General features: G+C 62.1%; 52 protein-coding genes and 1 pseudogene (2 of these 53 running past the window's edge). 23 read left to right on the top strand and 30 right to left on the bottom strand.

Features of this window, described 5'->3' with window-relative positions:
- Positions 1-861, bottom strand: partial view of an ATP-binding protein gene (locus tag REH34_RS29610; protein ID WP_311970225.1) — the 5' portion only. The gene continues 537 nt to the left of window position 1, outside the view; only the first 861 of its 1,398 coding nucleotides appear in the window; it begins with the start codon at positions 859-861; its stop codon lies off the left edge, out of view.
- A gap of 187 nt (positions 862-1,048) precedes the next feature.
- Here REH34_RS29610 and REH34_RS29605 point away from each other — a divergent pair, with 187 nt between their 5' ends.
- Positions 1,049-2,110: an NAD(P)-dependent alcohol dehydrogenase gene (locus REH34_RS29605; protein ID WP_311970224.1), complete on the top strand. Its 1,062-nt coding sequence runs from the start codon at positions 1,049-1,051 to the stop codon at positions 2,108-2,110.
- Between the two features lie 130 nt (positions 2,111-2,240).
- Positions 2,241-3,692: a sugar porter family MFS transporter gene (locus REH34_RS29600; protein WP_311970223.1), complete on the top strand. Its 1,452-nt coding sequence runs from the start codon at positions 2,241-2,243 to the stop codon at positions 3,690-3,692.
- 46 nt (positions 3,693-3,738) lie between these two features.
- Here the strand turns inward: REH34_RS29600 and mapR are convergent, their stop codons facing one another.
- Entirely contained in the window at positions 3,739-5,148 is a 1,410-nt protein-coding gene (gene mapR, locus REH34_RS29595; RefSeq protein ID WP_311970222.1) for a GntR family transcriptional regulator MpaR, read from the bottom strand.
- A 241-nt stretch (positions 5,149-5,389) separates the two neighbouring features.
- Between mapR and REH34_RS29590 the strand changes: the two genes are divergently transcribed.
- From REH34_RS29590 to REH34_RS29565, 6 genes are all read left to right on the top strand, one after another.
- Entirely contained in the window at positions 5,390-6,850 is a 1,461-nt protein-coding gene (locus REH34_RS29590; protein ID WP_226502620.1) for a SulP family inorganic anion transporter, read from the top strand.
- Between the two features lie 95 nt (positions 6,851-6,945).
- Positions 6,946-7,764 carry an HDOD domain-containing protein gene (locus tag REH34_RS29585; RefSeq protein WP_226502619.1) on the top strand — a complete coding sequence of 273 codons (819 nt, stop codon included), beginning with the start codon at positions 6,946-6,948 and terminating at the stop codon, positions 7,762-7,764.
- 189 nt (positions 7,765-7,953) lie between these two features.
- Entirely contained in the window at positions 7,954-8,232 is a 279-nt protein-coding gene (locus tag REH34_RS29580; RefSeq protein ID WP_311970221.1) for a DUF2790 domain-containing protein, read from the top strand.
- A gap of 403 nt (positions 8,233-8,635) precedes the next feature.
- On the top strand, positions 8,636-8,914 hold the full coding sequence (locus tag REH34_RS29575; protein ID WP_311970220.1) for a DUF2790 domain-containing protein: 279 nt from the start codon (positions 8,636-8,638) through the stop codon (positions 8,912-8,914).
- A gap of 254 nt (positions 8,915-9,168) precedes the next feature.
- Positions 9,169-11,250: a transketolase gene (gene tkt, locus REH34_RS29570; RefSeq protein ID WP_311970219.1), complete on the top strand. Its 2,082-nt coding sequence runs from the start codon at positions 9,169-9,171 to the stop codon at positions 11,248-11,250.
- Positions 11,251-11,344: 94 nt separating this feature from the next.
- Positions 11,345-12,529, top strand: a complete 1,185-nt coding sequence (locus REH34_RS29565) for an MFS transporter (RefSeq protein ID WP_409373206.1) — start codon at positions 11,345-11,347, stop codon at positions 12,527-12,529.
- A gap of 13 nt (positions 12,530-12,542) precedes the next feature.
- On the opposite strand, the gene REH34_RS29560 is transcribed toward REH34_RS29565, so the two are convergent.
- The 6 genes from REH34_RS29560 to REH34_RS29535 all read right to left on the bottom strand — a co-directional run bounded on the left by REH34_RS29560 (position 12,543) and on the right by REH34_RS29535 (position 19,184).
- Positions 12,543-13,385 (bottom strand): NAD-dependent protein deacetylase, encoded by an 843-nt coding sequence (locus REH34_RS29560; protein WP_311970218.1) that lies wholly within the window; start codon positions 13,383-13,385, stop codon positions 12,543-12,545.
- A gap of 91 nt (positions 13,386-13,476) precedes the next feature.
- On the bottom strand, positions 13,477-14,307 hold the full coding sequence (locus tag REH34_RS29555; protein WP_311970217.1) for a CoA ester lyase: 831 nt from the start codon (positions 14,305-14,307) through the stop codon (positions 13,477-13,479).
- Positions 14,308-14,368: 61 nt separating this feature from the next.
- Positions 14,369-15,571, bottom strand: a complete 1,203-nt coding sequence (locus tag REH34_RS29550) for a CaiB/BaiF CoA-transferase family protein (RefSeq protein WP_311970216.1) — start codon at positions 15,569-15,571, stop codon at positions 14,369-14,371.
- A 174-nt stretch (positions 15,572-15,745) separates the two neighbouring features.
- Positions 15,746-17,095 carry an MmgE/PrpD family protein gene (locus REH34_RS29545; protein ID WP_311970215.1) on the bottom strand — a complete coding sequence of 450 codons (1,350 nt, stop codon included), beginning with the start codon at positions 17,093-17,095 and terminating at the stop codon, positions 15,746-15,748.
- Between the two features lie 9 nt (positions 17,096-17,104).
- Positions 17,105-18,292, bottom strand: coding sequence for an acyl-CoA dehydrogenase family protein (locus REH34_RS29540; protein WP_311970214.1), 1,188 nt, complete (start codon positions 18,290-18,292; stop codon positions 17,105-17,107).
- 55 nt (positions 18,293-18,347) lie between these two features.
- Positions 18,348-19,184: a MaoC family dehydratase N-terminal domain-containing protein gene (locus REH34_RS29535; protein ID WP_311970213.1), complete on the bottom strand. Its 837-nt coding sequence runs from the start codon at positions 19,182-19,184 to the stop codon at positions 18,348-18,350.
- A 150-nt stretch (positions 19,185-19,334) separates the two neighbouring features.
- Here REH34_RS29535 and REH34_RS29530 point away from each other — a divergent pair, with 150 nt between their 5' ends.
- The 3 genes and pseudogenes from REH34_RS29530 to REH34_RS29520 all read left to right on the top strand — a co-directional run.
- Positions 19,335-20,234 (top strand): LysR family transcriptional regulator, encoded by a 900-nt coding sequence (locus tag REH34_RS29530; protein ID WP_226502609.1) that lies wholly within the window; start codon positions 19,335-19,337, stop codon positions 20,232-20,234.
- A 97-nt stretch (positions 20,235-20,331) separates the two neighbouring features.
- The gene (locus REH34_RS29525; protein ID WP_226502608.1) at positions 20,332-21,435 is read left to right on the top strand and encodes a tetratricopeptide repeat protein; all 1,104 of its coding nucleotides are present in this window, start codon (positions 20,332-20,334) and stop codon (positions 21,433-21,435) included.
- A 64-nt stretch (positions 21,436-21,499) separates the two neighbouring features.
- Positions 21,500-22,816 (top strand): annotated as a pseudogene (locus REH34_RS29520) (ATP-binding protein); the annotation flags it as partial.
- Between the two features lie 117 nt (positions 22,817-22,933).
- Here the strand turns inward: REH34_RS29520 and REH34_RS29515 are convergent.
- The 5 genes from REH34_RS29515 to REH34_RS29495 are packed head-to-tail and all read right to left on the bottom strand — an operon-like array spanning position 22,934 to position 29,458.
- The gene (locus tag REH34_RS29515; RefSeq protein ID WP_226502607.1) at positions 22,934-23,311 is read right to left on the bottom strand and encodes a response regulator; all 378 of its coding nucleotides are present in this window, start codon (positions 23,309-23,311) and stop codon (positions 22,934-22,936) included.
- A gap of 21 nt (positions 23,312-23,332) precedes the next feature.
- A complete protein-coding gene (locus REH34_RS29510; protein ID WP_226502606.1) occupies positions 23,333-24,571 on the bottom strand; it encodes a hybrid sensor histidine kinase/response regulator in 1,239 nt (412 codons plus the stop codon).
- The gene (locus REH34_RS29505; protein ID WP_226502605.1) at positions 24,565-25,140 is read right to left on the bottom strand and encodes a chemotaxis protein CheB; all 576 of its coding nucleotides are present in this window, start codon (positions 25,138-25,140) and stop codon (positions 24,565-24,567) included. The genes REH34_RS29510 and REH34_RS29505 overlap by 7 nt, the downstream gene beginning before the upstream one ends.
- Positions 25,137-25,952, bottom strand: a complete 816-nt coding sequence (locus REH34_RS29500; RefSeq protein ID WP_409373205.1) for a CheR family methyltransferase — start codon at positions 25,950-25,952, stop codon at positions 25,137-25,139. Before REH34_RS29500 ends, REH34_RS29505 begins: the two co-directional genes overlap by 4 nt.
- A 2-nt stretch (positions 25,953-25,954) precedes the next feature.
- Positions 25,955-29,458, bottom strand: coding sequence for a response regulator (locus REH34_RS29495; protein WP_311970212.1), 3,504 nt, complete (start codon positions 29,456-29,458; stop codon positions 25,955-25,957).
- A 292-nt stretch (positions 29,459-29,750) separates the two neighbouring features.
- Between REH34_RS29495 and REH34_RS29490 the strand changes: the two genes are divergently transcribed.
- The gene (locus REH34_RS29490) at positions 29,751-30,125 is read left to right on the top strand and encodes a response regulator (protein WP_226502602.1); all 375 of its coding nucleotides are present in this window, start codon (positions 29,751-29,753) and stop codon (positions 30,123-30,125) included.
- Positions 30,126-30,136: 11 nt separating this feature from the next.
- Here the strand turns inward: REH34_RS29490 and REH34_RS29485 are convergent, their stop codons facing one another.
- From REH34_RS29485 to REH34_RS29475, 3 genes are all read right to left on the bottom strand, one after another.
- On the bottom strand, positions 30,137-30,490 hold the full coding sequence (locus REH34_RS29485; protein ID WP_311970211.1) for an Hpt domain-containing protein: 354 nt from the start codon (positions 30,488-30,490) through the stop codon (positions 30,137-30,139).
- Positions 30,487-31,182, bottom strand: a complete 696-nt coding sequence (locus tag REH34_RS29480) for a response regulator transcription factor (protein WP_226502600.1) — start codon at positions 31,180-31,182, stop codon at positions 30,487-30,489. The genes REH34_RS29485 and REH34_RS29480 overlap by 4 nt, the downstream gene beginning before the upstream one ends.
- 324 nt (positions 31,183-31,506) lie before the next feature.
- Complete coding sequence (locus tag REH34_RS29475) at positions 31,507-32,556, bottom strand: DNA-binding protein (protein WP_311970210.1); 1,050 nt, start codon at positions 32,554-32,556, stop codon at positions 31,507-31,509.
- Positions 32,557-32,823: 267 nt separating this feature from the next.
- Between REH34_RS29475 and REH34_RS29470 the strand changes: the two genes are divergently transcribed.
- A complete protein-coding gene (locus REH34_RS29470) occupies positions 32,824-33,198 on the top strand; it encodes a GtrA family protein (RefSeq protein ID WP_311970209.1) in 375 nt (124 codons plus the stop codon).
- Between the two features lie 50 nt (positions 33,199-33,248).
- Here the strand turns inward: REH34_RS29470 and REH34_RS29465 are convergent, their stop codons facing one another.
- Positions 33,249-34,154 (bottom strand): LysR family transcriptional regulator ArgP, encoded by a 906-nt coding sequence (locus REH34_RS29465; RefSeq protein WP_311970208.1) that lies wholly within the window; start codon positions 34,152-34,154, stop codon positions 33,249-33,251.
- Between the two features lie 61 nt (positions 34,155-34,215).
- On the opposite strand from REH34_RS29465, the gene REH34_RS29460 reads away from it, so the two are divergent.
- From REH34_RS29460 to REH34_RS29445, 4 genes are all read left to right on the top strand, one after another.
- Positions 34,216-35,142: a site-specific integrase gene (locus tag REH34_RS29460; RefSeq protein WP_311970207.1), complete on the top strand. Its 927-nt coding sequence runs from the start codon at positions 34,216-34,218 to the stop codon at positions 35,140-35,142.
- A 111-nt stretch (positions 35,143-35,253) separates the two neighbouring features.
- Positions 35,254-35,706, top strand: coding sequence for a MaoC family dehydratase (locus tag REH34_RS29455; protein ID WP_311970206.1), 453 nt, complete (start codon positions 35,254-35,256; stop codon positions 35,704-35,706).
- 147 nt (positions 35,707-35,853) lie between these two features.
- Entirely contained in the window at positions 35,854-37,479 is a 1,626-nt protein-coding gene (locus tag REH34_RS29450; RefSeq protein WP_311970205.1) for a methyl-accepting chemotaxis protein, read from the top strand.
- Positions 37,480-37,551: 72 nt separating this feature from the next.
- Positions 37,552-38,589 (top strand): GlxA family transcriptional regulator, encoded by a 1,038-nt coding sequence (locus tag REH34_RS29445; RefSeq protein ID WP_311970204.1) that lies wholly within the window; start codon positions 37,552-37,554, stop codon positions 38,587-38,589.
- Between the two features lie 6 nt (positions 38,590-38,595).
- On the opposite strand, the gene REH34_RS29440 is transcribed toward REH34_RS29445, so the two are convergent.
- Positions 38,596-40,542: an EAL domain-containing protein gene (locus REH34_RS29440; protein ID WP_311970203.1), complete on the bottom strand. Its 1,947-nt coding sequence runs from the start codon at positions 40,540-40,542 to the stop codon at positions 38,596-38,598.
- A 248-nt stretch (positions 40,543-40,790) separates the two neighbouring features.
- On the opposite strand from REH34_RS29440, the gene REH34_RS29435 reads away from it, so the two are divergent.
- Complete coding sequence (locus tag REH34_RS29435; protein ID WP_226502591.1) at positions 40,791-41,867, top strand: alkene reductase; 1,077 nt, start codon at positions 40,791-40,793, stop codon at positions 41,865-41,867.
- 41 nt (positions 41,868-41,908) lie between these two features.
- Here REH34_RS29435 and REH34_RS29430 read toward each other — a convergent pair whose 3' ends face one another.
- The 3 genes from REH34_RS29430 to REH34_RS29420 all read right to left on the bottom strand — a co-directional run bounded on the left by REH34_RS29430 (position 41,909) and on the right by REH34_RS29420 (position 44,090).
- Positions 41,909-42,553: a TIGR04211 family SH3 domain-containing protein gene (locus REH34_RS29430; protein ID WP_226502590.1), complete on the bottom strand. Its 645-nt coding sequence runs from the start codon at positions 42,551-42,553 to the stop codon at positions 41,909-41,911.
- 279 nt (positions 42,554-42,832) lie between these two features.
- Positions 42,833-43,618 carry a sulfite exporter TauE/SafE family protein gene (locus REH34_RS29425; RefSeq protein ID WP_226502589.1) on the bottom strand — a complete coding sequence of 262 codons (786 nt, stop codon included), beginning with the start codon at positions 43,616-43,618 and terminating at the stop codon, positions 42,833-42,835.
- A 118-nt stretch (positions 43,619-43,736) separates the two neighbouring features.
- Positions 43,737-44,090, bottom strand: a complete 354-nt coding sequence (locus tag REH34_RS29420; protein ID WP_311970202.1) for a c-type cytochrome — start codon at positions 44,088-44,090, stop codon at positions 43,737-43,739.
- 157 nt (positions 44,091-44,247) lie between these two features.
- Here REH34_RS29420 and REH34_RS30445 point away from each other — a divergent pair, with 157 nt between their 5' ends.
- The gene (locus tag REH34_RS30445; protein WP_409373204.1) at positions 44,248-44,373 is read left to right on the top strand and encodes a ribbon-helix-helix domain-containing protein; all 126 of its coding nucleotides are present in this window, start codon (positions 44,248-44,250) and stop codon (positions 44,371-44,373) included.
- 84 nt (positions 44,374-44,457) lie between these two features.
- On the opposite strand, the gene araD1 is transcribed toward REH34_RS30445, so the two are convergent.
- The 6 genes from araD1 to REH34_RS29385 all read right to left on the bottom strand — a co-directional run bounded on the left by araD1 (position 44,458) and on the right by REH34_RS29385 (position 51,033).
- The gene (gene araD1, locus REH34_RS29410; protein ID WP_311970201.1) at positions 44,458-45,456 is read right to left on the bottom strand and encodes an AraD1 family protein; all 999 of its coding nucleotides are present in this window, start codon (positions 45,454-45,456) and stop codon (positions 44,458-44,460) included.
- A 170-nt stretch (positions 45,457-45,626) separates the two neighbouring features.
- Entirely contained in the window at positions 45,627-46,538 is a 912-nt protein-coding gene (locus REH34_RS29405) for an SMP-30/gluconolactonase/LRE family protein (RefSeq protein WP_226502586.1), read from the bottom strand.
- A 28-nt stretch (positions 46,539-46,566) separates the two neighbouring features.
- Entirely contained in the window at positions 46,567-47,526 is a 960-nt protein-coding gene (locus REH34_RS29400; RefSeq protein WP_226502585.1) for an ABC transporter permease, read from the bottom strand.
- On the bottom strand, positions 47,523-48,548 hold the full coding sequence (locus tag REH34_RS29395) for an ABC transporter permease (RefSeq protein WP_226502584.1): 1,026 nt from the start codon (positions 48,546-48,548) through the stop codon (positions 47,523-47,525). The genes REH34_RS29400 and REH34_RS29395 overlap by 4 nt, the downstream gene beginning before the upstream one ends.
- On the bottom strand, positions 48,545-49,996 hold the full coding sequence (locus REH34_RS29390; RefSeq protein ID WP_226502583.1) for an ATP-binding cassette domain-containing protein: 1,452 nt from the start codon (positions 49,994-49,996) through the stop codon (positions 48,545-48,547). The genes REH34_RS29395 and REH34_RS29390 overlap by 4 nt, the downstream gene beginning before the upstream one ends.
- 14 nt (positions 49,997-50,010) lie before the next feature.
- The gene (locus REH34_RS29385) at positions 50,011-51,033 is read right to left on the bottom strand and encodes a substrate-binding domain-containing protein (protein WP_226502582.1); all 1,023 of its coding nucleotides are present in this window, start codon (positions 51,031-51,033) and stop codon (positions 50,011-50,013) included.
- Between the two features lie 39 nt (positions 51,034-51,072).
- Between REH34_RS29385 and REH34_RS29380 the strand changes: the two genes are divergently transcribed.
- From REH34_RS29380 to REH34_RS29370, 3 genes are all read left to right on the top strand, one after another.
- Positions 51,073-51,222, top strand: a complete 150-nt coding sequence (locus tag REH34_RS29380; RefSeq protein ID WP_311970200.1) for a hypothetical protein — start codon at positions 51,073-51,075, stop codon at positions 51,220-51,222.
- A gap of 99 nt (positions 51,223-51,321) precedes the next feature.
- Positions 51,322-52,569: a GAF domain-containing sensor histidine kinase gene (locus REH34_RS29375; protein WP_311970199.1), complete on the top strand. Its 1,248-nt coding sequence runs from the start codon at positions 51,322-51,324 to the stop codon at positions 52,567-52,569.
- Positions 52,569-53,300: a response regulator transcription factor gene (locus tag REH34_RS29370; protein ID WP_226502579.1), complete on the top strand. Its 732-nt coding sequence runs from the start codon at positions 52,569-52,571 to the stop codon at positions 53,298-53,300. Before REH34_RS29375 ends, REH34_RS29370 begins: the two co-directional genes overlap by 1 nt.
- Positions 53,301-53,321: 21 nt before the next feature.
- Here REH34_RS29370 and pcsA read toward each other — a convergent pair whose 3' ends face one another.
- From pcsA to REH34_RS29355, 3 genes are all read right to left on the bottom strand, one after another.
- Positions 53,322-54,041 (bottom strand): phosphatidylcholine synthase, encoded by a 720-nt coding sequence (gene pcsA / locus REH34_RS29365; protein ID WP_226502578.1) that lies wholly within the window; start codon positions 54,039-54,041, stop codon positions 53,322-53,324.
- 182 nt (positions 54,042-54,223) lie between these two features.
- On the bottom strand, positions 54,224-54,703 hold the full coding sequence (locus REH34_RS29360) for a WbuC family cupin fold metalloprotein (protein WP_226502577.1): 480 nt from the start codon (positions 54,701-54,703) through the stop codon (positions 54,224-54,226).
- Between the two features lie 169 nt (positions 54,704-54,872).
- Positions 54,873-56,087: an MFS transporter gene (locus REH34_RS29355; protein WP_311970198.1), complete on the bottom strand. Its 1,215-nt coding sequence runs from the start codon at positions 56,085-56,087 to the stop codon at positions 54,873-54,875.
- A 270-nt stretch (positions 56,088-56,357) separates the two neighbouring features.
- Between REH34_RS29355 and REH34_RS29350 the strand changes: the two genes are divergently transcribed.
- Positions 56,358-56,946, top strand: partial view of a murein transglycosylase A gene (locus REH34_RS29350; RefSeq protein ID WP_409373203.1) — the 5' portion only. 566 nt of this gene lie beyond the right edge of the window; only the first 589 of its 1,155 coding nucleotides appear in the window; it begins with the start codon at positions 56,358-56,360; the stop codon falls past the right edge of the window.

Here is a 56,946-nt window from a genome sequence, read left to right as displayed (position 1 = left end):
CACTTCCCCTTGCAGCGATTGCAGCGCTGCGCGATCGGGCTTGCGCACGCCATCTTCAAGGGCTTCAAGCTCGCCGCGCAACACCGACAACGGCGTGCGCAACTCGTGGGACACGTCGGCCATAAAGTCGCGCCGTAGACGCTCGTTGCGTTCCAGCGTGTGCGCCAGCAGGTTGAAATCCCGCGCCAGTTGCCCGGCCTCGTCATCGGTGATGACGTGCACGCGCTCGGCGTAGTCGCCGGCTGCAAGACGATGGGTGGCGGCGGCCACCTGGCGCACCGGGGCCAGCAGGCGGCGTGCCACCCACCAGGCGATCAGCCCGGCCAGCAGCACACAGAGGCTGCCGATCGCCAGGCTCCAGACCATCTGATTGTGGAAGAACCGCTGGCCGCCTGCTTCCGTTACGCTCTGGAACGGTGTCATCGCCAGCCAGCCGACGGTGCGCCCATCGACATCGATCGGCAGGCGAATGGCATCCTGGCTGATCTGGTAGTAGCCCATGACCCGCTCGCCAGCGGCGTCCAGCAGGGTGATGCGAAACACCGCGCCGGTCAGGTCGGAGACCGGCGTCTGACGGCCAAAACGGGCACCGTCGGGTTCATTGATTGGCCGATCGGGGCGGATCAGCTCGAACCAGGCCGGTGGCTTGTCGTGCACGAAGTTCCAATCCTGATGCAGGCGCCAGGCGGCGACGAAGCGGGGCTGCACCGACTCCATGCGCTGCACGCTGAGCTCGTTGAGGTAGCCGAGGAAGCCGCGCGAGAAGCTCACGCCGTTGGCCACCGCCATGGCCAGCACCACGGAAATCATGGTGGCCAGTACGGCGATAAAGAGCTTGGTCGAGAGACTGGTTCTGATCATCAAAGCGGCCGGCGGGGTACACAATCGAGCCATTAAGGCCGCCAGGGCCCGGTTTTACAAGGGCTGTAAGCAAACTTCAAATTTTCTGCACATTTGCACCGCGGTGTTTTCATACACAGTAACCATTGTTGGCGTAGGCTTGTCCTGTGCCGTTTCCCCATGAGACTTCCTTTCAAGGAGCCATTAGATGACCCAGGCCTTAACCTACGCAGCGCAAAACGCCAGTGATCGCCTCAAGCCGTTCAAGATCGAACGGCGTGCACCGGGCGCTGACGATGTGCAGATCGACATCCTGTTTTGCGGCGTTTGCCACTCTGACCTGCATACCGCGCGCAACGAATGGCAGAACACCCTGTATCCATCGGTCCCCGGGCATGAAATCGTCGGCAAGGTGACCGCCGTCGGTGCGGCCGTGACGCGCTTCAAGGTCGGTGATCTGGCCGGCGTTGGCTGCATGGTCGACAGCTGCCAGCACTGTGCTTCCTGCGCCGAAGGCGAAGAGCAATACTGCGAAAACGGCTTCACCGGCACCTACAACGGGCCAGTGTTCGGCGGTGAAAACACCTTCGGTGGCTATAGCGACAGTGTGGTGGTGAAGGAAAAATTCGTCCTGCACATCGCCCCTACCGACAACCTGGCGGCCGTGGCGCCGCTGCTGTGCGCGGGCATCACCACCTTTTCGCCGCTTAACCACTGGAAAGTCGGCCCCGGCAAGAAGGTCGGCGTCGTCGGCCTCGGCGGGCTGGGTCACATGGCGGTGAAAATCGCCCATGCCATGGGTGCCCATGTGGTGCTGTTCACCACCTCCGAAAGCAAGCGCGAGGACGGTCTGCGCTTGGGCGCCGATGAGGTCGTGGTCTCGCGCAACCCGGACGAGATGGCCACCCAGGCCAACCGCCTGGACTTCATCCTCAACACCGTGGCCGCGCCCCACGACCTGGATGCCTTCCTCAGTCTGCTCAAGCGTGACGGCACCATGACCCTGGTCGGTGCTCCGGACCACCCGCATCCATCGCCTACCGTGTTCAATCTGATCTTCAAGCGCCGCAGCCTGGCCGGGTCGTTGATCGGCGGGATTCGTGAAACCCAGGAAATGCTGGATTTCTGCGCCAAGCACGGCATCGTTTCGGATATCGAGATCATTGCCATGAAGGACATCAACGAGGCCTACGAGCGCATGATCAAGGGTGACGTCAAGTACCGTTTCGTGATCGATATGGCGACGCTCAAGGCTGAAGCCGCCGCCTGATACACTTTCGCTCCGTGCCAATAACTGGCGCAATGCCATTTAGTGTTGAACGTCTGCGTCGCGGCGCGATCCATTGACTACAGGGGCACCCCTACTGCCCCTGTCTTCTGAATAAAGGATCGTGTCAGCCATGCTTGCCTCCACCCCTGCCCCGCTCGCTGCGGGCGCCGAAACCGATGACGCTGCCGCCAAGCGCGCCAATCGACTGATCATCCGCGTCGCCGTGATCGCCACCATGGGCGCCCTCGCCTTTGGCTATGACACCGGGGTCATTTCCGGTGCGCTGCCGTTCATGACCCTGCCTGCCGATCAAGGCGGCCTGGGCCTGACACCCATGACCGAGGGGCTGGTAGCCTCGTCGCTGATCCTTGGCGCGGCCCTGGGCTCGCTGTTCGCCGGCCACCTGGCGGATCGCTTCGGTCGCCTGACGGCGCTCAAGGGCCTGGCGATTCTGTTCATGATCGGCGCCCTGGGCAGCACGCTCGCGCCAGACGTAACCGTAATGGTCATCACCCGCTTCATCCTCGGCATGGCCGTGGGCGGTGCCTCCGCAACGGTGCCGATGTTTCTGGCGGAGATGGCCGGGCCTAAACGGCGCGGGCGGCTGGTCAGCCAGAACGAGTTGATGATCGTGCTGGGGCAGTTCCTGGCCTATTCATCCAATGCCCTGCTCGCCTACTTCGCCCATACCCCCCACGTCTGGCGTTACATGTTGGCAATTGCCATGCTGCCGGCGGCGTTGCTGTATGTGGGCATGCATTTCGTGCCGAAATCGCCACGTTGGTTGGCGTCCAAGGACCGCTACGACGAAGCGCGGGAGGTGCTGCTGGAGATCCGCGCCGACCCCGAGCAGGCCGAACGCGAGATGAAAGAAATCATTCGTCAGAACGAGATCGATCACGAGCAATCGGGCTGGTTTGCCGCGTTTGGCGAGGCCTGGACGCGCAAACTGCTGTACATCGGCATGGCCCTGGGCTTCGTCGCCCAGTTCACCGGTGTCAATGCGTTCATGTATTTCACCCCGATCATTCTCAAGTCGACGGGCCTGGGCACCAATGCTGCGCTGACCGCAACCATCGGCAATGGCGTCGTGTCCGTGCTGGCTACGGTGCTGGGTATCTGGCTGGTAGGGCGCATCGGGCGACGACCAATGCTGATCAGCGGCCTGAGTTTCGTGGTGCTCGCGCAAGTGGCGCTGGGGCTGGTGCTGAGCCTGATCCCGAGCGGGCCGATGCAAAGCTATCTGGCACTGGGCTGCATTTTGATGTTTCTGCTGTTCATGCAGACCTTCATCGCTCCGGTCTACTGGTTGCTGATGTCGGAGCTGTTCCCCTCCCATCTGCGCGGCTCGATGACGGGGATGGCAGTGTGCTTTCAGTGGATCTGCAACGCCACGGTGGCGTTCCTCTTTCCGCTGTCGTTGAGTCTGTTCGGCAGCGCTACCTTTTTGGTCTTCGCGGGCATCAACGTCGTCTCGCTGATCTTCGTGATGATCTGGGTACCGGAAACCAAGGGCAAGTCGCTGGAGCAGATCGAACGGCATCTGGAAAAGCACTTGGGCGAGGATGAAGTGCCTGCCTGATCATGACCGTAGCGAGGGGGCAAGCCCCTCGCTAGCGCTTGAAACGTCAAAATCGCTGCAACAACTCCCCCAACGTCTGCATCGCCGCCTCGCTGTGCTCATCCCATGGATAACCGTGATTGAGCCGTGCGCAGTGGCCGAAGCGCCCGGTCGCGGAAAAGATCGGCCCGGGCGCCAGGCTGATATTGCGCTCCAACGCTTGGTGAAACAGCTGCAGCGAATCCACTTGGCGAGGGAACTCGAACCACAGGAAATAGCCACCCGCAGGGCGCGTCACCCGCGTTGGCGCCGGGAAATGCCGCGCCGCCGATGCCAGCATCGCGCTTTGCTGCATTTCCAGGTTGTCGCGCAACTTGCGCAAGTGCCGGTCATAACCACCGTGCTGCAAGTAGTCGGCGATGGCCGCCTGGGCGGGCACTGACGGCGAAATCGTGGTCATCAACTGTTGCCGCCTGATTCGCTCGGCAAAGCGCCCACCCGCTACCCAGCCCACTCGATAGCCCGGCGCCAGACACTTGGAGAACGAGCCGCAGTGCATCACCAGGCCTTCACGGTCAAAGCCCTTGACCGGCTTGCGCGGCTGCACGCCGTAGTACAACTCGGCATAAACGTCATCCTCCACCAGTGGCACCTGGTGCTTGCACAGCAGGTCATAAAGCCCCTGCTTGGTCTCGTCACTCATGCTCGCCCCGAGGGGGTTCTGCAGACTGCTCATGAACCAGCAAGCCTTGATCGGCCACTGTTGCAGGCTCTGCGCGAGTATCTGCAGATCGATGCCCTCGCGCGGATGCACGGGGATTTCCACGGCCTTGAGCTTGAGGCGCTCCAGCACCTGCAGCGTGGCGTAGAACGCCGGCGCCTCGATCGCCACCAGATCACCAGGTTGGGTGACCGCCTGCAGACACAGGTTCAAGGCCTCCATGGCGCCATTGGTGATGACCAGCTCGTCGACCGGCGAATGCACGCCGCTGACCCCATAGCGCAAGGCGATCTGGCGACGCAGGTCGGCGTTGCCGGCAGTCATGTCGGCAACGATCGCGTGGGGCGACAGCGCCTTCAGGCTCTGGGCCATGGAGCGTGCCAGCCGTGCCAGGGGGAAGAGTTCCGGGCTGGGGAAGGCCGAGCCGAAGGGCACGGTCGCGGGGTTCTTCAACGAACTCAACACCGAAAACACCAGCTCGCTGACATCGACTTCGGTGGTGTGCGCCTGGCCATCGCCGGCGTCGGCTTCAGGCAGCGGCTGCATGGCGTGTTCACGCACAAAATAGCCGGAACGTGCCCGCGCCTGAATCAACCCGCGATCCTCCAGCAGATAGTAGGCCTGGAATACCGTCGACGGGCTGACCCCGTAGGTGCGGCTGGCATGGCGTACCGATGGGACCTTGGTATTGGCGGCCAGCACCCCGGAGCGGATCATTTCGGCGATTTGATCAGCGAATTTCTCGTAGCGTTTCATGGTCGATCCGCAGCAGGCAAACAGCCGCAATCATGGCGGGCCGGGGATAAAAAGAACAGATGCAAAGTCGGGAGATATTTGCGGATCAGATGTACACCCTCTCTAACGGCCAGATCCTGCTCCGATCCCGGCCCGGCAGACACATCCGCTTGCAATTCTGTTAGGATGACGCCTCCCTTTTATGACAACTGCCTTGCGCGCCCCGGTGTCGGTGAGGTCTGTGTGCTGATCCAGGTTGCCCATGTCCCTGACCGCTTTGCGCAGTAACGTTCTCGCTGGCCTGACCTCATCCTTTGCCCTGGTGCCTGAATGCATCGCCTTTGCCCTGGTGGCACAGGTGAACCCGCTGATGGGCCTGTATGGGGCGTTCATCATCTGCACCCTGACGGCTCTGTTCGGCGGCCGTCCGGCGATGATCTCCGGGGCCGCCGGCTCGATGGCTGTGGTCATCGTCGCGCTGGTGGTGCAGCACGGGGTCGAGTATCTGCTGGCGACGGTGGTGCTCGGCGGTCTGATCATGACGCTGTTCGGCCTGCTCAGGCTCGGCAAGCTGGTCCGCATGGTGCCGCATCCGGTGATGCTGGGCTTCGTCAACGGCCTGGCGATCATCATTGCCATGGCCCAGCTGGATCACTTCAAGCTGCCCGACGGCCACTGGCTGAGCGGTCAGCCGCTAGGGGTGATGCTGGCGCTGGTGGCGCTGACCATGGCGGTCGTCTACCTGTTGCCGCGCTTCACCAAGGCCGTACCAGGGGCATTGGTGGCCATCGTCGGTGTCAGCCTGCTGGTCGCCCTCACGGGTTTGCCGACTCGCACCCTGGCAGACATGGCCACCATCGCTGGCGGCCTGCCTGCGTTTCACTGGCCCAGCGTGCCGCTGAACCTCGCGACCCTGAAGATCATCGCCCCGTATGCAGCGCTGATGGCGATGGTCGGGTTGCTCGAAACCCTGTTGACCTTCAACCTCACCGACGAACTGACCGAGACCCGCGGCCAACCCAATCGCGAGTGCGTTGCCCTGGGCGCGGCCAACGTAGTGTCCGGCCTGTTCGGCGGGATGGGTGGCTGCGCGATGATCGGCCAGACGGTCATAAACCTCAGCTCCGGCGGGCGTGGGCGGCTGTCTGGCGTCGTCAGCGGGATCATGATTCTGTTGTTCATCCTGTTTCTGTCGCCGTGGATCGAGCGTATTCCCCTCGCCGCCCTGGCCGGCGTGATGTTCGTGGTCGCCCAGCAGACATTTGCCTGGGGTTCGTTGCGGGTGTTGGGCAAGGTGCCGCTGAACGACGCCGTGGTAGTAGTCGCCGTGACGGTGATCACCGTGCTCACCGATCTGGCCACCGCCGTGCTCTGCGGCATTCTCATCGCTGCCTTGGCATTCGCCTGGCAGCACGCGCGCGACATGCGCAGCGATGCTGATGACAGCGTCCCGGGGCGCAAGGTCTACACGCCGCACGGCACTTTGTTTTTCGCGTCGACCACGCACTTCCAGGCGCTGTTCGATCCCCAGCACGACCCTGATTCGGTGGTGGTCGATTGTCGGTATCTCCACGTCGTCGATCACTCGGCCATTGCCGCGCTGGAAGGGCTGGCGGCACGCTACGAGAAATTCGGCAAGGGCTTTGTGCTCAGTCACCTGTCGCCACGCTGCGAGCGATTGCTGACCCGCGCCGGGCTCGCTGCGAAAATCGCAGTCAATTAATCTCTCTGGGGGCAGATACACTCACAAGGACGGCTTTTTTGCCTTCCGCTGGAAATTGCCTATCGTTGGTTAATCTGTCGCAGAAGGTAGCCCCCATGGAACTCGAAAACCTCTTCAAGTCGCTGCATGCCCTTCCCAGCATTCCGAAGGTCGCCCAGGATCTGCTCCAGCAATTCGACAGCCCTAAAACCAGCCTCGACAGCGTGGCCAAGAACATCGAGAAAGACCCTGTCATCGCCGCCAAGATTCTGCGCCTGGCCAACTCGGCGCGGTTTCGGGGGTCGCGCGAGTCCTCGAGCATCGAAGACGCTGCCATGCGCCTGGGCTTCGAAACCTTGCGCACCCTGGTGCTGTCCTCGGCCGTCACCGGGGCGTTCCAGGCCGGGCCCAACTTCGATCTCAAGGGGTTCTGGCACAAAAGCTTTCAGGTGGCAGGCATCTGCAAGCTGCTGGCCAAGCAGTCAGGGGCCGATGCAGAGATCGCCTTTACCTGTGGGGTCATGCATAACATCGGTGAATTGTTGATCCAGACCGGCGCGCCAGAGATTGCGGCACGTATCAACAGCGGGCGCGGTGGTGCCGGTCGGGTTGCCAACGAAACCCTGCAATTGGGTTTTGGCTATCCGGAAGTCGGTGCCGAGCTGGCCAGACGCTGGCAACTGCCCAAGGTGATTCAGGACGCCATTGCCTATCAGGCGCAGCCGCTGAAAGCGCCGGCCAATACGCCACAGCCAAGAATCGTCGCCCAGGCCATCCTCATCGCTGACGCCCTGGAAGAGCACGGCGGCGTGACCCCTGAGGCGCTGGAGGCCGTCAACGGGCCGTTGTTCGAGGGTGTCAAGCTCGAGGCATTGTTCGCGGCGCTCCCGGCGGTGCTGGAGGCCGACAAAGCGTTCTCCGAGCTGTTGACCTGATCACTTTCAGCGAGGGGATGCACCCCTCGCGGCCTTGACGTTAAGCCATCGTTACCTAGCGCGATCATTTTCGATGATGTGTTGTATCGATCTCTGGTATTTCTGCAATTCGACGCGCACGCCTAAACTTCAGTTACCGGAGCGAAACATGTGATTCGCTCCAGACCTAAACTAACTGGAGTCACCCTCATGAAAGTTGCCCTCTTTGCCGCCCTGTCGATGTTCAGCGTATTGGCCGCAGCCGCCGAGCCCGCCACATTGGCGCCCGTGACTGTAAATGCCGCGAAAGTCCCCACGGTTCAATATAACTACGCGCAACACCTGGACATCGCCAAAGTCGTCAGTACCAAAGCTGACAACCCTGATGCTTGCGGCCTGACCAACGCCAATATGGTGTATGTCGACAGTAAAGGTGTGACCCACAGCCTGGAATATACGCGTCTGGGTAACGGATGCCAGAATGGGTAATCGTTGGATATAGGGGATAGGGATCTGCGCCGATATGCAAAGCGGGTGCTCAGACTGAATCCTCATCAAAACGTTCCCGTCAGAAACCGCGGGTAATTACTACCTTGTATTTTGCAGCGGCTTCTATCGCTCCTATATTCCTTTCGGCACTAGCACATGACGCTGGCTCGCGTGCCCTCGGTGGGTGTGCAAGCCCTATGGCGCGGAGCCTGTGAAGGTGTCTGGCGCCGCATCTGGCCTGTTGCGGCATACCGCTCAAGCAGCGTCGACGGCAACAATCATTTTTGATGATGTATTGTATTGACAAGCAATATTTCTGGGTTTTCATGATCACGCCTAGAATTCAATCACCGGAGCGAAATACATGCTTCGCTCCCGACTTAAATCAAATGGAGTTCACCCTATGAAATATCCACTGTTTGCCGCTTTGTCTCTGTTCAGCGTATTTGCCGCCGCTGCCGAACCGGCTTCGCTGGACCGGGTCACTGTCAACCCCGCACAGCCGGCCACCGTTGAATATAACTATTCGCAGCACCTGGATATCGCCAAAGTGGTCAGCATTAAAGCGGATGACCCCGACACTTGCGGCACCACCAATGCCAACATGGTATATGTCGACAGCAAAGGTGTTACCCATAGCCTCGAATACACCCGCATGGGTAATGGTTGCCAGAATGGTTGAGTCCTCGGCGTGGCCAAACCATGACCGAAACCGATTCTCGATACCGAAAATAGCAAGCACGACATTATCAACACGCTTCAAATAAAAGCCGCTGGCAATTACGCTTCCGTAATTAACAGCGGTTTTTTATTGCCTTTATATTGCGTATTTACCCAAGCTTTCATGATTCCAAGGCAACTCAGGGCGGTGGCAGTGGTCAGCTTTACGAGCTGAATCATTTTTTCTACCCGTTCCAAGGCTAAAGGATCATTGTCATGCCCTCTTCTGCCCCATCGAACATCGAGCACAACAGCGCTCAAGAACTCCTCGCCATCAATACCATCCGCACCCTGTCCATGGACGCCGTGCAGAAGGCCAATTCCGGCCACCCTGGCACGCCGATGGCGCTGGCGCCAGTGGGCTACACGCTGTGGAGCCGCTTCCTGCGCTACCACCCGCAGCATCCCGACTGGCCCAACCGTGACCGTTTCGTGCTTTCGGTCGGCCATGCTTCGATGCTGTTGTACTCGCTGCTGCACCTGGCGGGTGTCGATGAGATCGACGCCGACGGCAAACTCACCGGCAAGCCCGCCGTGAGCCTCGACGACATCAAGCAATTCCGCCAGCTCGATTCCAAGACCCCCGGGCACCCCGAATACCGCATCACCACGGGCGTGGAGACCACCACCGGCCCCCTGGGCCAGGGCTGCGCCAACAGCGTCGGCATGGCCATGGCTGAACGCTGGTTAGGCGAACGCTTCAACCGCCCCGATGCCACGCTGTTCGACTACAAGGTCTACACCCTGTGCGGTGACGGCGACATGATGGAAGGCATCAGCTCCGAAGCCGCCTCGGTGGCCGGGCACCTCAAGCTGGCCAACCTGTGCTGGATCTACGACAACAACACCATCAGCATCGAAGGCCACACCGAGCTGGCCTTCAGCGACGACGTGGCGGCGCGCTTTCGTGCTTACGGCTGGCACACCTTGCACGTGAAGGATGCCAACGATACCGAGGCACTTGCCAAGGCCCTGGAGACCTTCCGCAACACCACGGATGCGCCGACCCTGATTGTGGTCGACAGCCTCATTGGCTACGGCGCGCCGCACAAGCAGAACACCGCCGCCGCCCACGGTGAACCGTTGGGCGAGGACGAGATCCGCCTGGCCAAAGCCGCCTACGGGGTCAACCCGGATGTCAGCTTCGATGTTCCGGAGCAGATCCGCACCGTGCTGCACGATACGCTGGTGCAACGTGCCGACAGCCAGTTCAGCACCTGGAACCAGGCGCTGCAAAGCCTGACCCAGGCTGAACCGGCCCTCGCCGAGGAACTCAAGCGCATGCGTGCCGGTGAAATGCCGGATGGCTGGGTGGCGAAACTGCCGGTGTTCGAGGCCGACGCCAAAGGCATCGCTACTCGCGCTTCGGGCGGCAAGGTGCTGAACGCCTTCGCTGAACAGATCCCGTGGGTGATCGGCGGTTCTGCCGACCTGTCTCCTTCGACCAAGACCAATCTGACGTTCGAGGGTGCGGGCAGCTTCAGCGCCGCCAATTACAGCGGTCGGAACCTGCATTTTGGCGTTCGCGAGCATGCCATGGGGGCCATCGCCAACGGCTTGGCGCTGTCCTATCTGCGTTCTTATACCTCGACTTTCCTGGTGTTCAGCGACTACATGAAGCCGCCCATCCGCCTCGCGGCGATCATGGAGATTCCGGTCGTGTTCGTGTTCACCCACGACTCCATCGGGGTCGGCGAAGACGGCCCTACCCACCAGCCGATCGAGCACCTGACCCAACTGCGCGCCACCCCTGGCTTGCTGACCCTGCGCCCGGGCGACGCCAATGAGGCCGCCGAGGCCTGGAAGGTTGCCCTGAGCCAGACCCACAAGCCGTCGTGCCTGATCCTGTCCCGGCAAAACCTGCCGACCCTGGACCGCAGTCGCTATGCCCCTGCGTCCGGGGTGGCCAAGGGTGGCTATGTGCTGGCCGATGCCGAGAATGGCCAGCCGCAGGTCATTCTGCTGGCTACAGGCAGCGAGTTGAGTCTGGCGGTAGACGCCTATGAACAGTTGCAAAGCCAAGGCATCGCCGCGCGGGTAGTGTCGCTGCCGAGCTGGGAGCTGTTCGAAGAACAGGACGCCGCCTACCGCGAGCAGGTGTTGCCCGAGGCCATCAAGGCGCGGGTCGCGATCGAGCAGGCCGGCCCGCTGGGTTGGGATCGCTATGTCGGGCAAAGCGGCGCCAAGGTGGTGATGAACAGCTTTGGCGGTTCGGCGCCACTGGCCAAGCTGCAGGCCAAGTTCGGCTTCAATGTCGATAACGTCGTGAAGCTGGCCAAGCAGCAGCTGGGTCAGTAATCCCCCCGTGTAGCAAGGCGCCCCAAGCGCCTTGCTACAGCCCAGCGACATGGCACAATAGCGCTCTCCCAGCACTACCCACGTCGAGACCCCAGTGACCGTTTTGCCTGCTCGCCCTTCGATCATCCACTCCAGTTTGCTCGGCATCGCCCAGATCATCGCCTGGGGCGGGTCCTTCTATCTCACGGCCGTACTGGCTGCCGCTGTCGTCCACGATACTGGCTGGGCGCAATCCTGGGTCTATGGTTCGTTATCGGTCGGTATCCTCATATCGGGCCTGCTGGCACCCGCAGTGGGCAAGCTGATCACCCGCTTTGGTGGCCGGCCGATGCTGCTGGCCAGTAGCCCGATTCTGGCGATCGGCCTGTTGCTGTTGGCGATCGCGCCCAACCTGCCCTGTTTCGTCGGTGCGTGGTTGATCATCGGTACGGGGATGGCCGCCGGCCTCTACGACCCGCTATTCGCCACCTTGGGCCAGCGTTACGGCAAGAACGCCCGCGGCGCGATCACTCAAGTCACCTTGGTATCAGGTTTTTGCACCAGCATTACCTGGCCACTGGTGGCGCTGTTGGTCGAGCATCTGGGCTGGCGTGGTGCCTGCCTGGCCTATAGCGCGATGCTGATGCTGCTGGTGCTGCCGATCTACCTGTTTACCCTGCCGCCTCAGGCCATCAAGGCGCCCACCACCGAGGCCGCTGGCGTGCCGACCGAGGAGCAGCACCTGCCAGCACCGCAGGGTCGAGTCTACTGGCTGATGACGGCCAGTTTCATTCTCGCCGCAGTGATCATGACAGCCATCTCCGTGCAACTGATCAGCCTGTTGCAGGCACGCGGTGCGACCCTGGTAACGGCCTTGGCCATCGCCGCACTGATCGGCCCCAGTCAGGTTGGCGCGCGAGTAGTCGAAGTACTGTTCGCGCGCAAGGCGCACCCGATCTGGAGCATGCTCGGTTCCACCGCCATGGTCGCCATCGGCTTGATCATGATCATGGCCGAGCCTGGCCTGGCGGTGCTGGGCATGATCCTGTACGGCACAGGCAGTGGGATTCGCTCGATCGTGCGCGGGACATTGCCGCTGGCGCTGTTCGGCGCCAAGGTCTATCCGCTGGTGCTTGGGCGAGTAGCGCGCCCGACATTAATTGGCCAGGCGCTCACGCCTATTGTCGGCGGGCTGATTCAGCAGCATTTTGGCGCGACAGTTACCTTCGCGGTTTTGGTCGCGCTGGCCCTGTCGAACATTGTGCTGGTCGCACTGCTGAGACGTGAAGTCGCGCGTTAGCCACAGCGCTCGGTCAACCCGCCAATAGCTCGGTCAACAACGGCAGCACCTGCTCGCACGGTGCCTGCACCTTCACCGTCAACAGCGCATCGGCGCGGGTCCTGCCCAGATTGATCGCCATCAGCGGCTTGCCCTGGCGCGACAGCTCCTGGCACAGCCGATAACTGGAATAGGCCATCAGCGAACTGCCAACCACCAGCATCGCGTCGGCCGCCTCGACCGCTTGCAGCGCCGCCTCGGCGGTGGCCGGCGCAACGCCGTCGCCGAAAAACACCACGTCTGGCTTGAGCCGATCGCTGCCACAGCTCGGGCAGATAGGCATCACGAATTGATCGAGAAAGTGCGCGGCCAGTTGCGCGTCGCCATCAGGGGCCAGTACGGCGTGCACATTGAGCAGGCTGGGGTTCTGTTCTTCAAGTAGCGCCTGCACGTCCGGGCGCGCCAGGCTGCGGCCGCAATCCAGGCACACCACGCGGTGCAGGTTGCCGTGCAGCTCGATAACGCCACGGCTGCCGGCCAGGTCATGCAGGGCGTCAACGTTCTGGGTGACGATGGCACTGACCCGCCCACGCTGCTGCAAGGTGGCCAACGCCTGGTGCGCGGGGTTGGGCCGCGCCAGACCGACGCCGTGCCAACCGAACATGGCCCGCGCCCAGTAGCGTTTACGGGCGCTGGCCGAGCCGATGAATTCCTGGTGCATCATCGGCGCGTTGCCACGACGCACGCCTTCGGTATCGCGGTAGTCGGGGATGCCGGACGCGGTGCTGATACCCGCGCCGGTCAGCACCAGCACCGAGCGGTCGGCCATGCGTTCGCACAACCCGCTCAACGCTGCCTGGACATCATTATCGAGCATGAGGAGTCTCCGTCGCTGCGTCGGATACTGCGTGATACACGTGACAGAGAGGTTAAACCATCCAGGCCGATGCTGCCGCGTCTGTCGACCATTACCCCGCCGTGAGGTCGGCGCTCGGCTGCGCGAGCAGGCGCCGGGCGCGGGCCAGCACGGGTGCGTCGATCATCTGGCCGTCGAGCTGAAAGGCCCCGGCGTTTTGCGCCGCCTGGGCCACCACTCGCTCGGCCCAGGCCACCTGAGCGGCGTCGATGCTCAACACCGCATGAATCGGCGCTACCTGCCGTGGGTGGATGCACAGGGTCCCGGCAAAGCCCATGTCTCGAGCATGGCCGATGGCTGCGCGTAGCCCTGCCTCGTCGGCGATGGCCGGGAACACGCCATCCAACGGCGCGGCCAGCCCCGCCGATCGGGCATGCAGGACCACTGCCAACCGCGCCTGGTCAAGGGCAAAAGTAGCCCCAGGGGTGCCGTCGTTGAGGTTCAGGTCAAGCGCGTAATCGATGCCGCCAAAGGCCAGGGTGGCGACCCCCGGGCTGCGGGCGATCTCGCCCAGCTGCAACACCCCAGTGGCGCTCTCGATGATCGGCACCACCGGCTTGCCAGTTGCCGCCGCGCGGATGATCTGCCCATGGCTTTCGGCTTTGGGCAGGACGACATGGGACACCTGTGGGCGATCGCTGCAAAAAGCCAGGTCGGCGGTGTGCTCGGCATGCGTGGCGGCGTTCACCCGCACCCACACCTGTACGGAGGGATGCAGATCAAAAAAAATGCCCAGCTGGGCGCGGGCCTGGGCCTTGAGCCCCTCCTCCACGGCATCCTCGAAATCGACGATCACAGCATCCGCGCCACTGGCCAGGGCTTTGGCGAAACGCTCGGGGCGGCTGCCGGGAACGAACAGGGCACTGCGATAGAGCTGATTCATGCGGCTGCTCCAAATGGGTCTGCGGGCGATAGGGCCGATGCCCGTCTGAATGACGACGCGGCTAGATGGTTCCTTGCGCGCGCAACCGTTCCAGATCCTGGGTGCCGTAGCCGAGTTTGCCGAGGATGCTCGCCGTGTGTTCGCCCAGCCCAGGTACTGCGTCCATGCGCGGTTCGAATGCGTCGTTACGGCCCGGCGGCAACAACGCCGGCAGCTTGCCTACCGGGCTGTCGATCTCGCGCCAGCTGTCGCGAGCCTTGAGTTGCGGGTGATCCCACACCCCGTGCATGTCATTGACCCGCGCGTTGGCAATCTGCGCGTGTTGCAGACGGTCCACTACCTCCTGAATGGTCAAGGTCGCGAAGCGCTCGACGATGATCTGCCGCAACTGAGCGCGATTCGCCGAGCGCTTGGCATTGGCATCGAAACGCTCGTCACTGGCCAGCTCCGCGCTCAACAGTACCTTGGTGCAGAACGACGCCCATTCACGTTCGTTTTGCAGGCCCAGCATCACCGTGTCGCCAGCGCCCACCGGAAAGGGCCCGTAGGGGTAGATCGTCGAGTGCGCAGCACCGGCCCGCGGTGGCGGCTCGGCGCCTTCGAAAGCGTAATACATGGGGTAGCCCATCCACTCCACCAGGCCTTCGAGCATGCTCACATCGATGCGGCTGCCTTTACCGGTCCTGGCGCGCAGCAGCAGTGCTGACAGCACGCCACTGTAGGCATACATGCCGGCGGAGATGTCGGCAATCGAACACCCGGCCTTGGCCATGTGCTCCTCGCCCGGGCCGCCCGTCACGGACAGAAAACCGCCCTCGCTCTGAATCAGCAGGTCGTAAGCCTTTTTATGCTCGTACGGCCCACCCTCGCCGTAACCGGAGATATCACACACGATCAAGCGCTCGAAACGCTCATGCAGGGCGTCGAACGACAGGCCCATGCGGGCCGCAGCGCCGGGCGCGAGGTTCTGTACCAGTACGTCGGCTTCAGCCAGCAGTTGCTCAAGAATGTCCCCGGCTTCATCTTGCTTGAGGTCCAGGGTCAAGGATTCTTTCGAACGGTTGGTCCACACGAAGTGCGAGGCCAGGCCGCGGGTGCGGGTGTCGTAGCCGCGGGCGAAATCGCCGACCCCGGGGCGTTCGATCTTGATCACTCGCGCGCCCATGTCCGCCAGTTGGCGCGTGCAGAACGGCGCGGCGATGGCGTGTTCCAGACTGATCACGGTAATGCCGTCCAGCGGCCGTTGCAGGGGGTTGGTGGTCATTTCGGTTACCTCGCCGGCCCGCGCTGAGTCGGGCATGGTTCATCGGGTGGTGGAGCTATGTGGTAGAGCTATGTGGTGAATGCTCTGGGGTGAATGCTCGATACTGAAGCTCGATACTGAAGCTCGGTGGTGGGTCGCATTGCGGGGGGAGCCCCCTCGCGACAGCTCGACACATCAAACCAGCTCGCTCAGGTCGGCATTGTCGCGCAGCCCCCAGACTCGCTCGATCAGCACCTGCGCCTGGGCCGGCTGACGCGCCCCGGAGAACGCCACCAACCGTAAAAACTTGTCTTCAAGCTCCGCACGGCTGAGGGTATTGCCGGGGTCGCCCTTGGGCTCGTCGATCGCACCATGCAACTGGCGGCCATCGACGGTCGTCACCACGACACGTCCCAGCCAGCGCTGCGGATAGGCCGCATCCACATGGGCATCGAGGGTCATGCTGACTTTGTCGCGCAAGGCCGACACCCTAGGGTCGGTCAACGCCAGCTCATGGAACTCGGTGAGGCCCGCTTGGCCATGCACGGCGATAAGACCCAGCACGGTGCCCATGGAAAATTTGGCCTGGTGCACGGTCTGCGGCACCAGGACCCTGCCCAAGACATCGATGGCGCCTTGATGCACGCGGGTTTCCACCCGCTCGATATCAGCTGCACTCAGCCCTTCGCGCTGCATGACTTCAAGCAATGCATCGGCGGCAGGATGGGTGTGGCGGCACGAGGCATGGAACTTGAACGAAGTCTCGGCCAAAGCCCAGCGAGTGCCCAGGCCCTGGGACAGCTTGCTCGGGTCGGCATCGCTGGACATCCCGGCCGCCAGGCCCTGGTCGCCCTCAAGGATATTGCGCGCGCCGGTCAGGCCTTCAGCGGTCAGGTATGCCGCCAGCAGACCATCGGCGGCGGCCTTGGCGGTGTGCAGCTGCTTGGAGTCGGCGGCATCGCGCAGGAACTCCCACAACCCCGCGGCCTGGGTACCGGCGCTGCCCAGCAGGTCAGTGAACTGGCTTTGACTGAACTCCATCAACTTGCCCACGGCCACCGCTGCGGCCAAGGTGCCCACCGTGGCGGTGGTGTGGAAAATCCGGTAATGCGAGCGCCCGAGAAATTCACCTATACGGATGCCCGCCTCGTACCCGGCCACTGCCGCCAACAGCAAGTCCCGGCCGCTCTTGCGCAGGTCCTGAGCAGCCGCCAGCGCGGCGGGAAAGACCACCGTCGCGGGGTGCAGTACCGAGCTGTTGTGCAGGTCGTCCTGTTCCACCAGATGCGACGACGCACCATTGACCAGCGCCGCGAAATACGCCGAACTGCGCTGCCCGTTGACCAGTATCTGCGCCGGGCCACTGGCGGGCCCCATCTTCCGCGCGTAGGCCTCGAATAACGGGATGGGGCGCGCGCCCTGACTCGCCAGCGCCGAACCCAGCCAGTCGAGAAACAGGTCTTCGGTACGGCTGAGTACGGGTTGGGGAATGTCTTCGTAACGCAATGTGGTGAGGAACTGCACCAGGGCTTGAGTGTGGCTCATGGTGCCTCCTTAAAAGCTGCGCGGCAGCTCGAGCAGATGCTCGGCCACGTACGACAGGATCAGGTTGGTCGAGATCGGCGCGACCTGATACAGACGCGTCTCGCGGAACTTGCGTTCGACGTCGTATTCGCAGGCAAAGCCGAAACCGCCATGAGTCTGCAGGCAGGCGTTGCCCGCTTCCCACGACGCCTTGGCCGCCAGGTACTTGGCCATGTTGGCACTGGCACCGGCGTTCTGGCCGCTGTCGTATTCGTCGCAGGCGCGCCAGCGCATCAGGTCGGCGGCTTCGATCTCGATATGCGCTTGGGCGATAGGAAACTGCACGCCCTGGTTCTGGCCAATGGGCCGGCCGAACACCACGCGGTCCCGAGCATAGGCGCTGGCCTTTTCGATGAACCAGCGGCCGTCGCCGATGCATTCGGCGGCGATCAAGGTGCGTTCGGCGTTGAGGCCGTCGAGGATGTACCTGAAGCCCTTGCCTTCTTCGCCGATCAGGCTGTCGGCGGGCAGTTCGAGGTTATCGAAGAACAGCTCGTTGGTTTCGTGATTGACCATGTTGGCGATCGGCTGCACCGTCAGGCCATTGCCGATGGCTTCGCGCAGGTCGACGAGGAAAATCGACATGCCTTCGGACTTCTTCTTCACCTCAGCCAGCGGCGTGGTACGCGCCAGCAGGATCATCAGGTCCGAATGCTGCACCCGTGAAATCCACACCTTCTGGCCATTGATCACGTATTTGTCACCTTGGCGCACGGCGGTGGTCTTGATCTTGGTGGTGTCGGTACCGGTGGTGGGCTCGGTGACGGCCATGGATTGCAAACGCATTTCGCCGCTGGCCAGCCTGGGCAGGTAGTACTGTTTCTGCGCCTCGCTGCCGTGCCGCAGCAGGGTAAACATGTTGTACATCTGCCCGTGCACGGTGCCGGAGTTGCCGCCACAGCGGTTGACTTCTTCGAGGATGACCGAGGCTTCGGCCAGGCCCAGGCCGGACCCACCGTATTGCTCGGGAATCATCGCCGCCAGCCAACCGGCCTCGGTCAGGGCCTTGACGAAGGCCTCGGGAAAGCCTTTGCGCTCATCGATACCGCGCCAGTAGGCGGCGTCGAATTCCGCGCACAGGCCGCGCACGCCTTCGCGGATGGCCTGCATTTCTTCGCTGTCGGCGCGGCCTTGGGGAACATGGTTGTTGTCGGTCATTGTTCATCTCCATGGAGTTCAGTCAGGGGCGTGGCTTGGGCTGGGCGCAGCTCTGTCAAAGTGCACTGTCGAAGTGCACTTGGGCGCTCTGCGCCAGGCCATCCGCATTGCTGGCCCACAACTCGGCCACGCCCGGCACGTCAATACGTCCACCAACGCTGAACGGTTGCGGCGCAATCAAGGGCCGCACGCCGCGATAAATGAAGCGCCGCACGTTGGCCTGGGGGTTGGCGCGAGTGAAGGCCCGCAGGTTCAAGGTCGCGATCATCGGCCCATGCACCACCAGCCCGCTGTAGCCCTCGGTGTCGGTGACATAGGGATGGTCGTAGTGAATACGATGGCCGTTGAAGGTCACTGCGCTGTAGCGAAACAGCAGTACGGGGGTAGGTTCGATCTGCTCGGTCCACTGACCACTGGCAACAGGCTCCCGCGCGCCACGCTTGGGGGGCGTGGGCTCGCGGTAGACGATGTCCTGTTCTTCGCGAATGGCCAGCACCTCTTGTTGAAAATAGTCATGGCGCACCGTGACGAACAGCAAGGCGCCGGTGCGGCCGTGTTTTTCTTCAATATGGGTAATGGTCGAAACGCGGGTCGCATCGGCGCCGGCCTTGAGCGGGGTAAAAAACTCGAGTCGCCCGCCGGCCCACATGCGGTTGCGATTATCGGCCGGGGGCAGGAAACCGCCCCGAGCCGGGTGGCCGTCGCGGCCCAGGCCGGATTCAGGCACCGGGTCCTGGAAGAAACACCAGTGCCACAGGGTTGGCAACGGCTCGCCGGCCTTCGGTACCGATTCACCGAACGTTGCGGCGATACGCTTGAGGAGGTTGACGCTGAAATGCTCCTGGCTGGTTTCCTGACGGCCTATCCAGCTGGAAAGATCGGGGTCACTCATGGGAGGGCTGCTCCTTCGCACTGACGGCTTTTATCGTTGTGCAAGGATGATGGCGGCCATGCGCCGTTCTGAGAATTTGCATTTGAATAAGGCGGCGTTCGGCTATGCTGAACACCGCCAGGCCATGCCCAGCCTCACAGGACCCCTGCCATGCACTTCGATCTCGCCGATCTGCGGCTGTTCATCCATATCGCCGAATCCCCCAGCCTGACCCAAGGCGCCCGCCGCGCGTTTCTCTCGCCGGCCGCCGCCAGCGCGCGCATCAAGGCTCTGGAGGCGCAACTCGAGACCCGCTTGCTGTATCGCGACAGCCGAGGCGTAGAAATGACCCCGTCCGGCGAGCGCCTGCTGCAACATGCGCGCCTGATCATGCGCCAGGTGGATTACCTCAAGAGCGAGTTCGCCCAGCACGGCGGCGACTCGACGGGGCATATCCGCATCTTCGCCAACACCACGGCGGTCACCGAATTCCTCCCGGAGATACTCGCCGGCTTCCTGGCGCAACGGCCAGGGGTCACGGTCGATCTGCAGGAGCGACTGTCTCGCGATATCGTGCGCGGCGTGCTCGATGGCACCTCGGACATGGGCATCATTGCCGGGCCGGTCGAAGCCAGCGGCTTACAGGTCATGCACTTCAGCACCGATCGCCTGGTACTGATGGTCCCGGTCGGGCACCCGTTGGCGCAGATCGGCCCGGTCACCCTGGGGCAGACGCTGGAGTATCAGCACATCGGTTTGCACGAAGGCAGCACCTTGCTGAGCTTTTTGCGCGACCATGTGGAGCGGCTCGGCAAGCACTTGCACCTGCGTATCCAGATGTCGAGTTTCGAAGCCATCTGCCGGATGATCGAAGCTGGCGTGGGCATCGGTATCATTCCCGAATCAGCGGCGTTACGGCATAGCCGCACCATGCGCCTGTGCGCCGTGCAGCTCGACGAGCCGTGGGCGATCCGCGAACGCAGCATCCTGGTACGCGAACTGGACGCGTTGCCCGGCACCATTCGCGCATTGATCGCCACCCTGCTGCCCAACGGTCCCTTGCCCATTTAAGCCAACGCCCCCGAACTGTCTATAAGGGCAATTGACTCCAGCCGTAGACTGACCGAAGCTTGCCGACTCGCTCTTCGCGCCCCTCCATGGATTGTGCATGCTCAAGCTGCAACGCTTAGTGATCGTCTGTCTCGCCCTGCTGGCGCTGGCCGCCGCTGTGGTGGTGTGGCGCCATAGCGGGCCGCTGCAGGAGCCTGCGGTGCAGCAGGAGATTTTCGGCAAGGCGCTGCGCCAGGCCCGCAATGGCGAAGCCGGCTCGGCACGGGTGCTTTACCAGCAACTCGGCCGTGATGACCTGCTGCCCACGCAGCGCGCGGTGTTGTACGGCTTGCTGGCCGACTATCCGTCACCTCGAGCACTGAAACTGGCCCGTGCCGACCTGCACAACGACGATCCCGAGGTTCGCCAGGCAGCCATCAATGCCGTGGTCGGGCTGGTACCGGCAACCCAGCGCAGCCTGATACTCGGCCCGCTGCTCGACGACCCGCAAGCCAGCCTGCGCTATGCCGCCGCCACTGCCATGCTCGATTTGTCACCGGACGACGCCGGGCTGTATTTCGGCCCGCTGGACAAGGCCCTCGATGAATATCGTCAGGTGCTGCAGACGCAAAGCGCATCCGGTAACACCCCAGAGGGCGCTGACCCTGCTTCTGACGCGGGCCCTGACCTGGCCAGGCAACTGTTGCTCGCTCGCATCCTCATCCATCAAGGCGACCGCGCTGCTGCCAGCGCACTGCTGAAGCAGGTACTGACGCAACAGCCGGATAACGCTCATGCCATCGCTTTGCAGGTACGCCTGCTCGATCAACCAGGCAACACCGATGCCGCCCGCCAGTGGCTCGCCGAGCAGTTGCGTCAGTACCCTCAGTCGGCTGCACTGCAACACGAGCTGGGGCTCTGGCTGGTCGATCACAAACAGGACGAATACGCGCTGCTGGCACTGACCCGGGCGGTCGAACTGGCGCCGGACAACAGCACCTTCCGCTACAGCCTCGCCCTGACCCTGCATGCCATGGAACAGGTGGATGCGGCCCAGCGCCAATTGCAGGAAATTGTCCAGCGCCACCCTCAGGATCGGCGCGCTCGGGTGCTGCTGATCAACTACTGGAAGGAAACCGGCCAACTGCAGAATGTCCAGGTGCTGCTGGCGCAACTGGAGCAACAGAACCCCGACGATCCACTGGTCCAACAAGGTCTCTAAGCCAAAGCGCCGCGCGTCAGACCAATGTGCAATTGCGCATCGTCTGCAACTGAACCCCCTTCGGCGGGGCAGGTCCGTATTCAATAAGAATGCTGTTTTTTCGGAGACTTGGCCCTTGTCCAGTTCAGAGCAACAGCTGCACGACGCTCAACGACAGATCGAGCAGCTACAGGGTCACATCGCGGCGCTCGAACTACAGATCGAGCAGCGCTCGGCGCAAGCGCGCGACAGTGAAGAAGCGCTGCGCCAGGCACAGAAGATGCAGGCGGTCGGGCAATTGACCGGCGGCATCGCTCACGACTTCAACAATATCCTCACTGGCATCATCGGCAGCCTCGAAATGATGCGCCGCCGCATCGCCAAAGGCCGCTTCGATGATCTTGACGAGCTGATCGAACAAGGCGTCAGCTCCGCCCACCGCGCGGCCAACCTTACCCACCGGTTGCTGGCCTTTTCCCGTCGCCAATCGTTGGATGCACAACCTGTCGAGCTCAATGCACTGGTCGCTCAGATGAGTGACCTGCTGGTACGCAGCCTGACCCCGGCGATCGAGCTGTCCATCAATGGCGAGCCACAGCTGTGGACGGCAGTAGCCGACGCTAATCAGGTCGAAAGCGCCCTGCTCAACCTTGTCCTCAATGCCCGTGACGCCATGCCCTGTGGCGGCAAGCTGCGGGTCCAGACGCGCAATCAACGCGTCGATGCAGCCCAGCCCGACGCGGCCAGCAACCTGCGCGCAGGAGACTATGTGGTGCTGAGTGTCACCGACAACGGCGGGGGCATGCCGCAAAGCGTGGTCGACCGCGCCTTCGATCCGTTCTTCACCACCAAGCCGATCGGTCAAGGTTCCGGCCTGGGGTTGTCGATGATCTACGGCTTCTGCAAGCAATCCATGGGGCATGTCAGCATCGACAGCGCGCTGGGCAAGGGCACCACCGTCAACCTGTTCCTGCCCCGAGGCGAGCGGATGCCGGCGGCCAGCACTCCGGTGCCACGGGCACGGGCGCCGAAAGCGCGCGATGGCGAATCGGTGCTGATCGTGGAAGATGATCCGGCGGTGCGCAAACTGGTGCGCTCGGTCCTAGAAGAGCAAGGCTATCACTGCCTGGTCGCCATCGACGCCGACAGCGCGCAGCCGATCTTCAGCTCGGACGCGCGCATCGATCTGCTGATCAGCGACGTCGGCCTGCCGGGCATGAACGGGCGCCAACTGGCCGAGGTCGGTCGCCATCACCGGCCGGGGCTCAAAGTGCTGTTCATTACCGGCTATGCCGAGCATGCAGCAGTACGCGACGGGTTTCTCGGGGCCGACATGCAGATGATCACCAAGCCGTTCCCTTTTGATCTGCTGACCGCCAAGGTTCACGAGATGATTGGCTGAGGTTCATCGGCCGGCAGTGCCGGCCTGTAAGCCGCCGGACGCGCTGCCACAGAGGTGGCAGCACAACCTACCCCTGTGGGATCGGGCTCTGCCCAAGAGAGGACCAGCTTCTCTGCATCAAGCCAGCTGCTTGTCTACCAGCTGCTTCAAGGTATCCAGATCGAACGGCTTGGCCAGAATCGGCGCCTTCCTGGCGATCGGGCTGCCCGACTCGGCGATTTCCTGCGGGTATCCACTGATGAAGATCACCTTCAACTCGGGGCGCAGCTTGACGGCCGGCTCGGCGATCATGACCCCGGAAATCCCGCCAGGCAGCCGGTAATCGGTGATCATCAAGTCCAGATGGGGCTTGGTTGCCAGGATTTCGAAGGCCTGCTCGGCATTTTCGGCCTGTAGTACCCGGTAACCCTCGCCTGCCAGATAGGTAGACAGAATCATCAAAATATTCGGTTCGTCCTCGACGATCAGGACAACGTCTTGCGCATCTTCACTCATGGAAAGCCTATTCAGGTAGGTCTAGCTGCCAATACGACCATGGGCCGTGGCAGAGGTTGCGTCCGGGTTGCAAGATTCGTCGAGTGGCAGCGTCACGCGGAACATCGCGCCCTCGCCCACCGCGCTATGGACGCTGATCGTGCCGCTGTGGGCGGTCACGATCTGCTCGGAAATAAACAGCCCCAGGCCCAGGCCAGACACCACATGCTTGGCCGATACCCGCTCGAACTGCTGGAAAATCCGTGACTGGTTTTCGGCGCTGATGCCGATGCCGTGGTCCTGTACCTCTATGCGCGCGCCGTTCGCAGCGCTGGCCACGCGTACCTCGATCGGGCTTTTGCCGCCATAGCGCAATGCGTTGGACAACAGGTTGACCACCACTTGCTCAATGCGAAATTCATCCCAGATACCCACCACCGCCTTATCGCCGGCAAAGCTGATATGGGTGCCGATGGCGCTCGCCTGGGGCTCGAAACGCTCGACCACGTTGGCAACCATCTGCGTCAGGTTGAACCGCGTCGGGCGAATCGACAGCTTGCCGGTACGAATGCGCGACACGTCGAGCATGTCCTCGATCAGGCGAATCAAGCTCAGGATCTGCCGTTCGTCACGATCGACCATGGCCCGCAGCTTGTCGGGCGCAAAGGCGTCGAGATTGTCCTTGGCCAGGTGCAGCTTGCGCAGTTGGGTCTCGAGGATCAGCCCGTTCAAGGGCGTGCGCACTTCATGGGAGACGATCGACATGAAGTCATCACGCATGCGCACTGCGTGCTCGAGTTCGCTCTGGGTCACCTGCAGGCGGCGCAGCAGCACCTCCTGTTCCTGGCGCGCGCGTTCGAGCGCATCCAGCTGTTCCTTGAGGGCCTTGCGCTGGCGATACAGGTCGACGAACACGCTGACCTTGCTCTTCACCGCCTGCATGTCCAGCGGCTTGTGGAGGAAATCCACGGCGCCGCTTTCGTAGCCCTTGAAGGCATAGTTCATTTCGCGCCCAGCGGCGCTGACGAACACGATGGGGATGTGTTTGGTCTTCTCGGTGCTGCGCATCAGCTCCGCGAGTTCGAAACCATTCATGCCGGGCATCTGAACGTCGAGGATGGCCAGGGCGAACTCGTGTTGCAACAACAGGGACAGCGCGGCATCGGCGGACAGCGCCTTGTAGACCACGCGATCCTCACGCTGGATCAAGGCCTCGAGGGCCAGCAGGTTTTCTGGCAGATCGTCGACGATCAGCAATTTTGCCTGGAGGTGACTTAGCATTTACTTCGTTCCAGCTTGGCGAGCAAAGAGCCTATGCCGTTCAATGAAAGAATATGGTCGGGCTGCTGCAATTTCAGTGCGGCCAGCGGCATGGTCGGCATCCGCGCTTCGGCCGGATCCTGAACGATCGTCAAGCCGCCCTGACGCTTGATCGCAGCCAGCCCTTTGGCGCCATCCTCATTGGCACCGGTCATCAATACTCCCACCAGGCCGGGGCCATAGGCATCGGCGGCGGAATCGAACAACAGATCGATGGCCGGACGGGAAAAGTGCACCCGTTCCTCCTGACTCAGCGAGAGGGTGAAATCGCGCTCCACCGACAGGTGATAGCTGGGCCCGGCGAAATAGATCACCCCGGGCTCGATCGCCACCTTGTCGCTGCCTTCGCGTACATCGCGGCCCAGGCGCGTGGCAAATACCTCGGATAACTGGCTGCGGCGCTCGTCGGGCAGATGCAGCACTGTCAGGATGGGGATATCGAACGCTTTGGGCAGCGCGCTGAAGACGTGCAGCAGTGCCTCTACCCCACCGGCAGAAGCCCCCACGACGATCGCACCGTAACGATTCATTTCTTCCGGTAGATCCGTTCTTGCTTGACCAGCGGCTCGAATTTATCGCTGTACGCGGAAAAATCCACCGTCTCCTTGCTGCCCAGCACCATGAAGCCGCGATGACACAGGGACTCGTGAAACAGCCCGAACGCCCGCTCCTGCAAACCCTTGTTGAAATAGATCAGCACGTTGCGGCACGACACCAGTTGCGTCTCCGAAAACACGCTGTCGGTCGCCAGGCTATGGTCGGCAAAGGTCACGTTCTCGCGCAGGCTGCCGTCCATGATCGCGTGACCATAGGCGGCGGTGTAATAGTCGCTGAAATCGCGTTTGCCGCCAGCGCGCTGGTAGCTGTTGCCGTAGATACGCATGGCTTCCATCGAATACACGCCCTTTTTGGCCTTTTCCAGCGATGTCGGATTGATGTCGGTGGCGTAGATGATGGTCCGCTCCAGCAAACCCTCTTCACGCAGCAGGATGGCCATGGAGTAGACCTCCTCGCCTGTGCTGCAACCGGCGATCCACACCTTGATCGATGGATAGGTCCGCAACAGCGGCACCACTTCCTGGCGAATCGCCAGGAAGTGGTCGGGGTCGCGGAACATCTCGCTGACCGGAATCGTCAGGTATTGCAGCAACTGCATGAACGCTGTCGGGTCATGGATGACGCGCTCCTGCAACGCCGAGACGGTCTTGCACTCCAGTTGCGTCAATGCATGCTGGACGCGGCGCTTGACCGAAGCCCCGGCGTAATCGCGAAAATCGTAGCTGTACTTGAGGTAGATCGCCTCGATCAGCAGCCGAATCTCGATGTCGGTGTTCTGTTGCACTATCAAATACGCTCCAGTTGCGGCAGCCACACACGAATCAGCGAAAACAGCCGGTCCAGCTCGATCGGCTTGGCCAGGTAGTCGTTGGCGCCCGCCTGCAGGCAGCGCTCCTGGTCATCCTTCATGGCCTTGGCGGTCACGGCGATGATCGGCAACTTGCGCCAGCGTGGGTCCTTGCGAATCTCTCGGGTAGCTTCGAAACCGTCCATTTCCGGCATCATGACGTCCATCAGGACCAGATCGATGTCACCCACCGTGTTGAGCCGTTCGATGGCCTCCAGGCCATTGCGACCGATCTCCACGACTGCGCCCTTGTGTTCCAGGGCGCTGGTGAGGGCAAAGATGTTGCGCACGTCGTCGTCGACCACGAGGATCTTGCGACCTTCGAAGACTTTGTCGCGGCTGCGGGCGGTCTTCAGCATCTTCTGCCGTTCAGTGGACAGCTGGGATTCGACTTTGTGCAGAAAGAGTGTGACTTCATCCAGCAGCCGCTCGGGGGAACGCGCGCCCTTGATGATGATCGAGCGCGAGTACTTGAGCAGCTCGGCCTCTTCTTCACGGGTCAGGTTGCGCCCGGTGTAGACGATGACCGGCGGGAAGGCCTTGATTTCCTCGGTGGACATGCGCTTGAGCAGGTCGTTGCCGAGCATGTCGGGCAGCTTGAGGTCGATGATCATGCAGTCGTAGACATTGGCGTGCAGCAGGTCCAGGGCCTCCTGGGCATAACCTACGGCGGTGATCTCGATGTCGTCGTCGCCGATCAGGCGGGCAATGCTGTCGCGCTGCAAGTCGTCGTCCTCGACCAGAAGGATGCGCTTGAGTTTTTGCGTGAGTTTGGATTCGAGCTTGCCGAACACCTGCTTGAGCTCTTCACGACTCGTGGGCTTGACCGCGTAGCCGACAGCGCCCATGTGCATCGCCGCTTCGACGCGATCTTCCACCGAGATGATGTGCACCGGGATATGCCGGGTGGCCGGCAGCTCCTTGAGTCGCTGCAGCACAGTGAGCCCGGAATGATCGGGCAGGCGCATGTCGAGCAATACCGCGTCAGGAATGAACTGCGCCGCCAGGTCGAAGCCCTCATCGGCGGCATGGGCCACTAAGCAGTGGTAATCCAGCTCGTGCGCCAGATCGAAGAGGATGCGAGCGAAATTCGGCTCGTCCTCGACCACCAGAATGCAACGCTTGCTGAACGGGCCGAGCTCGCGATCATCGACAAACGGCGGAGTGCGCACCACGGGCGGTTCGAGCGGTACCACTGGTGGCACTTCGACCGGTGCATGGCTGGAGGAAAACGTCGTCGCTTGCAAGGTGGCGGCAGCGCTTCCAGGGCGCGGCGAAGCATCGAACTGTTCCGGCAGCACCAGGGTAAAGGTGCTGCCCTGCCCCAAGGCGCTGGTAACGCTGATGTAGCCGCCGAGCAACGCCGCCAGGTCGCGGGAAATCGAGAGCCCCAGGCCGGTGCCGCCATAGCGGCGGTTGGTGGTGCCGTCGGCTTGTCGGAAGGCTTCGAAGATACCCTGCTGCTGGTCAGCGGCAATGCCGATGCCGGTGTCGCGGACATGGAAGGCGATGCCTTCGCCAGGTTGCGCAGCGATGGTCACGCTGACGCTGCCCAGCTCGGTGAACTTGAACGCATTGGACAGCAGGTTCTTGAGGATCTGCTCGACGCGCTGGCGATCGGTGTACAGAGTGGCCGGGGCATTGTCGGCAATATTGATACTGAACCCCAGGCCCTTGTCGGCAGCCAGCGGCGTGAACATCGTGCGCAAGCTGTCGGCCAGCCCGGTCACCCGAGTGTTTTCCGGGCGCACTTCGAGCTTGCCGGCTTCGACCTTGGAAATATCCAGAATATCGTTGATCAGGTGCAACAGGTCGTTGCCGGCGGAATAGATCGATTCAGCGAACTTGACCTGCTCGGCGGTCAGGGTCTGCTCGGCGTTCTCGGCGAGCAGCTTGGCCAGAATCAGGGTGCTGTTGAGCGGCGTGCGCAGCTCGTGGGACATGTTGGCAAGGAACTCGGACTTGTACTTGCTCGACCGTTGCAGCTCTTCGGCACGCTCTTCGAGCTGTATCTGCGCCTGATTGAGCTCGGAGTTCTTGCGGTCCAGCGCATCGCGCTGATCGGCCAGGGCATCGGTACGCTCGGCCAGTTGCTCGTTGGTCTGCTCGAGTTCGGCCTGTTGGGTTTCCAGGTGGGCCTGGGACTCCTTGAGCACCCGCGACTGTTCTTCGAGCTCTTCGTTGGCGGTTTTGAGTTCTTCCTGCTGGACCTGCAACTCTTCGTTGAGCTGCTGGGTCTCGGCCAGCACTTCCTGGAGGCGCTGGCGATAACGGGCTGCTTCGATGGAAGTACCGACGTTGTTGCCGACCAGTTCGAGGAACTCGACATCACGATCGCTGAGTTCACGCAGGAAACCCAGTTCAACCACACCATTGACGCCGTCATCGTTACGGGCCGGCATCACCAGCACGCTGCGCGGTGCGCCGTCGCCCAGGCCGGAGGCGACCTTGAAGTAATCGCCAGGCAGGTTGTCGAGGCGCTGCACGCGGCCGCGCTGGGCCACTTGTCCAGTCACCCCTTCGCCCGGCAAGAGGTTCTGCTCGGCGTTTTCCTGCTCGGCCGAAAACCCGTAGCTGGCCACGCGGCGCAGGCCGCCTCGTTCATCGCGTACATAAACGGCGCCCACGACCGCACCCAGATATTGCGCGAAAAACTCCAGAATGTTGCGCCCCAGCAGGTTCACGCTGAGCTGACCGATGACCTGTTCGGCCAACTGAGTCTGCCCGGTACGCAGCCAGGCCTGGCCCTGCAAGCGTTCGGCGCTGGTGCTCAATGCGTCGAGGTTGCTGCCATACTGGCTGGACAGGCCCAACAGATCGCGACGGCCGAACCAGGCAAGCAGGCCGCTGAGCAACACCACGAAGATCAGATAACTGGTGATCGACACCGTCACGGTATAGGTGACGGCTTCGGAGCGCGCCACCCGCAGTTGCTGTTCGGCACTGATGAAATCGCTGTACTCGTTACGCATTTCGTCCGTCAGGCGCTTGCCTTGACCTTTATGGACGATGCTGCGGAAGTCGCCGTCGACCTTGCGCACCTCGATCAGACTTTTAGCCAGCTCGTTCCATTCTTTCTGCACCGCCAGGATGCGCGTCAGGCGATCGACCTGGGACGGGTTGTCCGCGACCAGCTCCTGCAAAGCCTCGAGCTCGGCGGTGACCCGCGGCCGGGCGATCTCGTAGGGGCCCAGGTAGTCGACCTCCCCTGTCAGCAGATAGCCGCGCATACCGGTCTCCATGTCCACCGACAGGCGCGCCACCTCATTGGCGTTGTTGATCACCCGGTCTGTATGGTCGACCCAGCGCATCACCGAGATCAGATACAGGAGGATGACAATGAAGACGGCCACGCTCAGCACGCCCACACCCAGCGGCAGGCTGATGTTCCGTTGCAGAACCTTGCGGAACCCTTGTTCATCAATAGAGGCGTTTTTGGTCATGTCCATGGCCTGGGCGGGGAAATATTCAAGGCTGGGATTCTGCCGCAAATTCGTCAAAAAGTTCTAAGTTTCCTACGCCAAGTTAAGAAAATTCTTACGAAAATGGCGTTTTCGGATAGGCTTCACCTTGACCAGCACCGATAAATGGCCAAATGCCAGCTCTCTAAGCGAAACTGCAGCCTGGAGTTTTTACTCGGGTGGGGAACTTGTCGGGGGCCGCCACGTACTCATAGTGAGCAAGGGTGGCATCCTGCCCTCATCACCGATCATACGTTTTCAGGAAAGCCTTTCAATGTCCGAAGCCAATCCCGTCACTATCCTCGTCGTCGAAGATGACGCCATCGTGCGCATGTTGATCGTCGATGTGCTCGAAGAACTCGAGTACAAGGTGCTGGAGGCTGAAGACAAGGCAGGGGCGATGACCTTGTTGAATGACGTCGCGCAGCCACTAGCGCTGATGATGACCGACGTCGGGCTACCGGACGGTAACGGCATTGACTTGGCGCGCGAGGCGCTGAAGCTGCGTACCGGCCTGCCCATACTGATTGCCAGCGGGTACGGCGATTCGGCTGAGAACCCACCCGGCACCGAGGTACTGGCCAAGCCCTTCTCCATCGACCAGTTGCGCGACAAGGTGCGTGGCATGCTGGGCGGCGGCGTTAATTGATGGGCATAGCGCTAGCGCTGCTGGTATTGCGCTAGTTGCTGTCGCAAGCGAATCAGGCGTTCCTGGCTGTCGGTCGGAATGTGCGCCGCTTCTCGCAGAACTCTCTCGAAACTTTCCAGCTCCGCCAGCATCGGGGTAGCGCCCGCCGTCAGCGCCGCACCGTGCAGGCGGTGAACCCTGTGCAGCACCTCACCTGGCTGGGCACCTAGCAAAGCACATTCGAGCAATTGCAAGTCCTCGTGGCTGGTTTCCAGGAACATGTGAGTCAGGACGCGCTTGTCCTCGGCCGACAGCTGGAATGATCCGGGCGCATCCGGCCGATCCGGGGCTGAGCGCTCAAGACCGCTCACCCATGGCGCTTTCATCGCTGCTCCAGTTGCGAGCGGATCTTGAACAGTTCGTTATCGCTGGCCAGCCCCAACTTGCGAAACGCCGATTGCTTTTGCGTGCTGATGGTCTTGATGCTGCGCGAGAATTTCCCGGCGACCTGAGTCACCGACATGCCGGCCAGGCAGCAGCGCAGCACTTCGCGTTCCCGCAGGGTCAGGTTGTTGGTCCTGACCAGCGCCTCAATCGCGGACTTGTTACCTTTGATCGTTGAGTCTGGTACTTGCGTGGCGATATCCCGATCCTCCAGCAACGAGGCCATCCTCGGCTCCAGGTAGACGGTGCCAGTCGCCAGCGCGCGCACGCCTTCCAGCAAATGTACCGGGTCGCTGTCCTTGCCGATGAAACCCATCGCGCCACAGCGCAGCGCCAGGCTCACGGTGGCTGGGGTGTGCGTGGCCGAAATTACCAGGAGTTGAACGGCGGGAAACTTTATCCGCAGTGCGCGGATGAGGTTCAAACCGTCGGTTTCTTCCGGGCCAAGGGCAAAATCCATGACCACGACATCGACGGGCGATTGCTTGAGTGCCAGTAGCAGGTCACGGCTACGCGTGAAACATCCGACGATGTCGAATTCAGCATAGGTGCCGAGCACATGCTGCATACCGCACAGCACGAATTCGTGGTCATCGAGCAGCATGAGGCGGATGGGGTTGCTGGTTTCACACATGGTGTATTGGCGCCCTGCGTTAGAAATGGGGTTACACCTGCCGGCGCGGTAAAGCGAGGTTCGGGCTGAGATGAATGTCGCGGGAGCTGCTCTGCATTGGGCTGTGCCGGCGCTCTTCACGGGGCGGAATCTTAACGGCGGGGGGCGTGCAGCCCTATAGGAAAAGTCTGAAACACGTAACTGCATGTATTTAATTGATAAACGCTATCGATACAGGTGATGAGGGCATGCACGCCAGTGATGTTACTTTTTACCTCGAAGCACGAATCCACTCACGCAGCCTGGTTTTCCCCCGACCTCCAGTGCCTGTCGAGCGGTTCCGCTTCAGTCCTTTGGTGAAACTCCTCTGACCGCCCTCCCCGCAGATGGCGGTCTTTTTTTTGCCCCGCTTTTAACGTTGCTGGCTGGCAGTGCGGGGGCTTGAGCCTCGCTGGCCGCGGCCTCGACTTGCTGCTGTGCGCGAGCCGCAAGCTCCAGCAACTGTTGCTGCAGCACCGCTTGTGCACCCTCTGCCTGTGCCGCGCGGCGCCCCCAATCGCTGACCAGTTCACGCTGCTGGGCCAACTGCACTTCGTGTTGCTCGGCCAGGCGCTTTCCGGCGGCCTGCTCAGCGGCCTGTGCCGCGAGTTGCAGCTGCAACTGGCGCTCGCTGTGGGCGGCCTCGGCGAGCAAACGCTCGTTGCTGCGGTTAAGGCGGGTCAGCTCATCCTGACGGACCACCGCCGATTGCTGCAGTTGGCGGACTTCGACCTGAATCATCTGCACCTGGGCTTCGTGGCGGCGCTGCTCCTGTTCACGCTGCTCACGCACCGAATCGCGATAGTGCTGCAGCGCATCACGACTGTGCCGATGCTGCTCCTCCAATGACTGCACCCGTTGCTGCTGGTCATCGAGGCGTAACTGCAGATCGTCGCAGGCCTGGCTCAATCTGGCGTTACGGGTGAGCTCGGTCTGCAAGCTGCTTTGACTGACCTGCAAGCGCTCGCTTGTCTGCTCCAGTGCCGACTGCAGCACCGTCTCGCGTATCAGGGCCTGGTCGAGCTGCGTTTCAGCGGCTTGAGTACGGGCTTGAAGCGCTGCGGCCTTGGTTTCCAGGTCGGCCTGGGCCTGGTCCAGGTAAGCCTGGCTCTCGTCCCGCAATTGCTGGGCGATACTGGCGACCAAGGTGCTAAGGGCGTCGGTCAATACCGGCGCTCCTTGAGCAACGGCAGGCATTGCCTCATCGAGTTCGCGCAGATAGCGATGAATAGTGCTTTTTGATCCTGTGTTGCCCAATTCGATACGTATGGCATCGATGCTCGGGTGCTCGCCCCGTGCCAGCAAGCTTTCTCGCGCCTTGCTTACAAGGGCCTTGTTGATACCGCCACGGGCCATGTTCACTCCGGATAATTTCGTACTGTGGTACGTATTATGTAATTACACCGTACCAATGGCGAATTCTTTTTGTAAAAATCTTGGGAACTGGCATTCAATAATTGAGCATTATCGAATGGCAGGCCGATCACGGCCCTGCTTCTGAGCCACGGAGGTGTACCGAAATGCGCCTTAGTGGCGCCTCGTTTCGACCTACCTATCCCACCCTGCACCACCCTCTTCTAGCCTCGCATCCAATAGAGGGGAGCAATGATCGTGGGGAGGAACATGGATAAGACTTGGCAGGAGTTCGCCACCTACGCGGTGATAGGCATTGCCAACAGCGTGATTCACTGGCAGCTGTTCTTCATTTCCCGTGACGCCTTCGAACTCAGTCAGGCGCTGAGCAATTTCCTGGCGTTCTGCGCGGCGGCCTCATTTTCGTTCTATGCCAATTCTCTCTACACCTTTGAGGCAAACGCCTATATGGCGCGGTACCTGGTGTTTATGGCGAGTGTGGGCGCAATCAGCCTGGGCATCGGCGCATTGGCCGACCATTGGCAGTGGCCAGGCCTGGTGACGTTGACGATGTTTTCGGGAATCAGCTTGATCGTCGGCTTTCTGATCTCGAAATGGCTGATCTATCGCGTGCCCAAGCGATGAAGCGGTATTCGACGACTCCTGCGTGCACAGACAGTCCGGGCTTTGTGGCCTCAGTTACCCACAAAAACGGGCACCTCCAGCCACTCATGGCTGACCTTGCGTAAATGGGCGGTCAACGTGCTCAGCAACTCACCGCCATTACGCCAATGGTGCCAGTACAACGGCACTTCCAACGACCTGTTCGGCAGCAACTCGACCAACACCCCTGCCCGCAACTGCTCGGCAATCTGCAACTCCGGTATCAAGCCCCAACCCATCCCCGCCTCGGCCATGCGGATAAAGCCTTCCGACGACGGGCACAGATGGTATTGAAAGCTGCCCGCCGCCTGCAGCGAGGCCATGTAACGATGCTGCAAGCTGTCGTCCGGGCCGAACACCACGGCGGGCGCTCGCTCCAGGCGTTCAATCGTGACACCTGGGGAGAAATGGCTGGCCATGAATGCAGGGCTGGCTACCGCCCGGTAGCGCATGACCCCCAACAAGACACTGCGCGCGCCAGCCACGGGGCGTTCGCTGGCACACAGACAGGCCGCCACTTCGCCGGCGCGCATGCGCTTGAGCGCGACTTCCTGATCCTCGACCACCAAATCCAGCAACAAGCGCTGCTCGCGACAAAAGTCACCCACCGCGCCTGCCCACCACGTGGCGAGGCTATCGGCATTAAGGGCGATGCGCAGGCGATCGGGCAAGCCTGCTTCGGTCAGCGTCGGCACCTGCCCCAGCAAGTCGCGCTCCAGCAACCGCACCTGTTGAACGTGGTTGAGCAGGCTCATGCCCACGGGTGTGGCGGTCGGCGGGCTACTGCGCACCAGCACCGGCTGACCGACCCGCGCTTCGAGCAGTTTGATCCGCTGCGACACCGCCGATTGCGAGAGATTGAGCGCCTGGGCAGCACGCTCGAAACCGCCCTGCTCGATCACCGCGCTCAGGGCGGCCAGCAGTTTGTAGTCGATCATCGATTTTCCTGATGTGCGATACTTGAGATTCACTGCCCTTATACAGGTATTGCCGACGGACATGAACGAGCGGATCGAGCGGTATCTCAAGGCCGGCACTCGCGACAACACCCGGCGCAGCTACCAGGCCGCGGTCGAGCACTTCGAAGTCAGCTGGGGTGGCTTTCTGCCAGCGACCGCCGACAGCATCGCGCGCTATCTGGTGGACCATGCCGAGCGTCACTCCATCAATACCCTCAAGCAGCGCCTCGCCGCCCTCGCCCAGTGGCACATCAGCCAAGGGTTTCCTGACCCGACCAAGGCACCGATGGTCAAACAGCTGCTCAAAGGCATCCGCGCCACGCATCCAGTGCAGCAAAAACAAGCCGCGCCGTTGTTGCTGACGCAGCTGGAGCAGGTGGTCAGCGCGCTCGAAGCCAGCGCTGCAACCGCCGCTGAACGTCACGACATGGCGGCACTGTTACGTGCCCGGCGCGATATCGCGCTGTTATTGATCGGTTTCTGGCGCGGCTTTCGCGGGGACGAGCTGGCGCGCCTGCTGGTCGAGCACATCCAGGCCGAGCCCGGAACCGGCATGACCCTGTATCTGCCTCACAGCAAGGGGGATCGGCTCAACCAAGGCGTCAGTTATCGCGCGCCGGCGCTCAAACGCCTGTGCCCGGTGCAGGCTTATGGCAACTGGATCACCGTGGCCGGCATCGCCCATGGCCCGGTGTTCCGGCGCATCGATCGCTGGGGCAACCTGGGCGAACAAGGTCTCAACGCCAACAGCCTGATCCCCTTGCTACGCGGCGTGCTCGAGCGCGGCGGGCTGCCTGCCGACCTGTATAGCAGTCACTCGCTACGTCGCGGATTTGCCACTTGGGCGAGCGCTAACGGTTGGGACATCAAGGCGTTGATGACCTACGTGGGCTGGAAGGACATGAAGTCGGCATTGCGCTATATCGACCCGGCGATGTCGTTTGCCAATCTGCAGTTGTTGCCTTGAATCCGTTGAGTTTATGCAATACGCACTAGCGTCTTAACCGCCGAAGCCCAGGTATTGTGATCATCATTCAATATGCTTTACTGGTCGATTGGACCTTTTCGGAGATAGCTGATGACCGCCCCCGCCTCGCTCTACCTTGAATCCTTCAACGTCGGCGACACCTTCACCAGCGCCAGCACCGTGATCACGCTCGAACAGATCAAAGCCTTCGCCAAAGAATTCGATCCACAGCCTTTCCATCTCGATGAAGCCGCCGCTCGCGATACGCTCTTTGCGGGCCTGGCCGCCAGTGGCTGGCACACCGCCGCGCTGACCATGCGCCTGCTGGTCGACAGCCTGCCCCTGGGCGACGGCCTGATCGGTGCTGGCAGCGACCTGCGCTGGCCGACCCCGACGCGCCCTGGCGATGAACTGCACGTGCGCAGCGAAGTGCTGGAGATCAAGCCCTCACAATCCAAACCCGACCGTGGCATCGTCGTGGTGCAGTGCGACACCCTTAACCAACGCGGCGAATGCGTGCAACGCGCCATCAGCCAATTGCTGGTGTTTCGCAGCGCGCGATAGGCGAATGCGTGCAAGTACCGACCTAGAGCGGTTCAAGTTGAACTGTGCGTTTATCGCCCGAATTGCACCGGGCGAGTGCTCAAGTTTGCGGATGGACGGTGGATAACGTGATGACAATTATTTCATCCGTAATCCGGAGTGCAACCCATGTTCGTCCACCTCAAAGTCCGCACCGGCATGATCGGCGTCTTGCTGCTGTTCGTTGTGGCCCTGCTGTTTTCCACCGTCAATAGTTGGTGGTCGGCTGTGCGCAGCCATGACCAGATCGACGAGCTGAGCCGCACTTCGCATCAGATCGACGGCATCAACAACGCCCTGCTGCTGGCGATCCGCACCAGCGCCAATGTGTCGTCGGCCTTCATTGAAACGGTGGGCGGTCGCTTTGACGATGCCGAAGCGCGGCTGGTGCGCAGCGAGGGCATCTGGAACGACGCCATTGCCAAGGTCAATGCCTCGACCACCGACCTGCGTGACCCGCAGCTCAAGGCGCTGGCCGAAGACCTCAAAGGCGCCTTCGCCGAATACGGCGCCGCGATCGTCGGTCAACGGGCCGCTACCCGCGCGCGTTCGGCAGACCAATATTTCGTGGTCAATATCGCAGCCGGTAACGGCATGAGCAAGCTTCAGGAAATCCGCGTCAAACTGGTGGGCGCGCTGGACGCACGCGCCGCCGAGATCAATCAAGAGTCGACGGCCCGCCTGGCCACCGCCAAGCTGCTGTCCATCGCCTTGGGCGCAGTGACGCTCGCACTGGCGGTGCTGTGCTGGATATTCATTAGCGGTCGAGTGTTGCGCCCTTTGCGCGACGCCGGCGAGCATTTCAAGCGCATCGCCAATGGCGATCTGACCCGTGAAGTCATCTCCCCAAGCCGCAACGAGATCGGCGAGCTGTTCGTCGAGTTGCAGCGCATGCAGGCCAGCCAGCGCGAAACCCTGATCCAGATCGCCGGCTCCGCGACGCAACTCGCCTCGGCCGCCGAAGAGCTCAACGCCGTGACCGAAGAAAGCAACCGCGGCCTGCAGCAACAGGACATGCAGCTTGAACAAGCAGCCACGGCGGTCAACCAGATGACCAGCGCAGTCGAAGAGGTGGCACGTAACGCCGTATCCACCTCACAAGCGGCCACCGCCTCCAACACCCTGTCGGAAAAGAGCCGCCAGCAGGTACGCGAAAACATCGCCGGCACACAGTCCATGACCGCCGAAATCCAGGGCAGCGCCGAGCGCATCCAACACCTGGCCGATGAAGTCCGCAATATCGGCAAAGTCCTCGATGTGATCCGCGCCGTCTCGGAACAGACCAACCTGCTGGCCCTCAATGCCGCCATCGAGGCCGCGCGCGCCGGTGAAGCCGGTCGTGGCTTCGCAGTGGTGGCCGATGAAGTGCGCACCCTTGCCTACCGCACCCAAGAGTCGACCCGCGAGATCGAACAGATGATCGCCAGCGTGCAGGGCACTGCCGAACAGGCTGTCGAGTCGATGCGCAGCAGTACCACGCGCGCCCAGGGCACCCTGGAAATCACCCAGGCTTCTGGTGCTGTGCTGGAGGACATCTTTGCCGCCATCGGCCAGATCAACGAGCGCAACCTGGTGATCGCCAGCGCGGCGGAAGAACAGGCCCAGGTGGCGCGAGAAGTGGACAGCAACCTGGTGGCGATCCGCGACCTGTCGGCGCAGTCGGCGGCAGGTGCCCTGCAGACCAACGCCGCCAGCCACGAACTGTCGCGCCTGGCCGCCGAACTCAGCGCTTTGGTGGGGCGTTTCCGGACCTGAGAGCTGGCCTCGCCAGGGTCCTTGGTTTAGGTCAAGATAGCCGGCAGAATCCGCGCTCGACCAAGGACCCCCATGCAATCCGCTTTCGAAAGCGTACTGGCCAACAAGAACATGGCGCACCAGGCCAAGCGCGGCCTGGCATCATCCGGCGGCAACCGCCAACGGGTCGCACTGGTGCTGTTCGAACACTTCTCCATGATGGCGTTCACCGGTGCCGTCGATGCCCTGGTCACCGCCAACCTGCTCAATCCTGAACCGCTATACGAGGTCTGCTCGTTCGGGCTGACCGCCACCCAGGTGACCAGCGATCTGGGCATCGTCATCTCGGCCGACCACGCGCTGAACGCCCTTGAAGAAAAGTCCTGGGACCTGATCATTCTGTGCGGCGGCTTTCGCGTGGCCCTGCGCGAGCACGCGGTACTGCGCAGCAAATTGCGCGCCGCCGCGGCCAAGGGGGCGATGCTTGGCGGCCTGTGGAACGGTGCGTGGTTCCTGGCCCAGGCGCACTTGCTGGACGGTTACGAATGCGCCTTCCATCCCGAAGGCCGAGCGATGATGGCGGAGGATTATCCCGACGTGCGACTGAGTTCGCGAAGCTTCGTCATCGATCGCCAGCGGATCAGTTGCGCGGGCGCCAACAGTTCACTGCGCATGATGCTGGAGGTCATGCGCCGCCAAGGCGCCGGACACCTGATCAGCGCCGTGGAAGAGATTCTGGCCTGTGATCAGAGCGCCGATGTGCAAGACATCTCCGTCATGGCCATCGACTCTGACCCGACGCTGCCACAACCCTTGAAGTCCGCTTTGGAGCTGATGCACAACAATATCGACGAGCCCTTGAGCGTCGACGAAATCGCTCGCTGCGTGCAGCTTTCCAAGCGTCATCTGGAGCGCCAGTTCTGCAGTTTCATGAAGGCCACCCCGACCCGCTATTACCTCGAATTGCGCCTGACCCGGGCGCGGCAACTGATCCAGCAATCCAACCGGCCGATCGCCGATATCGCCGTGGCTACCGGTTTTGTCAGCCTGTCGCATTTTCAGCGGCGCTTTCGCGAGTTCTTCGACATTGCCCCCGGGCGCCTGCGCACAGCCGGGCGCAGTGCTTCATGACCGCGCTTATGACGGCAGCGGGCTCTGGTTCTTTTCCAGCCACTCCAGTGTCTGCGCGAACGGCATGGGCCTGGAGAACAGATAACCTTGCACGGTCCGGCAGCCCAGGCTCAGCAGCGCATTCATCTCGTCGGTGGTCTCGACACCTTCGATAATGCAGTCCAGGCCCATGTCCTGACTCAAGGCCACCAGTGACTTGACGATCTTGTAGCTGGCGGGGTTTTCATGGATGCCGGTGACGAAACTGCGATCGACCTTCAATTTGGTCAGGGCCAGCGCGTGCAGCTGGCTCAGGCTCGAGTAGCCGGTGCCGAAGTCATCCAGCGATACGCCGCAGCCCATCCGGCGGAACAACCCGATGGCCCGCTGTACCTGGACGATATCCTGCATCACCGCGGTTTCGGTGATTTCCAGATCCAGCTGCGCCGGATCGAATTGGCTCGCCAGAATGGTATCGATGATTTGCTGGACGTTTTCCTGGGAGCCGCAATCATGGGCGGACAGATTGAACGACAAGCGCACCTCGGGCGGCCACTGTTCCGCTGCCCGCAGCGCCTTGCGCAACAGCGGCAAGGTCAGGCGATTGATAAAGCCGATGCGCTCGGCAATCGGTATGAACTGGCTGGGCGGCACGCTGCCCAGGTCCGGGCTGGCCCAGCGCGCAAGTGCCTCGAAGGCTACCGTGCGGCCACTGTGCAGATCGACGATGGGCTGGAACAGCACGCTGAACTCAAAATCCAGCTTTGCCCGGCGCAGCGCCTGTTCGGTCAGTGTGTCGCGTTGCAATTGCTGGTGGTGCGCGGCACAAAACAAGCTCAGGACGCCCGGATGATTGCGCTTGCTCTGGTACAGCGCATAGTCGGCGTATTCGTAGACGCTAGCGGCGCTGGAGGCCAGATCCGGGTAAGTGGCGATGCCCAGCGAGGCGCTGATCTGCACCGGCACGTCGATCAGGGTAAAGGGCTTTTTCAGCTCGGCGCAGATGCTGTCGCCGAATGCCTGCAGCTGCTCATTATCGCGCACATGGGTAAAGATCAAGGCGAACTCGTCACCGCCCAACCGTGCCACCTGCATGGTCGCATCCATCGATGCGGTCAGACGCTGGCCGACCTGCACCAGCAAGCGGTCGCCCACGCTATGGCCGTAAACATCGTTGACCGGCTTGAAGCCGTCCAGATCCAGAATCCCCACCGCCAGCCGCTGGCCCGTCTGCTGCGCCTGCGCCAAGGCTTTATCCAGAGCGGTGAAAAACTGCCGGCGATTGGGCAAGCCGGTCAGGCTGTCCTGGTTGGCCAGGCGCAGGTTCTCGTCACTGAGTTTTTCGGTTTCGGCCTGGGCGTTGACCAGCCGCGTGAAATCGCCGTAGTGGTTCTGCAGGATTACCAGCATGGCCCCTGTCACCAGCACCACGTTCACCGCGGTGGCAACAAAGGTGGTGATATGGGTCGAGGCGAAAAAACCGACGAACACCACATTGACCACCGCCGCCGTAATCAACGCCGCCGAGCGCAACTGCATCAGGCAAAAGATACAGCCGATGACGGTGATGCCCATGTAGAAAGCGACATGCGCCTGCTCGTACGCTCCCCCATAGCGGAACAGCGACAGCGCCCACACAGCGAATCCTGCGGAGATGAATCCGGTCATGCGGGTGGTGCGGGTCAGGGCCTCGTAGATGACTTGCGGCTCGGGTATCGCGCGGCTTTGGCGCTGATGCCAGACCCAACTGCGCACCGAACACACCAGCGTCAGGACCACCGGCACGGTCAGTGTCAGCCAGCCTGGTGCATAACTGTAGTGCGTCCAGGCGAGGGCCCAACTGTTGACCAGCAGGATGAAATACATCATCGGGATTTGCCGGGACAGCACCCGGTACTGCGCCTGCAACAATTTAGGATTGTCGCGGGGCACAGACATCAGCGTCCGCCATTTGGCGGCCAGTTCTGTCTTCATAGGTGAGGGCATCTCGTTTTCCAGCAGCGTCTGGCAGTGGCCACGCTGACGTCGACGGCTAGCGTCAGGCTTGCTTGTTTATCGGCGCAAGCCCCGGATTCTGTAGGCTCGGCGATAAATGGCAGATCGATTGCGTGATTGCGTACGCAGTGATCCAAACCATGCCAGGAACCACCGACCTGGGCGCTTGTCGCACATCCAGTGCCCGCAATTTCTGGCCGTCTTCTCCTTCGTGACAGGATCCCTCTATGCCCAGCCTTTTCGAACCGCTCAATCTCGGCGCCCTGACCGCTCCACATCGCGTATTCATGGCCCCGCTGACGCGCGGGCGCTCGAGCCGTACCCATGTGCCCAGCGACCTGATGATCGAGTATTACACCCAGCGTGCCAGCGCTGGGCTGATCATCACCGAAGCCACCGGTATCTCCCAGCAAGGCCTGGGCTGGCCTTATGCGCCCGGTATCTGGAGCGACGAGCAGGTCGAAGCCTGGAAGCCGGTGACCGACTCGGTGCACGAAGCAGGCGGTCGTATCGACCTGCAACTGTGGCACATGGGCCGCATCGTGCATCCGAGCTTTATCGGCGGAGCAACGCCGGTATCGGCCTCGGCGACCACTGCGCCGGGCAGCGCTCACACTTACGACGGCAAACAGCCCTACGCCCAGGCACGGCCGTTGACCCTGGACGAGATCAAGCGCCTGCTCGACGATTATGAGAAGGCCGCGGCCAACGCCCTGGCAGCGGGTTTCGACGGGGTGCAGATTCATGCCGCCAATGGCTATCTGATCGATCAGTTTCTGCGCGACAACAGCAACTTTCGTCAGGATCAATATGGCGGCTCGGTGGACAACCGCATTCGCTTGCTGCTGGAGGTCGCCGAACGTGTGGTGCACACCGTCGGCGCCGAACGCACCGGTGTGCGGCTGTCGCCCAATGGCGACTCGCAGGGGGTCAACGACAGCGACCCCAATACCCTGTTCAGCGCAGCGGCGGCAGGCCTGGACAAGATAGGCATTGCCTACCTGGAGCTGCGCGAACCTGGATTCGACGGCACCTTCGGCAAGGCCGACCGCCCGCCTGTGCATCCGGTGATTCGCAAGGCGTTCAGCCGGCCTTTGATCCTCAATTCCGATTACACCCTGGAGCGCGCACAAGCGGCACTGGATGCCGGTGAGGCGGACGCGATCACCTTTGGCCGGCCATTCCTCGCCAATCCGGACTTGCCCTATCGGCTCTCAAAGGGGCTGGCGCTGAACGAGGATGTCATGGCCACCTGGTACAGCCAGGGCCCCGAGGGCTATGTCGACTATCCGTTCGCCGACTGACTCGCCAGGTTCGAGGCCTCCCACACGGGGCCTCACGGCACTTAGAACCAACGATCCTTGCGCTTGCGGCCACGGCTCAAGGCCGGCAGGATCAATCCCGCGAGCAGGCCTGCGCCGGCGATGCTGCCGCCATAGACCATGTAGCTCATCATCACTTGCTTGTTCTCGTCACCCAGTTTGGCTTGGGCGGTGCGCAGATCCGATTGGGCTTCGGACAACTGATCGTTGAGTGCCTTGCTGCGCCCCTGCAGCTCGTCGATCAACGATTTGCGTGTGTCCAGCGTTTCCTGCATGCCTTGCACGCGCTGCTTCCAACTGTCGTCGATAGTCTTGAGCTGTGTGCTCAGCTCGGTCACCTGCTGGGTCAATTGCGGCACGCGTTCGACCGGGCCAGGCACGTCCTGCAAATTGCTGCTGGGCAGCCATACCGTGTCGCCCGACTCGCCCTTGACCTGGCTGTAGTCACCTTGAGTATTGATCAGTTCCAGTTTTTGCCCGGACTTGACTGTGCCGACAATTCGATAACCATCGGTGGGACCGCTGCGTACGTAGGTGCTGAGGTTGTCGCTGACCCAGCGCTCATTACTGGCACCGTGGGCCTCGCTGGCGACAAAGGTGACGAGCAGGCCGCCCAACAGGCAGGTCAAGGGCGAGCGGCGAAAAACGGAACGACGGATCAGCGACATAATGGTATTCACTTGAAAAATAGATAAAAAAGCCCCGATGACCGGGCCGATGACCATAACGATTGAATATCGACGAGGCGCCGCCAGTACGCACGGGCATATCGCTACGACTGCCACGCGCGGTGGCTAACTGCGAGGGAAAACGCCTGGAACCTGGCTGACAGCCAGCGTCGGGCAGCCAAATTGCTGCCAGCACAAAGACCGTTTTATTGGCGCAAGGTTCCGTCAAGGAGGGATATGAGCATGGGCGCGTCAGACAGCTGACGCTTGAGGCGCGTTTCAGAACGTCAGTTTGTAGCCAACCAACAGCAGCATCACCGCCAGGCAGGGGCGTAGCACTTTATCTGGCACGCGGCCCGTCAATTGACTGCCGATATAGATCCCGGGCAGCGAACCCAGCAACAGAAAACCTAAAACGCCCCAATCCATATTGCCCATGCTGGCGTGCCCCAGGCCGGCGACCAGCGTCAGCGGTACCGCGTGGGCGATCTCGGTACCGACCAAGCGTCGGGTCGGCAGAAATGGGTAGAGAATGAACAACGCCACGGTCCCCAATGCGCCCGCACCGATGGACGTCAGGGCGACCATGGTGCCCAGTACCAGGCCAGTGACCACGGTCATCGCATTGAGCCGCGCACCACTGGGCTGATAACGGCCTCCGGCACGGCGGTGGGCGAAGTCGAGCAGCTGTTGCTTGAACAGCACGGCCAGCGCGGTCAGCAGCAACACCACCCCGAGGCCCTGTTTGATGATGGCGTTCATCGCCTCAGGGGCGGTATGCAGTGAGCTGAGGTACCACAGCGTCAGGGCCACGGCCGGGACGCTGCCCAGGGTCAGCCAACCGGTGACGGTCCAGTCGATATTGTCGTTCCTGCGGTGCACCAGCACGCCGCCGGATTTGGTGATGGCCGCGTACAACAGGTCGGTGCCCACCGCGGTTGCCGGGTTGATACCGAACCACAGCAGGATCGGCGTCATGAAGGACCCGCCCCCTACCCCGGTCATGCCCACGATGAAACCGACGACCAAGCCTGCCACTACGAAACCGATATTACCGAAATCCATCAACTGCCCTAGATGCCGCGCGCGGCCTTATGAAAAAACTGGCGCAGCATAGCCAGTTTTCTTATAAGCGCCATATATCGATGTGATCTATTGTTATTCCAGATCGGCAATCGCCGAACTATTCTGCGTTCTGGTTTGCCTGCAGCCAGGCCAGCAAGTCGTCTAGCTTTTGCGCATCGCTGATTCCCCAGAAATGCATATTGGTGCCAGGCACCACGTCGCTGGGATCCTTGATGAATGCCATGAGGGTGTCACGCTGCCAAGTAATACCCGAGGCTTTCATGGCGCTGGAGTACACGTAGTCGCGGGTGGTACCCGCCACACGGCCGAAGATACCGTTCAGTTGCGGTGCGAAGGCGGCCTGTGCATAGCGTCCAATCTTGTGGCAGCCGCCGCAGGTCCTGGTGAACAAGGCTTCGCCTGCCTTTGGATCGCCGTCGGCCAGCGCATGGTTGCTACTGCTCACGAGCATCAGTACGGCACAGGCTAATTGCCGTAAGCGGGAGCGCGAGGTATTGCACGAGCGTAACCGAGGCCCGATACCACCAGAAGCCACAGCTCTATTGAGCCGTTGCGCGAAGAATCGATCGCAGTGCATAAACACACGAACACCTACAGTAGTACAAAACATGAATACTACCTGCTGGAACGTCGCCGGCTCTACCGACACCGATCAAGCATTTCGCATGTTCCTCGCCAGTCGAACCAGACGCCATGATCAACACCCTGCAGCCCGCGCGGGTGCGGCCGTTTGAGCATCGAGATCGGCGCCCGCACAAAAACCGCCAGCGTCCGGTAAACGCGGCGGCTTCCATGGTTTTACACAGCCTGCATTTCGATCAAAGGCTACGCACATCACCCGGACGAAACACCTCGCGGCTCACTTGCACCGTATTGCGCAGCGGCGCGCCGAATTCACTGATGCTGATCTCGAACTCATCGCCCGCCTGGGTGCGGATATTGTCGGCGACGGACAGGGTCGCGGTGCCGAAGAAATGCACGTGCACGTCCCCTGGGCGCAAGAACTGCTGATACTTGAAGTGGTGGTATTCAAGGTTCTCCAGGCTGTGGCACATGTTGTCCTCGCCGCTGAGGAACTCCTTCTCCCAGATCACTTCGCCACCGCGGCGGATCCGACTGATGCCTGCCAGGTGGCTCGGCAAGGCGCCGACGCGCAGTTCCGGACCATAGGAGCAGTTGCGCAGCTTGGAGTGCGCCAGGTAAAGGTAGCTGCGACGCTCGAGCACGTGGTCGGAAAACTCGTTGCCCAAGGCGAAACCCACTCGGTACGGACGGCCATCATCGCCGATCACATAGAGCCCTGTGAGCTCCGGCTCTTCGCCTCCATCTTCGGCGAAAGGTGGCTGCTGCAACGCGGCACCGGGGCGTACCACGCAAGAGCCGTCGCCCTTGTAGAACCACTCCGGTTGCGCGCCAGGGCTGCCGGGTTGTGGCTTGCCGCCCTCGATACCCCATTGGAACATCTGCGCCGAGTCGGTCAGGGTGCCGGGATCGGCGGCCTTTTGCTGGTGCATCTTGTCACGGGTGGAGGCGCTGCCCAGGTGGGTCAAGCCGGTACCGGTCACCAGGCAATGAGCCGGGTCCTGATGGTCAAGGGGCGGCAGCACGCGCCCTTGCTCCAGGGCCAGCGCATAGCGCTCGTCGCTCGGTTGGGTCCCTCGCGCGATGACTTCTTCCTGTAACGAGTGCTTGTTGCGAATGGCGGCAAGCGCCAGCTCACGGGTCGAAGTGGTATCGAGGACGATATGGATCTGCTCGCCCTCCACCATGCCCACCTGGCGCTGCCCTTGGGTATTTTCAAACTGTACGAGACGCATGGACTACTCCCTTTTTATGATTATCGAGCCTGATTCGCGCAGCTTGCCGCTCTCGATGCGTTCTTGCCTAATGACAAACGCTTACTGAGCGATAACTTTCAGTCATCCCCCCACGCCGTCAGATCGGCATGCCGACCCCATCACCGTTTTGCGCCCCCGCAGTACGCCTCTCACGGCAACTGCGCCCCCGTCACGGCCACATGGATCATGTACAGCGACGTATTCGCCGCAATGAACAGCCGATTGCGCCGCGGCCCGCCAAACGTCAAGTTGGCGACCTTCTCGGGCAGGCGGATCTTGCCCAACAAGGTCCCGTCCGGGGCGAAGCACTGAATCCCGTCCCCGGCGCTGGTCCAGAGATTGCCCTGCACGTCGATACGAAACCCATCTGGGATACCCGGCTCGATCACCGCGAACACCCTCGACGCACCCAAGCGCGTGCCATCGATCACCTCCAGTGCGCGAATATGATGGGGCGCATCCGGGTCGTGGCTCCGGGCCGAATCCGCGACGTAGAGGGTTTGGCCATCGGGGCTGAACGCCAGGCCGTTGGGCTGTACGAAGTCGTTGGCCATGCAGGCGATTACGCCACTGAGCGGGTCGATCCGGTAGACGAAACTGCCCTCCTGCTCCGGTTCCGCCTTGAAGCCCTCATAATCGCTGAGGATGCCGTAGGTGGGATCGGTGAACCACACTGCGCCATCGCGGTGCACCACCACGTCGTTAGGCGAATTGAGGCGCTTGCCCTGGAATTGGTCGGCCAGCACGGTGATGCTGCCATCGGCTTCTGTGCGGGTCACTCGTCGGGTGCCGTGCTCGCAGGTCACGAGCCGCCCTTGCAGGTCGCGCGTGTTGCCGTTGGCGAAGTTGGAGTTGGCCCGGAACACCGACACCCCGTGGTCAGGTATCCAGCGCAGGATGCGTTCGTTGGGGATATCGCTCCACAACAGGTACCCCCCGTCGTTGAACCACACCGGGCCCTCGGCCCAGCGGCATTTGTCGTACAGGCGCTCGAGCTGGGTGTTGGGGATGGTCAGTGCGCGAAAGCGCGGGTCAAGGTGCTCATAAAGTTCGTCGGACACTGCGGCGATCCTCGTAAAAATAGACTATTCAGGCGCGGGCCGTTTGGCGGCCGCTCATGGCCGTGATGACGGCGATGATGATCACGCCGGTCAGGATCAAGCGGACCCCGGCACTGGCTCCGAAACTGTTGAGCATGCTCACCAGCAGGTACAGGAACAGCGCTGCGCCCCAGATGCCCGGGACGTTGGCGAAGCCGCCAGCTACCGAGGTACCGCCGATCACCACTACGGCGATGGATGCCAACAGGTATTCATCGCCCATGCTCAGCGAGGCGCCGCCAGAGAACCCGGCCAGCAGCAAGCCGCAGAGGCTGGCGAACAAGGCACTCAGCACATAGGTAGCGAACCGCACCCGCCCCACCCGCACCCCGGCCAGTTCCGCCGCACGCGGGTTCTGGCCGATAGCGAGGACCCAGCGGCCATACAGGGTGCGCGTCAGTACCACACCCATCAGCACCGCCAGGAGCATCACCGCCAGGGCAACGTAAGGCACCCCGAGCAGCTTGCCGGTGGCGAAGGCGTAGAAGTCGTCCGGTGGCTGGATCCGCACACTGCGCCCGTAGGCGATTGCCAGTGATTGCAGAAGGAAACTGGCCGACAAAGTGGCAATGATCGGAGGGATACGCAGCAGCCTGATCAGCGCGTAGTTACCGCACCCGACCAGCACGCCGGTGGCGAGCACGCCGAGCACACCCAGCCAGATCAGTTCGTTGTGGCTGTCCATCAGCTTCATCGCCACCGCGCCGCTCAATGCCACGTTGGCGGGGATCGACAGGTCGATATTGCCGGGGCCGGTACTGATCACGAACATCTGGCCGATGCCGACGATCACGAAAAACGCCGAGAACCCCAACGCGCCGGACAGCAACGCGCCGCTGCCTGCGCCACGGTTGAACACCAGCGTCGCCGCCCAGATCAGCAGCGCTGCCAGAAACGACCACAGCCAAGGCTTGTCGAGTACACGTTTGATGATGGGGATGTCCTTCATGGCTGACGTGCCTCCATACGGTTGACGGCAGCCCGCAGGGCCAGCACCAGAATCAGAATCGCGCCCTGGGCACCGATCTGCCAATCCGGTGAGATCCGGATAAACGACAACAGCGAGCCCGCCAGCACCAAGGTCAAGGCCCCCAGTACCGCGCCGATCGGCGACACCCGTCCACCGACGAATTCGCCGCCGCCAAGGATCACCCCGGCGATCGACAACAAGGTGTAGCGCAGCGCCACGCTGGCGTCGGCCGAGGTGGTCAGCCCGACCAGAAACAAGCCGGACAACACGCCAAAGCCGCCGGCCATGGCATACAAGGTGACCTTGATGCGCAACAGCGACCAACCGGCCTTGGCGATCGCCAGCGGGTTGCCGCCCGCGCCGCGTAGCACCACACCCAGGGTCGAACGCATCAGAAACAGATGCACCAGCAGCGCCAGGGCAATGCACACGATGATGGCGAATGGCAGCAGTGGCGGCTTGATCCGCACCAGTGCCTGCAACCATTGCGGCGCTGTGCCGCCAGGGGCCGGCAGCAACAGTACGGCGGCGCCGGTCCAGATGAACGACATGCCCAGAGTCACCACGATCGACGGCAGGCGCCGGGCATGAATCAAGGCACCCAGCAGCGCATAGACCAGCACGCAGCCCAACAACGCCAGCACCCCGAGGATGGGGTGATCGTTGAGCAGGGTCGCGGCCACGCAGGCAACGAAGCTGATATAGCTGCCCAGCGACAGGTCGAGATCGTTGACGGTGATGATCAGCATCTGCGCGATGGTCGCCAGGGCGATCGGCACTGCCAGATTGAGCATCAGGTTCATGCCCATATAGCTCATGGCCCGCGGCTGCAGGATAAAAATGGTGCCCAGCAGCACCACCAATGACAACGCCGGCAAGGCGCTGCGCAGCCAGCGCGCCCGATTGACCGGCGACACCCTGGTGCGTGTAGCGAGGGGGCTTGCCCCTGATCCACTCTCGTCAGCCACCACTGCCCCCTCGATACGCGTCGGCATGTTCATGCCACCTCCTCGGCGAAGGAGCCACGCAGGATCCGCTCCTCGCTCAGTTCGTCACGGGGCAGGTCGAGCACCGCCTGGCCGTCGCGAAAGACATAGATATGGTCGCAGTAGTCCAGCTCTTCGAGCTCGGTGGTGTACCAGACGAAGGTGCGCCCGCGGGCCGCTTCTTCGAGGATGATCGAATACACCTCACGCTTGGTGCCGACATCCACGCCGCGCATGGGGTCATCCATCAGGATCACTGGCGCGGTGGTCGCCAAGGCTCGGGCGAACAGCGCCTTTTGTTGATTGCCACCGGACAGCGAGAGGATTGGCGCGTTCATGTCCGGCGTACGGATCGCCATGCGCTGCTGCCACTGGCCCGCCAGCGTAGCGCACGCCCGGGGATCGATCAGGCCACCGCGTTTGAGCTGCTTGAGGGCGCTGAGATCGAGGTTCTGCGCGATCGACCAGAGCGCGAATACGCCATCGTTCTGCCGATCGCCTGCCACCAGCGCAGCGCCTTCACCGCTGGCGATGCGGCGGCGCAGGATCTGCGTCAGCAGTTGACTCTGGCCATGCCCGGCGAGCCCGGCCAGGCCGATGATTTCGCCGCGCCAGGCGCGCACGCAACCGCCATCGAGCTGAGCGGCCGGGCGCTGCTCGAGCAGCGCCGCGCCCTGCAAGCGTTTGCTGCTGTAGGCCTCGGCCTGTGCCTTGGCGTGGCTGGCGGCGCTGCCCATCGACTCGACCAAGGTCGCATGGGTGAAGGACGTAGCGGCGCGGGTATCGACCACCTTGCCATCGCGCATCACTGCAATACGGTCACAGGTGCCGAGCATCTCGCCGAGGATATGGCTGATCAGCACGATGCTGCCGCCCTGCCCCACAAACCGCCGAACAAAGGCCAACAACTGCGCCGAGACCCGCGAGTCCAGCGATGAGGTCGGTTCATCGAGGATCACCACATCCAGGCGTTCGTCGACGCACACAAACGCGCGGGCAATTTCGACCATCTGCCGTTTGCCAATCGCCAGGTCGGCGACGATGTCGTCGGCGCTGATGCCGTGATGGGGAAAGATCTCGTCAAGGCTTGCCTCGATCAGCTTGCGGGCGTGACGCCGCCAGCCGAAGCCGCGAATCGCCGGGCACATCAAGCGAGTGTTCTCGGCGACGCTCAGGTTGGGACACAGTGACAACTCCTGGAACACGCAGCGGATCGCGCATTGCCGGGCGATCTGCACGCTATAGTCGTCGCGGCGGTCACGGCCCTCGATCAGCAGGCTGCCGCAATCTGCGGCCAGCGTGCCGGCGAGCACCTGCATCAAAGTCGATTTACCGGCGCCGTTATGGCCGATCAGGCCCAGGCATTCCCCGGCCTGCACGCTGAGGTCGACGCCATCCAAGGCCCGCACCGCGCCAAAGGACTTGCCGATACCCGCGAAGGTCACGCGTTGCGCTGTAGACATGGCAGCCTCCAGGCTCAATGAGTGGCGGGTGCTTGCAGCTTGGCGACGTCATCGACGCTATAGACCTGGCTCACCAGATCGCCCTTGGCGAGGCCCTTGAGCTGTTGTTCGAGAGTGTCCTGAGTGACGCTCACCGCTGGCGATACCAGGTCATGCGGCAGCTGCTTGCCATCGAGCAACTGCTGGGCGACCCAGAACGCCAGGCTTGAGATGCTGGGCGCACTGGAGATGGAGAAGCTCTGGTAGCCGTTTAGGTCCTTTTGTTTTTTCCACCAGGAGAGTTCTTCTTCGCGGTTGCCGAAGACGATGGTCGGCGTCGGCCGGCCAGCGGCGGTAAAGGCCTGCGCGGTGCCGTAGCCATCATCGCCCTGGGTGACTACTGCATCGATCTTCGGCAGGCTCGGCAACACGCCGGCAACGGCCTTTTGCGCCGCAGTCTGCGACCAGTTGCCGTTGACTGCAGCGACTATTTTCAAGTTTGGATGCTTGGCGGCGCCGGCCACGATGCCGGAGTGGATCAGCTCGTCCACCGAAACCCCGGCCAGGCCGCGCACTTCCAGCACATTGGCGCCATTGGGGTAGCGACTGGCGAGGTAGTCCATCTGGTCGATGCCGCTTTGCTTGAAGTCCATCGAGATGCGGTAGGCGCAGGGCTCGGTGACCACGCCATCGAACGACACGACGATAATGCCAGCGTCGCAGGCCTGCTTGACCGCGCCGTTGAGTGCCGTGGGCGATGCCGCGTCGATGACGATAGCGTTGTAGCCTTGCAGGATGAGGTTCTGGATCTGCGCGGCTTGTTCGGTGGCCTGGTTTTCGCCGGTGGTGAACGAGTCGGCCGAAGCGATGATGCCGGTCTTGACCGCCTGATCGGTGGTCTGCTGCCAGCTGTTGAGCATGTTCTGGCGCCAGGCGTTGCCGGCATAGTTGTTGGACAGGGCGATGGTCTTGTCGGCGGTGGCAGCCTGGGCCAGCATCAGCGGGGCCATTACCAGAGCGCTGGACAGCAGCGCGCAACGGAGCGTGTCGAGTTTCATGTCGTGACCCTTGTTATTGTTGTGGGGCATCGTGAATGAGTGCAGGCACTGACCTGGGGCCTGGTGCAGCTGCAGGGCCAGTCTGCACCGCTAATACCGGTGCGTCTGTGGGCATTGGCGCAGATCGGTTGCGGGTTCCCGCAGGTCAAAGGCGGGGATGTGCAGTTTTTCACTGTGCCTGGCGCTTAAGGTAAATGCAGTACGACTGCCCAACGACGATGAGCCGTACGAAGCGTTATGATGGCCGCAACCCGTATTCCCACTACAAAAACAAACCTGGGAAGCACCGTGCAAAGACCCCTGATTTCGGCGGAACACGTCCTACAGCATTTCCTCGGCATTTCCCGCGCTCTGGCCGGGCAGCTAGACCTGCAATCGATGGTCAACGCGGTGTCCGACGAGATTCGCTTCATTCTCCCCCACGACCATATCGACGTGAGCCTGCTGCTCGACGGCGAAAACCATTTGCATGCCTATGAAACCGGGGTGCAAACCGCCTGGAGCCACTTCGTCGATCACCCCCTGCCGATCGTAGAGAGTCCGATTCGCGCACTGCTGCTGGGCCAGGTAGCGTTCATTCTCAGTGACGACGCGATGCTCGATTCACGTTTTCACTTCCCTGGAGCATTCGCCCAGCCGATCTTCGATGCGCAACTGCGCAGCCGCCTGCACGTGCCGTTGCGTGCCCGTGGCGAGATCATCGGCGCGTTGAGCTGCTCCACTCACAGCGCCAATTTCTATACCCAGGCCGATGTCGACCACACCCAGCACGTCGCTGACCTACTGGCGTCGTACCTGTATGCGCTGCGCCAGGCGGACCAGGCCAAACACCTGGAAATCGCCCAGGCGCAGACTCGTGCCCGCGAGGAAGGTTTGCGCCTGGGCGCGTTGCGTTTGACCGAAGAACTCGAAAGCGAACGCCAGCGCATCGGCATGGACCTGCACGATCAAACGCTTGCCGACATGACCCGCCTGCACCGGCGCATTGCGCGCTTGCAGTTGCAGGCGCCGGTCTCGGCCGACGCCTTGCAGCCGGTCAGCACCGCGTTGCAGGAGAGCATGCAGGAGCTGCGGCGCATCATCGACGCCGTCAAACCCACCGTGCTGCACCTGTTCGGCTTTGCCGAAGGGCTCGAAGACCTGCTGCTGCGTAGCGTGCGCAACAGCGGCCTGAACATCGATACCCACCTGTTCGATCACAGCGACGGCGTGGCCGGGCAGCTCAGTGAAGCGCAACAGATCGCGCTGTTCCGTATCGTCCAGGAAGCCGTCAACAACGCCATCAAGCACGCCTCCCCCGCGTCCATCACCGTGCAGATCAGCCGCGTCGCCGAACACCTGCAGTTGACCATCGTCGATGACGGCCAGGGCCTGGATGGCAACAACCGCATGGACACCGGCGGCATCAAGAACATGCAGACCCGCGCGCAATTGCTGGGCGCGCAGGTACAGATCGACAAGGGCCCAGGCAACCGGGGGACCCAGGTGTGCGTGAGCCTGCCGCTGCCTGTCAGCCAATTGAGGGAGCATGCCTGATGGACATTTTGCTGGTAGAAGACGATCCGGTGCACCGGGCGTTTCTCAAGGAAATCATCGAAGGGGCGATGCCGGAGTGCTCCCACCTGTGGGAAGCCGAAGATGGCCGGGTCGGCGAGCGCCTGGCCCATGAACATCAGGTGGCCGCAGTGGTCATGGACCTGCAGATGCCCCGACATACCGGCGTCGAGGCCGCCAAGACCATCTGGCGTGAGCGGCCGGACACTTCGATCCTGTTTTGGTCCAACTACGCTGATGAGGCCTACGTGCGGGGCATCTCGCGCATCGTGCCGGAGGGCGCCGCGTACGGCTATATCCTCAAGACCGCCTCCGAGGAACGCCTGCGCCTGGCCTTGCGCAGCCTGTTCATCGAACAGCAATGCGTGATCGATCGGGAGATACGCGGCGTGCAGCAAAAGGCCCAGGATCATCTCCAGGGCCTGAACGATTCGGAATATGAGGTGTTGCAGGATATCGCCCTGGGCCTGACCGATCGAGCCATCGCCGGGCGCCGCAACCTGTCGCTGCGCAGTGTGCAGAATCGCCTGCAGCAGCTGTACGAAAAGCTAGGGGTGTATCAGCCCGACATCAGGGGGGAACGTAGCGCAGCATTCAATCTGCGCTCGCGAGCCGTGAATGTGGCGATGCTGCGCAAGGTGCTCAACCGCACCGCCATGGAACAGGCCGAGGCCGAGTTGCAGGAGTGGTTGCGCGATCCGCGCAACCTCTGAAGCCCTGCACCTGGAGCCGGTTCAGTTACGTACCCGGCCCACCCATTCCAGCGCCGTGCGCCAGAAGCACACCAGCAGAAAGTACGCCGACATCAGCGACCAGACCACCAGGATCAGTGTGCCGTTATTGGGCTGGTTGACCACCATCGACAGGCTGCACAGCAGCCAGATGGCGGTCACCGCGATGTTGATCGGCATGAACTTGCGCACGCGAAACGGGTGCAGAAACTTCATCCGGGTCAGGGTCAGCAGGCCCAGGCCGATGATGGTCACCACATTGACCCAGGCTGACGAGTCGAGGATGTACATGCACAGCGCGACGACGTTCCAGGCCGCGGGGAAGCCGACGAAGTAGTTGTCCTTGCTCTTCATGTTGACGTTGCAAAAGCAGAACAGCGACGACACCAGGATGATCGACACGCACAGCAGCAAGGTGTATTGCGGCAGCGGGATATAGAAGTAGATGAACAGCGCAGGGATGAACACGTAGGTCAGGTAGTCGATGACCAGGTCCAGTGTCGAGCCGTCGAAATGCGCGAGCACCGTCTGCACATTCACCTTGCGCGCCAGCGCGCCATCCAGGCCGTCGACCACCAGCGCCACGCCCAGCCAGAGCAGGCAGGTCTTGGGGTGACCTTCGAATAGCGCGATGGTCGCCATAAAGGCCAGCACCACCCCGGTGGCGGTAAAACCGTGGGCACCCCAGGCCTTGAGTCTGGCTGTGGATCTGAGTGTTATCACAAAAGGCTCTCCAAGAATAAACGGGCCGTGCCAGGCGCTTAATCATCAGCGCCGCAGCTATCGACCGAACCGAACGGCAGAAGGTTCAGGGACCTACCCCGCCCAATTGCCGTAAGTGTAAGTGCAACAGTCGCTTGGCGCCGGACGTTTGCTCACAAAAGCTCGCCGGGCGCTACCGCTTGTCAGTTCAGAAACGCCAGGCTGTCGCCGACCTGTGCGACCTCGTACCAGGCCATGACCTGTTCCGTACCTACTTCGCCTTCTGCCGGCGTACCTGGCCAGAAATCCTCGGCGGCCACCGGTTGGTAGGCCCCCTGCTTGACCTCGAAGATAACACCGCTGACATCCAGCGACAGCACGGCGTGCCAGGTATTGGCCGGGGTTTCCAGCACGGCGCTGTCTTCCCCGAGGATAGTACGGGCGGTCACTTGCCCTTGGTCATCGAAATTCAGCACCACGAAACGCCCGTTCAATGGCGTGAGCAACTCGAAGGTGTGCGGGTGACGGTGCACGCGCACATAGGTGCCGGGCTCCATGGCAATCGCCAGGCGCTGGACCGGGTCCTGCAACTCGGGATGCAGATTGCGGTTGGCGCGCAGGCGCGGGGCTTGGGCGGCCTGTGCTGCGAGGTCGACCAGCTCGACGCGGGTAATCTGCTTCATCGGAGATAACACCATAGGGGATATACCCCGCATTATGCCCAATGAACACGTAGCCGTCATTGCCACGGGCTCGCTATCCCCTGCGGCGAGGAGGCTGTGGGTCTGGCGGCGATTCGGTGTGTCAGGTGGGTGCGGTGCATGCGGCGTTTGTCGCGAGCAGGCCCCCTCGCTACGAAGAGGTGCTCGGTCGTTGCGTAAGGGTGACCAGCGCACACCCGGCCATCAGTACGAAGGTCGCGAGGAATACCCAGCGCATTCCCAGATGGCCGCCGACGAAACCGCCGGCCACAGGCCCCAGGACCTGGCCGATGTACTGACTGGAAGTGGAGTAGCCCAGCATGCGTCCGGCGATACCCTGCGGCACGTTATGGCGAATGATGCTGGCGATGCACGGCAGCAGCCCGCCGAGTGCCAGGCCCATCAGGAACCGCAGCACTACCAGTTGCCACGGCTGGGTGACCAGTGCCTGGGGAATCAACAGCGCTGCCGCTGCCGCCAGGCAAAGCGTCACGATCCGCCAGTGCCCTATGCGATCGGCGACCTTGCCCAGGCGCGACGCCGACAAGATGCTGCCCAGCGCCGTCGCCGACATCACCAGCCCGGCCATGAGGGTCAGATGATCGGCGTGCAACTCCATCAGGTAGACAGTGATGATCGGCTCGATCGACATGGTCGAGAACATCAGCACCCCGGCGATCACGAACATCGTCACCACCGGCCTGGGGTTGTTCAACTGCCGCCAAACCGAAACCTTGTCGGCCTGCTGCTGGCCGGCGGTGCGTGGCGGCCGGGGCACTTCCTTGAGCAGCAACAAGGTGGCCAGGAAGGTGATGAAGATCACCCCGCCTGCCAGGAAAAAGGTATTACGAATGCCCATCAAGGGCGGCAGCAGCCCGCCAATCAGCGGACCGGCCAGGCTGCCCGCCATGATGCCTGAAGACAACACCCCCAGCGCCCACCCGGAGCGGCCCTTGGGCGTTTGCGTGGCGACCAGGATGGTGGCCCCCGAGGCGTATCCCCCGAGCAGGCCGGCCAGTAAACGCAACAGCACCAGCTGCCAGATGTTCTCTGCCAGGCCGATCAGCGACATGGCGATGGCCATGCCCAGGCTTGCACGAATCAGCATCAGCTTGCGCCCATAGCGATCGCCCAGGCGGCCCCAGAGCGGCGCGGTCAATGCCGCCGACAGGAAGGTGGCACCAAAGGCGATACCCGACCACTGCACCACGGCGGCAGGATCAGTCACGCCCAGGTGCTCGACATACAGCGGCAGGAATGGCAGCAGCAGGGTCATCGCGACGATGGTGGTGAACGCACCGAACACGCAGACAGTGAGATTGCGCTGCCAATGGCGCTCGGCGGGGTTGTCGGCTTCAGTGCTCATGACCTGCTCCTTGACGGGAATGGCGCTACGCTACCGGGCCCTGTGCGATAAATAAAATTCATGTTTTTTATATCGTGCATTCCGTTTAGGAATGTGATCGACCTTGCGAGGAGCCCGCTACCCACGAAGACGCCGGCAACCACGCCTGATTTTCGCCCCTTTCGCCGCCGAACGCGCAAGCCAGCGCTCACAGGTGGCACCGTCATTTGACTCACCGCCCCGCTTTGCCCAAGCTAGCGGGCTTCAATTCATCAGCCAAGGTTGCTTCGCGTGCCTGATCTCCGTTTTTCGTGGCGCGCTTTGCGTCTGTGCTCCCTGCCCTTGCTCCTGCTGCTGGCCAGCTGCGAAAAAAATCCTGCGCCCACCGCCCCAGCGCCCAAACCCCCAACCTATGTCAGCGTCGACTGGTCCGCACTGCCCGCCGTCAGCGACGCTGACCTGCTGGCCGGCTTTTCGGCCTGGTCCTCGGCCTGCACGCGCCTGGCCAAGGACCCGGTCTGGGGTGCTACGTGCAGCGCCGCCAGCCAGGTACAGGCCAACGCGCCGGCGGTGCGCGCCTTCCTGCAGCAGAACCTGCAAGCCTACAGCCTGCGCTCGGGCGGCAATGACAAGGGCCTGATCACCGGTTACTACGAACCCGTGTACCCCGGCAGCCTGCAACGCACCGAGCGCGATACAGTGCCCGTATATGGTGTGCCCGACGACCTGATCATCGTCAACCTGGACAGCATCTACCCCGAGCTCAAGGGCAAGCGCTTGCGCGGGCGCCTTGAAGGTCGGGTACTCAAGCCCTATGACGATGCCGCGACCATTCAGGGCAAGGGCGCCAATGCGCCTGTGCTGGCCTGGCTGAGCAATC

The organism is Pseudomonas baltica, assembly GCF_031880315.1.
Classification (GTDB): Bacteria; Pseudomonadota; Gammaproteobacteria; order Pseudomonadales; family Pseudomonadaceae; genus Aquipseudomonas.
The sequence above is the reverse complement of the archived record's forward strand: the minus strand, read 5'-3'. Positions and strand labels throughout refer to the sequence as shown.

Excerpts from the sequence above, each read along its gene's own strand:
- REH34_RS29480 (WP_226502600.1), bottom strand. The coding sequence starts at position 31,182 with ATGTGTGAAACCAGCAACCCCATCCGCCTCATGCTGCTCGATGACCAC.
- REH34_RS29550 (WP_311970216.1), bottom strand. The coding sequence starts at position 15,571 with ATGACCACCAACCCCCTGCAACGGCCGCTGGACGGCATTACCGTGATC.
- REH34_RS29525 (WP_226502608.1), top strand. The coding sequence starts at position 20,332 with ATGCTCAAGCTGCAACGCTTAGTGATCGTCTGTCTCGCCCTGCTGGCG.
- REH34_RS29540 (WP_311970214.1), bottom strand. The coding sequence starts at position 18,292 with ATGACCGACAACAACCATGTTCCCCAAGGCCGCGCCGACAGCGAAGAA.
- REH34_RS29360 (WP_226502577.1), bottom strand. The coding sequence starts at position 54,703 with ATGAAGCAGATTACCCGCGTCGAGCTGGTCGACCTCGCAGCACAGGCC.
- REH34_RS29590 (WP_226502620.1), top strand. The coding sequence starts at position 5,390 with ATGTCCCTGACCGCTTTGCGCAGTAACGTTCTCGCTGGCCTGACCTCA.
- REH34_RS29435 (WP_226502591.1), top strand. The coding sequence starts at position 40,791 with ATGCCCAGCCTTTTCGAACCGCTCAATCTCGGCGCCCTGACCGCTCCA.
- REH34_RS29390 (WP_226502583.1), bottom strand. The coding sequence starts at position 49,996 with ATGTCTACAGCGCAACGCGTGACCTTCGCGGGTATCGGCAAGTCCTTT.
- REH34_RS29490 (WP_226502602.1), top strand. The coding sequence starts at position 29,751 with ATGTCCGAAGCCAATCCCGTCACTATCCTCGTCGTCGAAGATGACGCC.
- REH34_RS29560 (WP_311970218.1), bottom strand. The coding sequence starts at position 13,385 with ATGCTCGATAATGATGTCCAGGCAGCGTTGAGCGGGTTGTGCGAACGC.
- REH34_RS29385 (WP_226502582.1), bottom strand. The coding sequence starts at position 51,033 with ATGAAACTCGACACGCTCCGTTGCGCGCTGCTGTCCAGCGCTCTGGTA.
- REH34_RS29580 (WP_311970221.1), top strand. The coding sequence starts at position 7,954 with ATGAAAGTTGCCCTCTTTGCCGCCCTGTCGATGTTCAGCGTATTGGCC.
- REH34_RS29510 (WP_226502606.1), bottom strand. The coding sequence starts at position 24,571 with ATGCTAAGTCACCTCCAGGCAAAATTGCTGATCGTCGACGATCTGCCA.
- REH34_RS30445 (WP_409373204.1), top strand. The coding sequence starts at position 44,248 with ATGAATACTACCTGCTGGAACGTCGCCGGCTCTACCGACACCGATCAA.
- REH34_RS29535 (WP_311970213.1), bottom strand. The coding sequence starts at position 19,184 with ATGAGTGACCCCGATCTTTCCAGCTGGATAGGCCGTCAGGAAACCAGC.
- REH34_RS29605 (WP_311970224.1), top strand. The coding sequence starts at position 1,049 with ATGACCCAGGCCTTAACCTACGCAGCGCAAAACGCCAGTGATCGCCTC.
- REH34_RS29355 (WP_311970198.1), bottom strand. The coding sequence starts at position 56,087 with ATGAGCACTGAAGCCGACAACCCCGCCGAGCGCCATTGGCAGCGCAAT.
- REH34_RS29460 (WP_311970207.1), top strand. The coding sequence starts at position 34,216 with ATGAACGAGCGGATCGAGCGGTATCTCAAGGCCGGCACTCGCGACAAC.
- REH34_RS29515 (WP_226502607.1), bottom strand. The coding sequence starts at position 23,311 with ATGAGTGAAGATGCGCAAGACGTTGTCCTGATCGTCGAGGACGAACCG.
- REH34_RS29370 (WP_226502579.1), top strand. The coding sequence starts at position 52,569 with ATGGACATTTTGCTGGTAGAAGACGATCCGGTGCACCGGGCGTTTCTC.
- REH34_RS29495 (WP_311970212.1), bottom strand. The coding sequence starts at position 29,458 with ATGACCAAAAACGCCTCTATTGATGAACAAGGGTTCCGCAAGGTTCTG.
- REH34_RS29425 (WP_226502589.1), bottom strand. The coding sequence starts at position 43,618 with ATGGATTTCGGTAATATCGGTTTCGTAGTGGCAGGCTTGGTCGTCGGT.
- REH34_RS29545 (WP_311970215.1), bottom strand. The coding sequence starts at position 17,095 with ATGAGCCACACTCAAGCCCTGGTGCAGTTCCTCACCACATTGCGTTAC.
- REH34_RS29485 (WP_311970211.1), bottom strand. The coding sequence starts at position 30,490 with ATGAAAGCGCCATGGGTGAGCGGTCTTGAGCGCTCAGCCCCGGATCGG.
- REH34_RS29455 (WP_311970206.1), top strand. The coding sequence starts at position 35,254 with ATGACCGCCCCCGCCTCGCTCTACCTTGAATCCTTCAACGTCGGCGAC.
- REH34_RS29530 (WP_226502609.1), top strand. The coding sequence starts at position 19,335 with ATGCACTTCGATCTCGCCGATCTGCGGCTGTTCATCCATATCGCCGAA.
- REH34_RS29470 (WP_311970209.1), top strand. The coding sequence starts at position 32,824 with ATGGATAAGACTTGGCAGGAGTTCGCCACCTACGCGGTGATAGGCATT.
- REH34_RS29395 (WP_226502584.1), bottom strand. The coding sequence starts at position 48,548 with ATGAACATGCCGACGCGTATCGAGGGGGCAGTGGTGGCTGACGAGAGT.
- mapR (WP_311970222.1), bottom strand. The coding sequence starts at position 5,148 with ATGAAACGCTACGAGAAATTCGCTGATCAAATCGCCGAAATGATCCGC.
- REH34_RS29475 (WP_311970210.1), bottom strand. The coding sequence starts at position 32,556 with ATGGCCCGTGGCGGTATCAACAAGGCCCTTGTAAGCAAGGCGCGAGAA.
- REH34_RS29555 (WP_311970217.1), bottom strand. The coding sequence starts at position 14,307 with ATGAATCAGCTCTATCGCAGTGCCCTGTTCGTTCCCGGCAGCCGCCCC.
- REH34_RS29430 (WP_226502590.1), bottom strand. The coding sequence starts at position 42,553 with ATGTCGCTGATCCGTCGTTCCGTTTTTCGCCGCTCGCCCTTGACCTGC.
- REH34_RS29420 (WP_311970202.1), bottom strand. The coding sequence starts at position 44,090 with ATGCTCGTGAGCAGTAGCAACCATGCGCTGGCCGACGGCGATCCAAAG.
- REH34_RS29445 (WP_311970204.1), top strand. The coding sequence starts at position 37,552 with ATGCAATCCGCTTTCGAAAGCGTACTGGCCAACAAGAACATGGCGCAC.
- REH34_RS29585 (WP_226502619.1), top strand. The coding sequence starts at position 6,946 with ATGGAACTCGAAAACCTCTTCAAGTCGCTGCATGCCCTTCCCAGCATT.
- REH34_RS29505 (WP_226502605.1), bottom strand. The coding sequence starts at position 25,140 with ATGAATCGTTACGGTGCGATCGTCGTGGGGGCTTCTGCCGGTGGGGTA.
- REH34_RS29575 (WP_311970220.1), top strand. The coding sequence starts at position 8,636 with ATGAAATATCCACTGTTTGCCGCTTTGTCTCTGTTCAGCGTATTTGCC.
- REH34_RS29440 (WP_311970203.1), bottom strand. The coding sequence starts at position 40,542 with ATGAAGACAGAACTGGCCGCCAAATGGCGGACGCTGATGTCTGTGCCC.
- REH34_RS29450 (WP_311970205.1), top strand. The coding sequence starts at position 35,854 with ATGTTCGTCCACCTCAAAGTCCGCACCGGCATGATCGGCGTCTTGCTG.
- REH34_RS29600 (WP_311970223.1), top strand. The coding sequence starts at position 2,241 with ATGCTTGCCTCCACCCCTGCCCCGCTCGCTGCGGGCGCCGAAACCGAT.
- REH34_RS29400 (WP_226502585.1), bottom strand. The coding sequence starts at position 47,526 with ATGAAGGACATCCCCATCATCAAACGTGTACTCGACAAGCCTTGGCTG.
- araD1 (WP_311970201.1), bottom strand. The coding sequence starts at position 45,456 with ATGCGTCTCGTACAGTTTGAAAATACCCAAGGGCAGCGCCAGGTGGGC.
- tkt (WP_311970219.1), top strand. The coding sequence starts at position 9,169 with ATGCCCTCTTCTGCCCCATCGAACATCGAGCACAACAGCGCTCAAGAA.
- REH34_RS29465 (WP_311970208.1), bottom strand. The coding sequence starts at position 34,154 with ATGATCGACTACAAACTGCTGGCCGCCCTGAGCGCGGTGATCGAGCAG.